The sequence below is a fragment of the Mycobacterium sp. genome (genome assembly GCF_035623875.1).
In the GTDB taxonomy this organism is placed as follows: domain Bacteria; phylum Actinomycetota; class Actinomycetes; order Mycobacteriales; family Mycobacteriaceae; genus Mycobacterium.
In genome coordinates this window covers 1-54888 of the sequence record NZ_DASPSP010000072.1, presented here as the reverse complement: position 1 = coordinate 54888, position 54888 = coordinate 1, and the positions used below count along the sequence as shown (strand labels likewise).

Here is a 54888-nt window from a genome sequence, read left to right as displayed (position 1 = left end):
GACGCACAATATTGGCGGCGGCATTCCCGCCAGCCGGTGCAGTTCGCCGAAAGCGTGCGCACCGTGGCGGCGCTGGGATGCTCGGTGTTGATGGAGATCGGTCCGCAACCGGTTCTGACCGGGGCTGCGGTGCAGGTCTGGCCCGAACATTTGGCTGCGCCGCGTGCGATCGTTTCCCTGCGCAAGGGCATCGGCGACCGGCGCCAGATCGCCGAAGCGCTGGCCGCGGCCTATGTCAGCGGCCATCGGCCCAAGTTCGCTGCGCTGCATCATCAACCTCGCCGCAGACTCGAACTGCCCACCTATCCGTTCCAGCGCCGACGCATCTGGCCCAAGACGTTCGGCGTCGCCCTCGACGGTCCTGCAGTAGTATCCGGAATCCTGGGTAGTGCAAAAGATCTCGCCTCCGGCGACGCCGTCTACACCAGCAGGCTGTCCGTCAAATCGCAGCCGTGGCTTTCCGATCACGTCATCTATGGCACCGTTGTCGTTCCGGGGGCTACGTATGCGGCGATGGCCCTGGCCGCCGTTGGGCCGCCGACGCGGGTGCAAGACGCCTTTTTCTATGAGCCGATCATTCTGGCCGAGAAGGATTCTCGCGAGGTGCAGCTGACTTTGCATCCGCTCGAGGACGGCGGCGGCTGGAGTTTCCGGGTAGACAGCCGCCCGTACGGCGTCCGTGATGCTGAATGGTCGTTGAACGCCGATGGCACCATCCTCACCGGTGTCGATGACGAGCCGGCACCCGATCCGGCGGACTCCATCGACGCGGCAATCGAGCGGATGAACCGCACGCCTCCGCAGGTGCTGTTCGAGACCTTCGCCGACAGCGAGCTGGCATTGGGGCCTACTTGGTCCACGTCCCTCAAATCGCTGTGGGTCGGCGAGGGTGAGGCGATCGGCGATATCGCCGTCGGCGACGAACTCGCCGAACATCTCGGAAGTGACCCGATCCATCCGGTGCTGCTCGATCTGTGCACCGGAGCCGCCTTCGCGGCTCACCCGGCGCTTCTCGCGGCCGACCAATGGGGAACCGATCTGTTCTTGCCGCTGCGGTACGGGAAAGTGACACTGCGGGAGCGGATGCCGCGACGATTTTATTGCCGCGGGAGGTGGCATACCAGCGACCACGGCAGCGAAACCCAGGTCTTCGATATCGATTTCGTCGATCGGGATGGCCACCACCTGGGCGGGATTCGCGAGTTCACCCTCAAACGCGCGCCCCGAGAGGCGTTGTTGCGCGGACTCGGCGGCGATGCCACCCGGCTGCTGTATACCCTTGGCTGGCACGAGGTGCCACCGCCAGCGTCGAGCAACGGCGCCGGAAACGCGAACGGCACCTGGCTGATTGCCGGATTCGACGAACTGGCGGCCGACCTGCCGGGCTGCATCCGTTTTGATCGGACTACGGATCCGGAACCCCTTGGGCAGCTGTTGGCACAGGCTCAAGAGCGCGGTGTGCCGATCTCCCGCATCGTCTGGCGCAGCACCGGACCGAGTGCAGAAGAGTCGAGCGCTGACGTTGTCGCGCGGCTGGAGACCGAGATCGCTGACCTGCTAAACGCCGTGCACACCCTGCAGGCTGATGAGGCGGTGAAACTTCCTGGCGGACTGTGGATCATCACCGAACGGGCTGTGGCAACCGAAACCAGCGAGTCGGTCGACCCCGTGCAGGCGGCGCTCTGGGGGCTCGGTCGCACCATCATCAACGAGGAACCGGCCCTGGGCTGCAAACTGGTCGATTGCGATGGATCAGAGGAGGCTGTGCACGCACTGGTCGGCCTGCTCGGCACACCGATCGAGGAACCCGAACTCGCACTGCGGCAAGGAAAGTTCCTGGCGTCCCGGTTACTGCCATGGGCGCGCGGCGGTCATCTCCAGGTACCGCGGGCAACCGACTACGTCCTGGCGCCTACTGAACGCGGCGCGATCGATAACCTGCGTCTGGCCGAGAGCGAAGTGCCGCCACCCGACCCGGGCTGTGTGCAGGTCCGGGTGGAGGCCGCTGGTCTCAACTTCCGGGATGTGCTCAATGTGCTTGGCCTCTACCCGGGTGATCCGGGGCTGATCGGCGGTGACTTCTCCGGCACCGTCACACAGGTGGGTAGCGGCGTCACCGGACTCGAGGTCGGCCAACGCGTCTTCGGCTTCATGCAGGGCGCGTTCGCCAGCCGGGTCAATGTGCCGGTCCAGGTGCTGGCGCCGGTGCCCGATGGGCTGGGCGCGGTAGCGGCGGCCAGCATTCCCGCAGCGGCGCTCACGGCCCGACTCGCGTTCGACTGGGCGCAGTTGCGGCCCGGTGACCGCGTGCTCATTCACGCCGCTAGCGGTGGTGTCGGGCTGGCCGCGATCCAGATGGCACAGCAGCACGGCGCGATCGTCTTCGCGACCGCCAGCACCTACAAACGCGCGACGCTGCGCAAGCTGGGCGTGGAATATGTCTACGACTCGCGCAGTACGGATTTCGCCGACCAAATCCTCGCCGACACCGACGGTGCCGGCGTCGACGTGGTGCTCAACAGCTTGACCAATGAGGGGTTTGTCGAAGCGACCGTGCGGGCCACCGCCCAGAATGGCCGTTTCGCCGAGATCGCCAAGCGAGACATCTGGACGCGCGCGCAGATGGCGGCGGCCCGTCCCGATATCGCCTACGAGATCGTTGCGCTGGACGACACCACCCTGCGAGACCCCGAGCAGATAAAACGTTTGCTGACCGAGGTGTCGGACGGGTTGGCCAGTGGCGAGTGGACGCCGCTACCCGTCGAGATCTTTCCGCTGACGGAGGCGAGGGCCGCGTTCCGCCGCATGCAGCAAGCGCGGCATATCGGGAAGATCGTGCTGCAAATGCCGAACCCACTACAGCCGCGAGGCGATCGGAGCTATCTGATCACCGGTGGACTCGGTGCAATCGGTCTGCACACTGCGGCCTATCTAGCCCAACTCGGGGCCGGTGACATCGTGTTGACCAGCCGGCGCACGCCCGATGCGGACGCACAACGCGCAATCGACGACATCACCGAGCGTTACCGGTGCCGCATCCACACCTTCGCGGCCGATGTCGGCGATGAGTCTCAGGTCGATGAGTTGCTGGGGCGGATCCGTACGGAGTTGCCGCCGCTCGCGGGGGTGGCACACCTGGCGGGCGTGCTCGACGACGCGCTGCTACCGCAACAGAGTTTGGAGCGTTTCCGGACGGTGTTGGCGCCCAAGGCGTTCGGTGCCTACCACTTAGACCGGTTGACGAAGAAGGACGATCTCGACTTCTTCATCGTGTCCTCCTCGGTGTCCAGCTTGCTCGGTTCACCCGGCCAGGCCAACTACGCGACTGCCAATGCGCTGCTCGATGGGCTGGTCGCGGAACGAAAGGCGCAAGGCTTGCCGGCGACCGGCGTCAACTTTGGTCCCTGGGCCAAGGGTGGCATGGCCTCTTCGGAGGCCGTGCGCGCCAATGTCGGTGCGCAACTCCTGGTTCCGCTGGAACCCACTGCTGCCCTCCACGCGCTCGCCGAGGTTGTCGCCAACGGAACTGGTCAGGCAACCGTCATCAAAGCCAACTGGCAGCGTGCCGCGAAGCTGCTGGGCGGTTCTCGCCCACCGATTCTCGACCTTGTGTTGCCGAGTGAGGTCGCGGAGACAACCGGTGACAGTGAATTGCTCCGGCAACTGCAGGAGATACCCGAGGCGCAGCGCGCCAGTTTCCTGACCGAATTCCTGCAGCGCGAAGTGCAGCAATTCCTGCGGCTCGCGCAACCGCCCGCCGCAACCAGTCGGTTCCTGGACCTGGGTACGGATTCACTGATGGCGGTCGAACTCCGCAACCGGTTGTACAGCCAGTTCGGTGGCGCGCTCACGATCAGCGCTACCGCGGTCTTCGACTATCCGACGATCGGGGGGCTCGGCGAATACCTCGCGGCTCAGCTGCCCGATTCGGAATCGGGATCGACTGAGGTGGCATCGGATGCGGCGCCGGCGTCGGACGACGGGGAGTCGGTTGCAGCGCTGTCGGGCGAGGCGGAATCCGTTGCAGCGCCGGAGCCATCGTAGTCGGGCGAGGTGGAATCGGTCGCAGCGCCAGCTAGCAGCGGTCGGCTGTCGGCGGTGAGGTAACCCAGTATCCCGGTTCGGGTGCCCGCCGACAGGAATTCCGCGACTTCCTCGGAGAGTTCAGCCATGCGACTACTTGACCTACAACGTCACGACCTCGTAGTCGCCGACCTGATCGATCAGGACGTGCAGGTGGTCCTGAGACGATCCGAGGGTGCGCTCGATCGCGGTCAGCCGCGCCGCGTAGTGGCCGACCGGGTATTCCGCCGTCATCCCGATGCCGCCGTGCAGTTGGATCGACTCCTGCGCGATGTGCCGGCCCGAGCGGCCAATCTGCAGCTTGGCCCGCGAAGCGATCACCGGGTCGAGATTGCCATCGGCGATCGATAGAGCCGCATAGAGGTTCATACTGCGGGCCAGCTCCAACGAGACGTACATGTCGGCGGCGCGCTGAGTCAGCGTTTGGAAAGTGTTCAGGGTGACGCCGAACTGCTTGCGCGTCTTGAGGTAGTCGGTCGTCAGCAGCAGCGCCTCCTCCATGGCGCCGACCGCCTCCGCACACAATGCGGACTGGATGCGGACGAGGCCGTTGCGGATGGCCGCTGATGCGTCCACCGCACCGCCGAGCGGCTCGCCCGGTGCCTGGTCCAGGTCGATCTGGGCACCACGCTGGCCGTCGAACGTGCGGTACGGGTGGCGGCTCACGGCCTCACCGTCGACCAGGAACAATCCGATTCGGCCGTCGGGCAACTTCGCGCTGAGGACTAGGGTGTCAGCGGAGTCGCCAGCGAGCACCGGGTTCTTCCGTCCGCTCAGCACCCACGAGTCACCTTGTTGCACAGCGGTTGTCGTGACGTCCTCGGAGAAAGCCGCGCGTGTGCCCGGTTCTAGGTGCGCAAACGCCAGCAACCGCCGCCCTTCGGCGACCTCGTCGAGCAGTTGCTTCTGGGCGTCGCTGCCCACCTCGGCGATGATCGCCCCCGGTCCCAGCGCCGCATGCACGACGGGTTCGGGCGCGAGCCGGCGCCCGACTTCGGTGAGCACGACCATCACTTCGATCTGTCCCGCCTCGTCGGGGTCGAATCCGAGCCCGAGAATCCCGGTTTCGGCCAGCTGAGTCCACACCTCCCGGCTCCAGCCCAGATCGGAGCCGATGACCTTATTGCGGCTCTCGGGGTCATAGCTGCGGGACAGCAAGTCGCGGGTGGTGTCGCGCAGCAGCACCTGTTCGTCACTCAACTGAAAGTCCATGGGTCTACCTCAGGTTTCTGTCTTACAAGCCGAGAATGGTCGACGCGATGATGGTGCGCTGTACTTCGTTGCTGCCGCCGTAAATCGACGTCTTGCGGAGGTTCAGGTAGTGCGGGGCGCTACCCTGCGCCCATTCCGGTGACGCGATATCGTCACCGGCATCGAAGGGCAGCGCATCCGGGCCGGCGACTTCCACGAGCAATTCGGTTGCGGTCTGCTGCAACTGGCTGCCGCGCAGCTTGAGCACCGACGATGCCGGATTGGGCTTACCGTCCGCAGAGCCGGATGCGACCCGCATTTGCGTGAGTTCCAGCGCCAGCAACTCGTTTTCGGCTTCGGCGAGCCGGGCGGCGAAGAGCGGATCGTCAAGCAGGCCGGTGTCGGCGGCACACTGCTTGACCTCGGCAAGACGGACCTTGGTGCGACCCACCCCGGCGATGCCGGTCCGCTCGTTGCCCAACAGGAACTTCGCGTATGTCCAGCCCTGATTCTCTTCTCCGACAAGCTGATCGGCGGGTACCCGGACGTCCTCGAAGAACACCTCGTTGACCTCGTAGCTGCCGTCGATCAACTTGATCGGCCGCATCGTGATCCCGGGGGTGTCCAAATCGATGAGCAGGAAAGAGATTCCGGCCTGCTTCTTGGGCGCCTGCGGGTCGGTACGCACCAGACAGAAAATCCAGTCGGCGTATTGACCCAACGTCGTCCAGGTCTTCTGCCCGTTGACGACATAGCTGTCGCCGTCACGCAGGGCGGTGGTGCGCAGCGACGCCAGATCCGAGCCGGCTTCGGGCTCGGAGAACCCTTGGCACCACCAGATATCGATGCTGGCCGTCGGCGGCAGGAAGCGTTGCTTGATCTCCTGGGAGCCGAACTCGGCGATCACCGGTCCGACCATCTTGGCGTTGAAGTTCAGTGGTTCCGGCACGCAGGCCAGCTGCATCTCGTCGAGCCAGATCTGGTGCTGAGCGGGCGTCCAGTCCTTGCCGCCCCATTCGACGGGCCAATTGGGCACCGCCAGCCCGTGATCATTGAGGATCTTGTGGCTGGTGATGAAGTCGTCGCGGCCGAGTGGTAAGCCCAGGCGGGTTCTCTCGCGAAATTCCGCCGGAATCTTCGTCGTGTAAAAGGTGCGCAGCTCATCACGGAAGGCGGCTTCGTCCGGTGTGAGTGCCAATTGCATGGCGGCCTCCTCTGTTGGATCCGACGGTCCCTGCCCTGCACGTTATCCGCATCCCCAACCAACCAGTCAGGCGGCTCGGCGCTCAGGCGGTTGTGCACAGCCGGCAGCCCGTCCACAGCCGGTGCCAGCAGGCCCCGCGACGGCGCTGCTGAGACAGTCGACGCGCCTACGTTCGGCGCATGCGCACAGAACTGCCCGCCGAGCGACTGCATCGACGACTTGGCGCCCAGCCGGATACCGATGCCGACGACGCCGACGCCGATACCGACCCGAACTCTCTGCTGCCGCGGTGGCTTCCGGACGGCTCCGCAGCGGGTGCCGCCGGCTGGATCGCCAAGGTGCGTGCCGATCCGGGCCGCGCCGGCGCCATCGCATTGGCCGCGATAGCGGCCATTGCGGTGCTGGTCGCCATCTTCACTTTGATGCGGGACCAGCCGGCACCGATTCGGTCGGCGAAACTGCCACCCGTCGAGGCGGTGGCGTCGTCGAGCCGCGGCCCGAGTCCAAGTCCGACGGCCAAGCCGAGCCAACCGGTGGTGGTGAGTGTGGTGGGCCTGGTCCGCGCGCCAGGCCTGGTCACGTTGGCCCCCGGCGCGCGGATCGCCGATGCGCTGAAGGCGGCAGGCGGAACGACGGATGGTGCCGACACCATTGGGCTGAATATGGCCCGCCAGGTCGATGACGGCGAGCAGATCGTCGTCGGCATCGCACCGGTCAAGGGGCAGCCGCCCGTGTTGGGCAGTTCGGTGAGTTCTGGCTCGGCCGCCCCGACCGCACCGGGCAAGACTTCTGGTCCGGCCAAACCGGGGACGGCTCAGGTGGTCAACCTGAACACCGCGACGGCGCAGCAGTTGGACGCCCTGCCCGGGGTCGGGCCGGTGACCGCGGCGGCCATCGTGGCCTGGCGGGATGCCAACGGCAAGTTCACCAGCGTCGACCAGCTCGCCGAGGTTGACGGCATCGGCCCCGCGCGACTGGAAAAGTTGCGCCCGCTGGTCCGTGTCTAAAACAGGTGCAGCAGCCATCCGGTGGCGACGCCGCGACGACGCGGCTGGATGCGCGTCTGGTGCCGGCCGCATTGACCAGTTGGGCGGTCACTGCGGTGGGAGTCTTGTGGCCGGTCGGCAGTGTGGTCGGGTCGGTATGTGCGGCGGGGAGCGTCTTCGGCCTTCTACTCTGGCGCGCCGGACACCGAAGCCCGCGGCTGCGGGCCATCGGCGTCGGCCTGGTCGTCGTCGGTGTCGTGGGGGCGGGCTTCGGGTTTGCGATCGCGTTGCGCGCCAACGCAGTCGCTCGCCACCCCGTCACCGCGGCGTTCGGAACCGCGGCGCAGGTGGTGGTCACGCCCAGCGAAAGCGCACTGTCGTTGGGTCGCGGCCGGTTGATGTTCCGTGCCAAGCTGCAGCAACTCGGACACGACCAGATCTCGGGTCGGGTGGTTGTTTTCGCGCCGGCCCGCGACTTCAGCGCGGTGATGGTCGGTCAGCCGATGCGCTTCCGCGCCAGAATCACTCGCCCCACCCGACACGACCTGACGGTCGCGGTAGTGAACGCGGTCGGTGAGCCGGCGATGGGCCGGGCCGGGCCGGTGCACCGGGCCGCGCACGCGGTCCGCGCGGGTTTCGCCGCCAGAGCGCGACAAGTGCTGCCCGCAGACCAAGCGGCGATGCTGCCCGCGCTGGTGCTCGGCGACATGTCGACGGTCAGCACGGTGACCAGCCAGGAATTCCGCGCGGCCGGTTTGACGCACCTGACAGCTGTATCGGGGGCCAATGTCACGATCGTCTGCGGGGCGGTGCTGTTCACGTCGCGGCTAATCGGGCCGCGGGCCGCGGTGGCGCTGGCCGGTGTCGCCCTGGTGGTATTCGTCATCGTCGTGCAGCCCACGGCCAGCGTGCTGCGCGCGGCGGTGATGGGCGCGATCGCGCTCGTCGGTGTGTTGTCTTCGCGGCGGCGGCAAGCCATTCCGGCTCTCGCGGCCACCGTACTGCTATTGATGGTCACCGCCCCTCAGTTGGCCGTCGACGTGGGCCTGGCTCTGTCGGTGGTGGCGACGGCGGCGCTGGTGGTCATCGCGCCGATCTGGTCGCGGCGCCTGGTGGCGGCCGGCTGGCCCAAGCCGTTGTCAGACGCCGTCTGCGTTGCGTGTGCCGCGCAGTTGGTCACGGCTCCGCTGATCGCCGGCATCTCAGGCCGGGTGAGCCTGGTGGCCGCCGCAGCCAATCTCGCAGTGGCGGCGCTGATCGCGCCGATCACCGTGCTGGGCAGTGCTGCAGGCGCGCTGTGCTCGTACTGGCCGGCCGGGGCGCAACTGTTGATCCGATTCACCGGTCCCGAACTGTGGTGGGTATTGCGGATCGCGCATTGGGCTGCCGGTGTGCCCGCCGCCAACGTGCCGGTACCGTCCGGGCTGCCGGGTGTCCTGCTGGTCGGTGCCGCTGGTGTGCTGGCCGCCGTGTTATGGCGGCGGCGATGGTTTCGGGCGGGGATGGCGGTCGTGGCCGCCGGGTTGCTCGCCTGGTCGCTGTCGGGTCTGCTGGTAGGGGCCGGCGGGTCTGTCGGCAACACATGACACGATCAAACGGTGAGCCAGCAGGTTTCGGCATTGCATCTGGTACTGGGCGACGAAGAGCTGCTGGTCGAACGCGCCGTCGCGCAGGTACTGCGGTCGGCACGCCAGCGCGCCGGCACCGACGACGTCCCGGTGAACCGGCTGCGGGCCGGCGAAGTCGGCGTGTACGAGTTGGCCGAACTGCTGAGCCCGTCGCTGTTCGCGGACGAGCGGGTGGTCGTCCTGGAAGCCGCCGGTGAGGCAGGCAAGGAAGCCGCGGAGTTGATTGCCAATGCCGCTACGGACATCCCGTCGGGCACCGAGCTGGTGGTCGTGCATTCAGGTGGCGGACGTGCCAAGGGGCTGGCCGGTCAGCTGCGCGCGCTCGGCGCGCACGTGCATCCGTGTGCGCGGATCACCAAGGCCAGCGAACGCGTTGACTTCGTCCGCACGGAGTTCCGCTCGCTGAAGGTCAAAGTCGACGACGACACGGTCAGCGCGCTACTGGATGCGGTCGGCTCCGACGTCCGCGAACTTGCCTCGGCCTGTTCACAATTGGTCTCCGACACCGGCGGCCACGTCGATGTCGCCGCGGTGCGGCGCTATCACGGTGGCAGGGCCGAGGTGAAGGGTTTCGACGTCGCCGACAAGGCCGTGGTCGGTGACGTCGCAGGGGCTGTCGAGGCGCTGCGGTGGGCGATGATGCGCGGCGAGCCGCATGTGGTGTTGGCCGACGCGCTGGCTGAGGCGGTACACGCCATCGGTCGGGTGGGGCCGCTTTCTGGTGACCATTACCGGCTGGCCGCCGAACTTGGGATGCCGCCCTGGCGGGTGCAGAAGGCGCAGAAGCAGGCCCGGCGCTGGTCCCGCGACATGGTGGCTACCGCGATGAGATTGGTGGCGACGCTGAACGCCGACGTCAAGGGCGCGGCCGTGGATGCCGACTACGCGCTGGAAGCGGCGGTGCGAAAAGTCGCCGAGCTAGCGGCCGGTGACGATGCGGGCCGGGGAGCCCGAGGTAGGGGTACCCCCAGCCGCGGGGGGGGACCCCAGCCGCGCAGCGGCGAGGGGACGGCGAGGGGGCAAGCCGAGCGATTGGGTAGGGCCGATCCGGGTCGCTGAACTCAGAGTTTGTTGAGGGCGTGCGCGAGCGCTGACTTCTTGTTGGCCGCCTGGTTCTTGTGGATCACGCCCTTGCTGGCCGCCTTGTCCAACTTGCGGTTGGTGGAGGCCAGCAGTTTGGTGGCCTTCTCCTTCTCGCCGGCGGCGGTGGCCTCGCGGAATGCGCGGACAGCCGTGCGAAGCGACGACTTCACCGACTTGTTGCGCAGTCGGGCGCGCTCGTTCGTGCGGTTGCGCTTTTGCTGCGACTTGATGTTGGCCACGCGTTAATTCCTTCGCAAATCTTTAGCGGCTTGTGATGTCACGATCTTCCGCCGCGTCCCAACGCTTAAGCGGCGACTGCCCACGGTATCAGTCCACGATGCAAACTCCCAAAGCAGAGACGCTTGGCCTGCGGAAACGGCATTTTTGATGCAGCATGGCACAGTGGCCCTTCGAACCGTACCCGTCGAGACAAGGCGCCAGCCGCGTGGCGACTCGCAGCCGTCAAAGCGCTATGAGCGCATCTTTGACGGCTACAACAGCGCGAGCAGCTACGCGGACGCCTTCGATGAGATGTTCGACGGTCAGGGCAATGTCCGCGGCCCGTATAAGGGCATCTACGCCGAGCTCGCGCCGTCGGATGCTTCGGACCTCGAGGCCCGGGCCGAGGCGCTCGGCCGTGCCTTCAGCGATCAGGGCATCACGTTTTCGCTGTCCGGCCAGGAGCGGCCGTTTCCGCTGGATCTCGTCCCACGGGTGATCTCGGCCGCCGAGTGGACGCGGTTGGAGCGCGGCATCACCCAGCGCGTCAAGGCCCTCGAGTGCTACCTCGACGACGTCTACGGCGATCAGGAGATCCTGAACGACGGAGTGATCCCGCGCCGGCTGGTCACCTCCTGTGAGCACTTCTATCGCCAGGCCGCTGGCATCGTGCCGCCCAACGGCGTGCGCATTCACGTCGCCGGTATCGACCTGATCCGCGACGAAAAGGGAAACTTCCGCGTCCTGGAGGACAACCTGCGCTCCCCGTCGGGGGTGTCTTATGTGATGGAGAACCGGCGCACGATGGCGCGGGTCTTTCCCAACCTCTTCGCCACTCACCGGGTGCGCGCCGTCGACGACTACGCGGCGCACCTGCTCCGCGCCCTGCGCAAGTCGGCGGCCACCAACGAAGCCGACCCGACCGTCGTCGTGCTGACCCCGGGGGTGGCCAACTCCGCTTACTTCGAGCATTCGCTGCTGGCCCGGCAGATGGGGGTCGAACTGGTCGAAGGTCGTGACCTGTTTTGCCGCGACAACCAGGTATACATGCGCACCACCGAAGGAGAACGTCAGGTCGACGTCATCTACCGGCGCATCGACGACGCTTTCCTGGATCCGATGCAATTCCGCCCCGATTCGGTGCTCGGCGTTGCCGGCCTGCTCAACGCCGCCCGGGCCGGCAACGTGGTGATCTCCAGTGCCGTCGGCAACGGGGTGGGCGACGACAAACTCGTCTACACCTACGTGCCGACGATCATCGACTACTACCTCGGCGAGAAACCGTTGCTGGCCAATGTGGACACCTTCCGGTGCTGGTTGGATGATGAGCGCGAAGAAGTACTCGACCGGATCGGCGAACTGGTCATCAAGCCCGTCGAGGGATCCGGCGGCTACGGCATCGTCTTCGGCCCAGAAGCCTCCAACAAAGAGTTGACCGCGATCAGCAAGAAGATCCGCGACGACCCGCGGGGCTGGATCGCGCAACCGATGATGCAGCTCTCCACGGTCCCGACTCAGATCGACGACAAGTTGACACCCCGATACGTCGATTTGCGACCATTCGCGGTCAACGACGGCGACGACGTGTGGGTGTTGCCCGGTGGCCTGACCCGGGTGGCTCTGGTCGAGGGGTCCCGGGTGGTGAACTCCAGTCAGGGCGGCGGCTCCAAGGACACCTGGGTGCTCGCGTCGCGCGCGTCGGTGGCCAACCGCGAGCTGGGCGCCGCCGAGATTGTGCGTTCGCTGCCCAATCCCGTCGCCACCTCCAACGGCGACTCGGACGCCGAAAAGTCCTCCTCCCAGCAGCAACAGCAGTCGCAGCTTCGCCCCACGCAGGAGCAACAGCCCACCCAACAGCAACAGCAACAGGCGGTGATGCGCTGATGCTGGCCCGCAATGCCGAGGCGTTGTACTGGATCGGTCGTTACGTCGAGCGTGCCGACGACACCGCGCGCATCCTCGACGTCACTGTGCACCAACTGCTGGAGGATTCCAGCGTCGACCCCGACCACACCTCCCGAGTGTTGTTGCAGGTGTTGGACATTGAGCCGCCGGACACTGAGTTGGACGTCTGGTCGCTGACCGACCTGGTGGCCTTTCGCCGCAACACCGCGGGCGGCTGCTCCATCGTCGACGCCATCTCAGCGGCGCGGGAAAATGCGAGGTCTGCCCGGGAGGTGACGTCCACCGAGACCTGGGAGTGCCTCAACACCACGTTCAACGCTCTGGGTGAACGTGAGCGTGCCGCCAAACGTCTTGGCCCGCATGAGTTTTTGTCGTTTATCGAGGGTCGCGCCGCGATGTTCGCCGGTCTCGCCGATACGACGCTATCGCGTGACGACGGGTATCGCTTCATGGTGCTGGGCCGCGCGATCGAGCGGGTGGACATGACGGTGCGGATGTTGTTGTCACGGGTAGGGGACAGCGCATCGTCGCCGGCGTGGGTGACCGTGCTGCGCTCGGCGGGCGCGCACGACACCTATCTGCGGACCTATCGCGGTGTGCTGGACGCCAACCGGGTCGTCGAGTTCATACTGCTCGACCGGCTGTTCCCGCGGTCGGTCTTCTACTCGCTGAAGATGGCCGAGCACAACCTCGACGAACTGCTGCACAGTCCGCACAGTCGAATCGGTACCACCGCCGAAGCACAGCGGCTGCTCGGGCAAGCCCGTAGCGAACTGGAATTCGTGGAACCAGGGGCGCTGCTCGAATCGCTGGAGATGCGGCTGGCCAGCTTGCAGAAGACTTGCTACGACGTCGGAGAAGCCTTGGCGGTGCAGTACTTTCACGCTGTACCGTGGGTCGCCTGGTCCGACGCCGCCCAGCGTGACCCGCTGCCGACCAGGCAGGGGAAGACCTGATGTGGCGGCTGCGGGTCCTGCACGCCACCGGATACGCCTATCCGTCGCCGGCGACCGCCTCCTACAACGAAGCCCGGCTCACGCCGCGCTCGGACTCCCGGCAAAACGTCGTTCTCAACCGTGTCGAAACCGTCCCGGCCACCCGGTCATACCGCTACATCGACTATTGGGGCACTGCGGTGACGGCCTTCGACCTGCACGCGCCGCACACCGAGTTGACCGTCACGTCCTCGTCGGTGGTGGAGACCGATCGAGCGGAACCGCCGAAGGAAAAGGCCACCTGGGCCGACTTGCACAGCGAATCGGTGGTCGATCGGTTCGACGAGGTGCTTCGTCCCACCGAATACACGCTGACGAGCAAACGCATTGCCGCCGTAGGCAAGCGGATCGCCAAGTACCACGAGCCCGCAGAAGCCGTCGTCGCGGCGGCGGAGTGGGTACGCAGCGAATTGGACTACGTTCGGGGTACCACCGGTGTCCATTCGTCGGGCTTGGATGCATTGCGTGAGGGCAAAGGCGTCTGCCAGGATTTCGTCCACCTGTCACTGATTGTGTTGCGCAGCATGGGCATTCCCGGGCATTATGTGTCCGGCTATCACCACCCCGATTCTGATGCGGTGGTGGGGGACACTGTCGACGGGCAGAGTCATGCTTGGCTACAGGCCTGGACGGGAAGTTGGTGGGATCTGGACCCCACCAACGACAGTGAGATCAGCGAGCAGTACATCAGCGTCGGGGTCGGCCGGGACTACGCTGACGTGTCCCCGCTGAAGGGCATCTACTCCGGACGGGGCGCCACCGACCTCGACGTCGTCGTCGAAATCACGCGACTCGCATAGTCCTTCCGCGGCACCGCTCTATGGTGCACGCTATGGATGCTTCTCCGAGAAATGCATCGCTTGGCCGACGCCAAGATGATGGACCACCGTTGGCGCTCGTCGCCGCAATCTGCATAGGGCTGATCTTTGGAGGTCTGGCGATCGGAGTCGCGCTCGGCGGCGTGATGCCGCTGCCCTACGGACCGGTCGCCGCGGTCCAGCAGTACACCCGCGCCGAGCCGATGGCGATTCAGGTGATTGCCGTGGCGGCGTTCGCGTCGTCGGTGCCGCTCGCCGTCTACGCAGCGACGGCCAGCGCCCGGTTGCGTCAACACGGGGTCGCCGCGCTGGGGACGATTGCCTTGGCGGGCGGAATCTTGGCGGCCGGCGCGTTGGGCCTGACGGGTTTGGTGGCCTGGACACTGTCGCGCCCGGAGGTCAGCGGCGACACCGCGTTGGTTCGGGCGCTGTATTACCTGGTGTTTCTGATCGGTGGCGCCGGGCACATCGTGGCGCTGGGCCTTCTTATCGGCGGCATAGCGATTCCCAGCCTTGTCCTCGAGCTGTTGCCGCGGCCGCTGGCCATGGCCGGCCTGGTGATCGCCGGGCTTTGCGAATTGACGACGCTGGTGCTGATCTGGCCGGCGCTGGGACCGATCCTGCCGGTCGCACGGGTCTCGGCGTTGGCGTGGCTGGTGGTCGCGGGCGCACGGCTGCCGCTGGCGGGGCGGTCAGGTCGTCGTGGTGCGCGATCCGGTAGCTGATATCGTGGCCGAAGGCTTTCAGCGTCGCCTCGACGACCGCTGCGGTCCCGGGTGTGAAGGTGGTAACCCAGCGGGTGATCAGCAGGTCGCCGAGATCGGCGATGTGGTCGCTGTGCAGGTGGGTGAGCAGCAGAGCCGACAAGCCGTTGGCGCCCAGACCGATCGCCGGCCCGCACCAGGGTGGCCGGCCCAGCGCGATTCGGGTCGGGGATAGGACTGCCGGTACCGAGCAGCGTGACTTCGATCATGGCTTCAGGCATGTCACAGATCCCGGCCGGCTACCGGTCAATTAGCGATCACGGCCGCCGACATCGCGACCACCTCGCCGGGCCGGCACGGTCTTGACCTGGATCTTCGTCTGATTTTCGCGGGCTGCTTTCACGACGACCAATCTCGCCGTAGCCTGGTGTGAACCGGATCACAATCGTCGGGAGGCCCTTTGATGCGGATTGCAGATGTGTTGCGGAGCAAGGGTGGGGCGGTAGTGACGATCGAACCTGACGCGACTGTGACCGAACTGCTGGCCGGGCTCGCCGGTCACAATATCGGCGCCATGGTGGTGGTGGGGCCGGATAGTGTCGTCGGCATCGTCTCCGAGCGTGACGTGGTTCGCCAACTGCACGCGCACGGGGCTTCGGTGCTCTCGCAGCCGGTGTCGAAAATCATGACTGCGGTGGTGTCGACCTGTAGTAGGGCCGACACGGTGGACAGCCTCTCCATGCTGATGACCGAAAATCGGGTGCGGCACGTGCCGGTGCTCGAGGACGGAAAGCTGATCGGCATCGTCAGCATCGGCGACGTCGTGAAGACGCGGATGGAGGAGCTGGAGGCCGAGCACGAACAGCTCCAGTCCTACATCACCCAGGGCTGATCGCTGCGGCGAGTGGCAACTTAGGACACGCGTCGACGTCGATTGCGTGCTTTAACCGGCCACTCGGCGCGCAGCAAAGAAGCCGGGCTACTCAGCTCCAGGAATAGTCGCTGCGCAGGCGCGCAGCCACGACGTCGAAAATGGCGCGTTGCAGGATCGCGCCCTCGCGGCGAATGCCCTCTTCAGGCACGTCAAGCACCCGGTCCAGCCGCACCCAACTGGGTCTGCCGTCGTCATCCCAGCTACCGCTGCCGATTCCCACCCAGTCCCGGTCGGCGGCGTGTCTTTCCTGACTGGACATCATCAACCCGAGCAGTGTGTGGTGGTCGCGGCCCACGACCAGCACCGGGCGGTCCCTGCCGCGGGTGTGGTCGTCCTCGTAGGTCACCCACGTCCACACGATTTCGCCGGGGTCAGCCCGACCGTCGAGGTCGGGGGAGTAGATCACCTTGCGGGCCCGATGCGCGGTGGGCGCGCTGTTGCTGGTCACCGGACGGCCCACGGTGATCTCGGCCGGCGGTTCGGACGGGTTGCCGACGATCACATCCAAAGCGATCTTTATGCTCCGCTGCACAGTCGGCAGCTGCTGCAGCTGCCGGACTAACTCCGGCACCTCGCTGGAAGCCAAGGACACCAGATTCTCTAGGTTTCTCTGAAACCGCTGCAACGTCCTCCACTGCGACGCCATGTTCGCAGCATAAGACGGCCCGGGCACGGATTGTGTCCGGACGAGGCTGCCTCGATACCCTGGAGGCAACTCAGAGCGTCTAAGCATTCGCCGCTTGGCCGCCCGTCGACCAGGAGATTCCCATCAGCAGTTTCGCCGACCAAACCTTCACGGCGCCGGCGCAGATTCGGAATTTCTGCATCATCGCCCATATCGACCACGGCAAGTCCACGCTGGCGGATCGGATGCTGCAGCTCACCGGCGTCGTCGACGAGCGGTCGATGCGTGCTCAGTACCTGGACCGGATGGACATCGAGCGGGAACGCGGGATCACGATCAAGGCGCAAAATGTGCGCCTGCCGTGGCGGGTGGGCGATACCGATTACGTCCTACATTTGATCGACACTCCGGGCCATGTCGACTTCACCTATGAGGTGTCGCGGGCGCTGGCCGCCTGCGAGGGGGCGGTGCTGTTGGTCGACGCCGCGCAAGGCATCGAGGCACAGACGCTGGCCAACCTGTATCTGGCGCTGGACCGCGATATGGTGGTCATCCCGGTGCTCAACAAGATCGACCTGCCCGCCGCCGACCCTGAACGGTACGCCGCCGAGATCGCGCACATCATGGGCTGCGAGCCCGACCAGGTGCTGCGGGTGTCGGGCAAGACCGGGGAAGGCGTGCCCGAACTGCTCGACGAGGTCGTCAAGCAAGTGCCACCGCCCCAGGGGGAGCCGGACGCGCCCACCCGCGCAATGATTTTCGACTCCGTTTACGACATCTACCGCGGCGTGGTCACCTACGTCCGCGTCGTCGACGGCAAGATCACCCCGCGCGAGCGCATCGTGATGATGTCCACCGGCGCGACGCATGAGCTTCTCGAGGTCGGCATCGTATCGCCTGAACCGAAGGCCAGCGAGGGCCTGGGTGTGGGCGAGGTCGGCTATTTGATCACCGGTGTCAAGGACGTCCGCCAGTCCAAGGTCGGCGACACCGTCACCACCGCGCGCCACGGCGCCACCCAAGCCCTGACCGGCTACCGCGAACCCAAGCCGATGGTGTACTCGGGTCTGTATCCCGTCGACGGCTCCGATTTTCCGAACCTGCGCGACGCGCTGGAGCGGCTGCAACTCAACGACGCCGCGCTCACCTATGGACCGGAGACCTCGGTGGCGCTGGGCTTCGGGTTCCGGTGCGGGTTCTTGGGTCTGCTGCATATGGAGATCACCCGCGAGCGCCTGGAACGCGAATTCGACCTCGACCTGATTTCGACCGCACCAAACGTGGTCTATCGAGTGGTCGTGGAAGGTGGGGCCGAGGGGGGCATTCAAGTGACCAACCCGTCAGACTGGCCATCGGGCAAGATCGCCACCGTCTACGAGCCCGTCGTCAAAACGACGATCATTGCGCCCAGCGAATTCATCGGCACCATCATGGAGCTCTGCCAGTCCCGGCGTGGCGAACTCGGCGGGATGGACTACCTGTCGCCCGAACGAGTTGAATTGCGCTACACCATGCCGCTGGGTGAGATCATCTTCGACTTCTTCGATTCGCTGAAATCGCGCACCCGCGGCTACGCCAGCCTCGACTACGAGGAAGCCGGCGAGCAAGAGGCCGCACTGGTGAAGGTCGACATCCTGCTGCAGGGGGAGGCCGTCGACGCGTTCAGCGCCATCGTGCACAAGGATGGCGCCGCGGCCTACGGCAACAAGATGACCACCAAACTCAAAGAGCTCATCCCGCGTCAGCAGTTCGAGGTGCCGGTTCAGGCGGCGATCGGGTCCAAAATCATTGCGCGAGAGAACATTCGCGCGATTCGCAAGGACGTGTTGTCGAAGTGCTACGGCGGTGACATCACCCGCAAGCGCAAACTGCTGGAGAAGCAAAAGGAAGGCAAGAAGCGGATGAAGACCATCGGCCGCGTCGATGTGCCGCAGGAAGCGTTTGTCGCCGCGCTGTCCGCCGATGCTGCGGGGGACAAAGGTAAGAAGTGAGAAATCGCTGGTGCTGCATGGTGTGGCTGGCCGTCCCGCCGATGTTCGGCAGTGGCGAGAATTCGGGGGACAGTTATGGTTCGGCTTCGCCTGCTGACTGCGTGGGTGTCGTCGCCTTGCCCACGGCGGCAGACGCCAACGCGTTGTCTGCCGGGTTCTCTGCGCAGTGGAAACCAGGGTCTGGCGACATCAACAACAGCGCGATCGACATCGCGCACGCGATGATGGGCAAGGTCAGCGCACTGAGCTGACGCCGCGGGCGAAACGGGTACAAAGTAACCATGCGGACTGTTGGATCGGCGACGGCGTCGGTAGTGGTCGCTGCGTTGGCAGTCAGCTGTGGTGCGGTTCTGGATGGCATAGCGAAGCCGGCGCCGAACCTGAAGCCGCGGCCTCTCACCGGAGAAACAGTCAGGCAGGTGCCGCTTGACGACGTCGCGCTGTCGCGGATGCTCGGCCAGCAATTTGTAGCCCGTGTGCCGCCCGAGTTCGGCGGCCCCGACAAGCTCTTCCAACCTGACAGTAAGGTTTCGCCCGCCGATTGCCTAGGCGTGACGGCGATGCTGCAGAAAAGCGTCTACGAGTCGGCCGAGGTCAAAGATTTCGTATCGGAGTCGTGGTGGAACAACGGTGACCCTGCGCAAGTGATCAGCGTTATGGAGGGCGTCGTCACGTTGCCCACGGCCGCGCGAGCCGCGGCGCTCTTCGCGAAATTCTCGGAACAGTGGCAGCATTGCGACGGCGCGACGACAACGGAACAAACCGGCCCGATTAGCACGACGAACGTTGTCAGTGACATCCGCGTTACCGATACCGTTGTCGCGGCGACTAATACCGCGACCGCGGTGTTGCCCAACATGCCGGCCCTGCAGCCCACCCCACAGGCGCGTGCCATCGGTGTCCGGCTGAACTGCCTCGTCGAGGTCGAGGTGGTGTTCTTCGGCGATCGACGCCCGTCCGACCCAGGTTCGGCCAACCTGGACACCAGCGGAGTCGACATCGCTCACGCGATGATGGATAAAGTCAGCGCTTTGAGCTGACCGACCCTACACGGGCGCGTTGGCGGGCTGGAACACTCCGGTGCTGTCCGCTTCTTCCTCGGCCCGGATCACGTGCACCACAGCGTTGATCAGCGCCAGGTGGGTGAAGGCCTGTGGGAAGTTCCCCAGATGCCGGCCCGTGCGCGGCTCGATCTCCTCGGCGTAGAGGTGTAGTGGGCTGGCGAACGAAAGTAGGCGCTCGCAAAGATGTTTGGCGCGGCTAACCTCGCCGATCTCGACCAACGCCGACACCAGCCAAAACGAACAGATGGTGAATGTGCCTTCCTCGCCGACGAGTCCGTCGTCGGTCTCCTCGACGCGATACCGCAGCACCAGACCTTGTTCGGTGAGTTCATCGGCAATAGCCAACACCGTGGCCCGCACCCGCGGGTCGTCCGGCGGCAGGAACCGAGTCAACACCACCTGCAGCAGCGAGGCGTCCAGCGCGTCGCTGCCGTAGCGCTGGGTGAACACGCCCCGAGAGTTCACTCCCTTTTCCAGGATGTCGGCTTTGATCTCCTCTGCGACCGTGCGCCATTGCTGTGCGTAGTCTTTTTCACCCTGCCGCTCAGCCAGTTTCGCTCCGCGATCGGCCGCCACCCAGCACATGATCTTCGATGACGTGAAGTGTTGAGGTTCTCCGCGCACCTCCCAGATGCCGCGGTCGGGCTCACGCCAATGCTTGATGGCCTCTTCCACCTGGTTCTTCAGCACCGGCCACAGCGTGTCCGGCACCTGCTCGCGTGACTTGGCGTGCAAGTAGAACGAATCGAGGATGGCGCCCCAGATGTCGTGCTGGTTCTGGTTATAGGCGCCGTTGCCGATGCGCACCGGGCTGGCATGGTCGTAGCCGGACAGATGGGGTAATTCCTCTTCCACCAGTCGGCGTTCCCCGCCGACGCCGTACATCACCTGTAGCGGTTGGCTTTCATCGTTATTCGCGCCGGACACGTCGGCAATGAACGAGAAGAAATCGTCGGCCTCGCGGTCGAGTCCCAGGGTGTAGAGCCCCCATAATGCGAAGGTCGAGTCGCGCACCCACGCATACCGGTAGTCCCAGTTGCGTTCGCCCTGTGGGGTTTCGGGAAGTGACGTGGTGCAGGCAGCCAGCAGCGCACCGGTCGGCGAGTACGTCAACCCTTTCAGAGTCAGCGCACTGCGTTGCAGATACGCCCGCCACGGGTGGTCGGGAAAGTTGCCGATGTTGATCCACTGCCGCCAGCACTCGGCCGTGTTCCACATCTTGTCGGCGGCCTCGTCAAAGTTCTGCGGCGCCGGGTGCTTGGACCAGCTCAAGGCGACGAAGGCGTTGTCACCTTCTTTCATTCGGGTGCGTGCCCGTGCTTCTCGGCCCTCCAAACCGATCCGCAGGTTGGTGGTCAGCCGCAAGGTCGGATGGGTTTCGGGGTCTTTGTTGGCCAGAGCAAGGGCTTCGCCGTAGCCATCGGCCGAGTACTCCCAGGTGGCGCTGACGCGGTGGTAGTCGAAAGCCGGCTCGCAGCTCATCAGCAGTTCGACGGTTCCACTGACGCAACGGATGGTGCGCAGCAGGATGTGTTCGGCGTCCCAGTCCATCGGGGTGCGACGATGCGTTCGCGACCGTCGGTCGATGTCGTGCCATGGCCCCATCACCAGCGCGTCGCGCACGATCAGCCAGCCGGTGTGGGTTTGCCACGTGGTCTCCATGATCAGGCTGCCGGGCAGGTAGCGCCGTGCCGAGGGCACCGACACACCGTACGGCCCAAGCCGGAAATGGCCGGCGCTGCGGTCCAGGATCGCGCCGAACACACTCGCCGAATCGGGCCGAGGCACGCACAGCCATTCCACCGAGCCGGCCGGCGAGATCAGGCAGTTTGTCTCACAGTCGGACAAGAACGCGTAATCGGCGATGGGTGGGAACGGGTTGCGCAGTGGCGTGCCAGAGGGAACTGCCACCGGCGGCGCGATGGTAGAAGTTGCCGATTCGGCCTTCTCCGTGGCCTCATCGGCAGGCTGCGCGTGAAGAACCATGCCGACATCATGATCCGCCGACCTGCCCGGCGTCTACGCATGCGCCGATCCTGGCGTGTTGGCTTCATGGGCCGTGCGGAATAGGGTGAGGCCGGTGAACGGGATCCTCAGTTGGTGGGACGGCGTCGAGTTGTGGCTGTCGGGGCTGGGGTTCGTTTTGCAGACCATTGTGGTGATGCCGGTCGTGCTGGGGTTGGCCTACCTGGCTGCGGTTGTGCTGGACGCTTCGCTGGGCTACGGCATCAGGGGGATCCGGCTGATGAGGCGCGTTCGTCACAGCGACGAAGAACCCGGATGACCAGCAAAACGGGCATGCCGCGATCACAAGTGACGTTGGTGCTGGTCATTTTGGTGGTACTGGTAATCGTCGCTTGGCTGCTGACCCACTGACGTACGCCGGTCGAGCTGGGAATTCGGCGGATTCTGTTAGGCTTCCGCCATGCGCGCAGTGTCTGGCGACGGCGAGTGCCACATCTTGGCGCTTATTGCCGTCGGCGATTGCGCTGTAGCCGACGTCCACTGTTGTAGCTGACTTCCGCCCCGCGCAGGCTGAGTGTCGGTGGAATTCTCCCAACTGCTGACTCTCGCCTTTCCGTAGCAGCGGGACTCGTTATTTGTTAATCCCGCCACCGAAAGGTCGACCATTGCGCGACGACGTCAAGCTTTGGCGCCATATTGTCGGGTTGACCGTCGCCGCGAGCGTTATCGCGGCGTGTCACGGCGGCGCCAGCGACGTCGTAGGCGGTGGCGGGCCGGTCAACGCGAACACGAGTATCACGCTGGTCGCCTATTCGGCTCCAGAACCGGGCTGGAGCAAGGTGATTCCGGCGTTCAATGCGTCACCGGACGGCAAGGGCGTGCAGGTGGTCACCTCGTATGGCGCCTCGGGTGACCAGTCACGCGGTGTCGTCGACGGCAAGCCCGCCGACATCGTCAACTTCTCCGTCGAGCCCGACATCACCCGACTCGTCAAGGCCGGCAAAGTCTCGTCGGACTGGAACAAAGACGCCACCAAAGGCATCCCGTTCGGCTCGGTGGTGACCCTGGTGGTGCGGCCCGGGAATCCCAAGAACATTAAGGACTGGGACGACCTGCTACGGCCCGGCGTGGAGGTGATCACGCCCAGCCCGCTCAGTTCCGGCTCGGCGAAATGGAATTTGCTTGCCCCGTACGCCGTCAAGAGCGGCGGCGGCCACGATCCCCAGGCGGGCATTGACTTCATCAATAAGCTGGTGGGCCAGCACGTCAAACTGCGTCCCGCATCGGGGCGCGAGGCCACCGATGTGTTCGTCCAAGGCAGCGGTGACGTGCTGATCAGCTACGAGAACGAAGCGATCGCCACCGAGCGCCAAGGCAAGCCGGTCGCCCATCTCGACCCGCCGCAGACATTCAAGATCGAGAATCCGGTAGCCGTGGTGACCACCAGCGCTCACCTGGATGCCGCCACTGCGTTCAAGAACTTCCAGTACACCGAGCAGGCCCAGAAGCTTTGGGCAGCAGCTGGATTCCGGCCAGTTGACCCGGCCGTCGCCGCAGACGTCCGCAGTCAGCTTCCAACGCCGGCCAAGCTGTGGACGATCGCTGATTTGGGTGGCTGGGACACCGTGGATGCCCAACTGTTCGACAAGAACTCGGGCAGCATCACCAAGATCTACACGCAGGCCACCGGATGACGACCGCGATAACACAGGAGGTGACCGGACGCACCCGTGACGGTCGCGTGCGTAGCCTCAAGGGTTCCGGCGGCGGCACCTCACTGCGGGTCGGTGTTGCGGTGGTCTGGCTTTCGGTGATCGTGTTGCTGCCCCTGGCCGCGATCGGGTGGCAATCGGTCGGCGGTGGCTGGCGGGCGTTCTGGCTCGCGGTGACCTCGAAAGCCGCGCTGGAGTCCTTCCGGGTGACGCTGACCATCTCCGTCGGCGTAACCGTCCTCAACTTGGTGTTCGGCCTGCTGATCGCCTGGGTGCTGGTACGCGACGATTTCCCGGGCAAACGGCTCGTCGATGCCATTATCGATCTGCCCTTCGCATTGCCCACGATTGTGGCCAGCCTGGTGATGTTGGCCCTCTACGGGGCTAACAGCCCCGTCGGCCTGCACTTGCAGCACACCGGATGGGGTGTGGGCGTGGCGCTGGCGTTCGTCACGCTGCCGTTTGTGGTGCGAGCGGTCCAGCCGGTGCTGCTGGAGATTGACCGCGAGACCGAGGAAGCGGCCGCGTCGCTGGGCGCCAACAACCTGACGATCTTCACCGCCGTCGTGCTGCCGTCGCTGACGCCGGCCTTGTTATCTGGTGCTGGGCTGGCCTTCTCACGGGCCATCGGCGAATTCGGCTCGGTGGTGCTGATCGGTGGGGCGGTGCCCGGCAAGACGGAGGTGTCCTCGCAGTGGATCCGGACCCTGATCGAAAACGACGACCGTACCGGCGCTGCGGCGATATCGATTGTGCTGCTGAGCATCTCGTTTGTCGTGCTGCTCATCTTGCGTACCCTCGGCTCGCGCGCGGCTAAACGTGAGGAGTCATCGGCATGACGACCGCGCCGGCGACGATTTTGGAGGCAGCGATGAGGTGGGGGCACGCCCCCTTGCCGCTGTGCGGCTGGGGGTACCCCCACCCGCTTGCGGGGGCGAGCGGCGCATGACGACATCGCCGCAGGTTCGCTGTCTCATTCGCTTTCTGGCGCTGGGTTACCTGTTCGTGCTGCTCGTCCTCCCGGTGGCACTGATTCTGTGGCGCACTTTCGCTCCCGGTTTCGGCCAGTTCTACGCTTGGGTAAGCACGCCGGCAGCGATATCGGCACTGGATTTGTCGCTGCTGGTGGTCGCGATCGTGGTGCCGCTCAACGTGATCTTCGGCATCCCGACAGCGTTGATGCTGGCGCGCAACCGGTTCCGTGGCAAGGGTGTGCTGCAGGCGATCATCGATCTGCCGTTCGCGGTCTCGCCAGTCGTTGTCGGCGTGGCGTTGATCGTGTTGTGGGGATCGGCGGGACTGTTGGGCTTCGTCGAGAAAGACTTCGGATTCAAGATCATCTTCGGGTTGCCCGGCATCGTGCTCGCCAGCGTCTTCGCCACGCTGCCTTTCGTGGTTCGAGAGGTCGAGCCGGTGCTTCACGAACTGGGCACCGATCAGGAGCAGGCGGCGGCAACGCTGGGTTCCGGTTGGTGGCAGACATTTTGGCGGATCACGCTGCCGTCGATCCGGTGGGGCCTCACCTACGGAATCGTGTTGACCATCGCCCGCACGCTCGGCGAATACGGCGCGGTGATCATGGTGTCGTCGAACCTGCCAGGAAAATCCCAGACGCTGACTCTGCTGGTATCCGACCGCTACAACCGGGGATCTGAGTACGGCGCCTACGCCCTTTCGACTCTGTTGATGACCGTGTCTGTGGTGGTCCTGATCGTCCAGGTGATTCTCGATGCTCGCCGTAACCGCGCCACCAAGGAGGCTTGACTTATGACTAAGGCGATCGTCGTGCAGGGCGCCAACAAACGCTACGGCGACTTCGTCGCGTTGGACAATGTCGACTTCGACGTGCCCGCCGGCTCACTGACGGCACTGCTGGGACCCAGCGGCTCGGGCAAGTCGACCCTGTTGCGCGCCATCGCCGGGCTTGATCAGCCGGATTCCGGGACCATCTTGATCAATGGCCGCGACGTCACCCGGCTTCCGCCGCAGCGGCGCGGTATCGGCTTCGTATTCCAGCATTACGCAGCTTTCAAGCACTTGACCGTCCGTGACAACGTGGCCTTCGGGTTGAAGATCCGTCGCCGACCCAAGGCCGAAGTCGCCGAGAAGGTCGACAATCTGCTAAAGATTGTGGGGCTCAGCGGTTTTCAAGGCCGCTACCCAAACCAACTTTCCGGTGGCCAGCGTCAGCGCATGGCGCTGGCGCGTGCGCTGGCGGTTGACCCCCAAGTGCTGCTGCTCGACGAACCGTTCGGTGCGCTGGACGCCAAGGTCCGCGAGGATTTGCGGGCATGGCTGCGCCGCCTGCACGACGAGGTGCATGTCACGACGGTGCTGGTCACTCACGACCAGGCGGAGGCGCTCGATGTGGCCGACCGTATTGCCGTGCTCAGAGATGGTCGGATCGAGCAGGTGGGATCCCCCGCCGCGGTCTACGACAGTCCAGCGAACGCCTTTGTGATGTCGTTTCTGGGCGCGGTGTCCTCGCTGAACGGCAGCCTGGTTCGCCCGCACGACATCCGGGTCGGCCGTGAACCCGATATGAGGATCGCCGCCGACGACGGCACCGCCGAATCGACTGGAGTCATCCGCGCCATCATCGACCGCGTGGTGATGCTCGGCTTTGAGGTGCGGGTGGAGTTGACCAATGCGGCTACCGGCAAGCCATTTACCGCGCAGATCACCCGGGGTGACGCTGAGGCGCTCGGCCTGAAGGAGGGGGACACCGTGTATGTGCGCGCCACCCGGGTACCGCCGATCGCCGAAGAAGCCCCCGCGCGCAGCGTTGGAACCGACGAGGACCAGGGCGCTCTGACGTCGGCCTGATGAACATCGGGCTTCAGCCGTCGGCGCGATCGCTCAGGCGGCGATGCGCTCGGCTACCGCCTCGTCGAAGCGATCCAGCACCGTCTCGGCCACCAGCCGGTGTGCGCCTAGCGGCGCCGCAATCGGAATCCCTTCCGCTGCTGCGCATTTGGCTACCCGGTCGATCAGAAGCCCGGGTGCCAGGAACCACGGTGCGATCACCACGCGACGGGCGCCACAACGCCGCAGTCCATCGGCGGCCTCTGCCACCAAGGGGCCGGAGCCCGTCGCGAAAGCGGTTGTCGCGCCGGCCCATTGGGTTCCTGCTACCAGCATGTCCGCGACCTGAGCGGTGCGGGCGTTGGCCGCGGCGTGCGTCGAGCCGATCGCCACGACCAGCACGCCCAATTCGGAGTCGAATGTGCTGACGCCCAATTCGGCCAGCCGTTCGTGCAGCACGGACACCAGCCGGTCGTCCTCGCCGAGCACGTCAGCCTGTCGCACGGCGACACCGCAACTCGCGATCTGTCGGGGGATGTCGATGCGGGCATGGTACGCGTCGGTCAGCAGCAACGGAGCGACCACCGCACCCGGCCTGAGCACGTCAACCAACCGTGGTGCATTCAACTCGCAGAACGCGACACGCACTCGAAGGCCGGGCCGCATGTAGCGAATCTGATTGGCCACGGCCCGAGCATTGGCCGCCGACCGTGGATCTGCGCTACCGTGCGCAGCCAGCACCAGGGTGGTCACGACGCGTGCAACCCGCATTCGGTCTTCGACAGCCCCTGCCAGCGCCCGCTGCGTGGATCAGCACCCTCGGCTACCTTCGCGGTGCAAGGGGCGCAGCCGATCGACGGATAACCTTCGTAGACAAGCGGATTGACCAGTACATCGTTTTCGTCGATGTAGGCCTCCATGTCATCGTCGGTCCACGCGGCCAGCGGGTTGATCTTCACCAGGTGAAACGCCTCGTCGAAGCTGATCAGCGGGGCGTTGGCGCGAGTCGGTGCCTCGACGCGGCGCAGGCCGGTCACCCACGCGGAGTAACCGCGCAGCGCTTTGGACAACGGGGCGACCTTGCGTAGCCGGCAGCACTCGTTGGGCTGGCGGGCGAACAGGTCCTTGCCCAGCAACTGGTCCTGCTCTGCGACCGTGTGCTCGGGTGTGACGTTGAGCACCCGGATGTCGTAAACCGCCTCGATCGCGTCACGAGTGCCAATCGTTTCCACGAAGTGATAACCGGTGTCCAGGAACATCACCGGCACCCCGGGTCGCACCTTGGCCGCCAGATCGACGAGCACCGCGTCCTGCATATTGGAGGCCACCACGTAGTTGCAGGTCGCCGAAGACCGGGGTCCCCCCACGCCGCCGAAGTTCTCGTCGGTCCAGCGCAACAGATCGGTGGCGCTGGCACCTTCCAACTCCGCGGCGCCCCGATCGGCCAGTTCCCGTAATTCCGCTTCCGTCAACTGTTTCGCCTCCCCGCTCATCGCAGATCTCCCTCGTCGGCGCGTAGCGCCCATGTCGCGAAGCGCTCGTCCGCGTCACGTTGCTTGATGAAATTGCGCACCACGCGATCGATGTAATCGCTGAGTTCGTCGCTGGTGACCTTGTGCTGGCGCAGTTTTCGTCCAAAGCCACTATCGAGGCCCAAGCTGCCGCCCAGGTGTACCTGGAAGCCCTCGACCGAGCCACCGTGGCCGTCGTCAACCATCTGGCCCTTGAACCCGATGTCGGCAATCTGGATGCGGGCACACGAATTGGGGCAGCCGTTGATGTTGACGGTGATCGGCACGTCCAGCTGGGCATTGAGGTCGTTTAGACGCCGCTCCAGCTCGGGCACCAATCCCTGGGCACGCACCCGAGTCTCGGCGAATGACAGCTTGCAGTACTCGATACCGGTGCAGGCCATCAGGTTTCGGCGCCAGTGCGACGGCCGCGACGCCAGCCCCAGCGCGTCCAGGCCGGCGGTCAGCTCATCGAGCTTGTCGTCGGGAACGTCCAGGATGACCAGCTTCTGGTATGGGGTGAACCGGATCCGCTGCGACCCGGCTTGCTCGGCCAGGTCGGCCACCGCCGACAGGATGGTGCCCGATACCCGCCCGGCAATCGGCGCGACCCCGACGGCGTTGAGCCCGTTCTTCAGCCGCTGCACGCCGACGTGGTCGATCGGGTGCTTGACGGGTTCGGGGGCGGGGCCGTCGATGAGTTTGCGCTTGAGGTATTCGGTTTCGAGCACCTGGCGGAACTTCTCGATGCCCCAGTCCTTGATCAGGAACTTCATCCGGGCCTTGGACCGTAGTCGTCGGTAGCCGTAGTCCCGGAAGACCGATGTGACAGCTTCCCAGACGTCGGGCACCTCCTCCAGCGGCACCCAGGCACCGACCCGTTGGGCCAGCATCGGGTTGGTGGACAGGCCACCGCCCACCCACAGGTCCAGCCCGGGTCCGTGCTCGGGATGGTTGACACCGATGAACGCGACGTCGTTGATTTCGTGGGCGACGTCTTGCAGGCCCGAGATTGCGGTCTTGTACTTACGCGGCAGGTTGGAAAAATCCGGGTTGCCGATGTAGCGGCGGACGATCTCCTCGATGGCCCAGGTCGGGTCGATAATCTCGTCGAGCGACTCACCGGCGAGCGGGGAGCCCAGGACCACCCGCGGGCAGTCGCCGCACGCCTCGGTGGTCTGCAGACCAACTGCGGCCAGTCGCTCCCAGATCTCGGGAACTTTCTCGATCTCGATCCAGTGGTACTGGACGTTTTCGCGGTCGGAGATGTCGGCGGTGTCTCGGGCGAACTCGATGGAAATCTGGCCCAGCGTGCGCAACGCGGCGGTGGACAATGCCCCGCCGTCGCAGCGCACCCGCATCATGAAGTATCTGGCCTCGAGCAGATCGATATTCTCGTCGCCGGTCCAGCTGCCGTCGTAACCCTGTTCACGCTGGGTGTAGAGCCCCGCCCAGCGGAAGCGCCCACGCAGGTCGGCTTTGTCGATGCTGTCGAAGCCAGTTTTGGCGTATCGATTGATAATTCGGTCGAGGACATTGAGCGCGTCGTCGTCCTTCTTGAATCGCTCGTTGTCGTTGAGCGGCTCACGCTGGCCGAGCGCCCACTGGCCTTCGCTGCGGCCTTTGGCGGGGCGGGGGGACGTCATTCGGCAACTCCTTTTCGGAGCAGCCGGCTCGGACCGCGCAAATCACCGGTTGCTGTCCCGGCGGCGCAGATCCGGGGGCCAGCTGGAATTACAGGTGGGGCGGGTCTACGACATCAAGGCAGACAGCGACAGCTGCAGACACGCTTGAGATCGATGTGCCGACGCGCCACCAACGCGATGCGGAATGGGCTGACGGTCACTCGGCCATTGTGCCACGGATGTCGCGGACGGTCGCTACCAGGGTGGAATTTTTTTCACGATGAGCAAAATTACCCTGGAAGCCTGAGACGCGGCGCCACGGTACCCGAGAGTTGGCTGGAAGCATCCTCGCCAGCGCTGGAGGTTGGCACGCGACTCGGGAATATTGGCAGCCATGACGGCAAGTTCTGCGGCGGTTGTCCTGCCCGATGTGCACCTGAGCCCAGGGGGACCGTTCGGAATCTACGTGCACGTGCCGTTCTGCGTGACTCGCTGCGGCTACTGCAACTTCAACACCTATACGCCGGCCGAATTGGGCGGGGTCAACCCCGACGCATGGCTGCTGGTGCTGCGGTCGGAACTCGAACTGGCCGGCGCGCGGCTGGGCGCACCGACAGTGCACACCGTATTCGTCGGGGGTGGGACGCCGTCGCTGTTGGGTAGTGAGCGCCTGGCCGCGGTGCTGAAGTCGGTACGCGACAACTTCGAACTGGCATCCGACGCCGAGGTCACCACGGAGGCGAACCCGGAATCGACGTGGCCGGAGATGTTCGCGGGACTGCGCTCGGCCGGGTACACCCGGATTTCGCTGGGCATGCAGTCGGTGGCGCCGCGGGTGCTGGCCACCCTCGACCGCGTGCACTCGCCGGGCCGCGCGGTGACCGCCGCCCGCGAGGCCATGGCGGCGGGCTTCGACCACGTCAACCTCGACTTGATCTACGGCACCCCGGGAGAGTCTGACGACGATCTGCGGCGCTCGGTGGACGCGGCGATCGATGCCGAAGTCGATCACGTATCCGCCTACGCGCTGGTGGTCGAGGAGGGCACCGCGTTGGCGCGACGGGTCCGCCGCGGCGAGATCGCCGCTCCCGACGACGACGTGCTGGCCCATCGCTACGAGCTGGTCGACGAGCAGCTGTCAACGGCTGGGTTCGAGTGGTATGAGGTGTCCAACTGGAGTCGTCCTGGCGGGCAGTGTCGACACAACACCGGCTACTGGGATGGTGGCCAGTGGTGGGGCGCCGGTCCGGGGGCGCATAGCTTTGTCGGCGCCACCCGCTGGTGGAATGTCAAGCACCCCAACACTTACGCGCAGAGCCTCGACACTGCGACGTTGCCGGTCGCCGGTTTCGAGGAGCTCGACCCTCAGCACCGCCACACCGAGGACGTAATGCTGAGGATCCGGCTGCGGCAAGGCCTGCCACTGGACCTGCTGGACGACGCCGAACGCGAGCGTGCAGCTGTCGCCGTCGACGATGGCTTGCTGACGCCGGCTGGCGAGCGCCTTGTGCTCACCGACCGGGGACGGTTGCTGGCCGACGGCGTCGTCCGCATGCTGCTGGGTTAAGCAGCGTGTTGCATCAACGCGATGCCAACCCTGACTTCGAGTTCACTAATCGTCACCGTTGGGGCGCGCGGCGGTGCCGCGGATCGGTAGTGTCCGCCGGTTGGGGTGGTGAATTCGGCTGTGTGCCTGCTGGTTTCGTCAAGATCCGTGCTGACCCGCCAGCCGGCGGTCTCTTTGACGTAGTTACAGCGTTCGCAGGACCCCAGCCCGTTGGTGACTGCGGTTCGCCCGCCGCGGGCATGTGGTGTGGCATGGTCGCGGTGCCGGATTGGCGCGTCGCAGTACGGTGTGCGACATCGTTGATCACGAAGCCCGATGAATGTGGCCAGCCCGCGCGGAAATCGCCGGGCCCGTGACTCCATTGCCACCAGCGCGCCGGACTCGGGATGGGTGTAGAGCCGGCGCAACGTCGCGCGTGACCGCGAGTCAGTGCCGGCGGCCATCACTAACCCGCGGGCGACTTCCGCGGGAATTGGACCATACCCAGAGATATCTGCCGGGCTGTTGTCGCCGCTCAGCAGAGTGCGGTCCGAGAGAACGAGGTTGACTGCGATTGGTGTCGGCGTGGCTGCGCTGCGGCCGGTGACGCGTTCGACGAGAGTGTCGGCCATGACCTGGCCGCGGGACCGGCCGTCAAATGTGGTGTCCGCGGCACGTCGCAGTGCCGCATACACCGATACGCCTTGGGCGACCGGCAGCAGCGCGGTCAACCAAGTCATGGTGTCAGGAGCGGGCCGGATGGTTACCGTGCGCTCGGTTTCGGCTTTGGCAGCCCTTTCGACGACGGCGTGCGGGTCCAGTCGGTAGGCAATCGACCTGGCTGCGGTGGCCACCCGGGCATCGCCCATCCCGTCCAGTCCGGCGGAATCGCCGCACAGCTCGGCGTCCAGTGCTTGTCGGTCTTCGATGTCCAGACAGGCGCTTTCCCGCACGATGAGGGTCGCGCGCCACTCCGACAACTGCCCTTGCTCCAAAGCGGCCAATGTATGCGGCATCTCGTTTACCAGGGCCTTGGCGAAGCCGAGATGCCGACCGCCACGGGCTGGTGAGTCCCTTCGGGCCAGGGCAACCTCGCTGGCCACTCCGCGACCCCGATTCGCGGCTGGCATGCCCGCCGCCGCTTCTGCGGCCCGACGCGACGCATCCAGCGCCGCTGCCGCTCGAGCCTGGCCCGCCGCCGCGGCGGATTTGAGCCGCTCCAGCTCGGCAATGCGCTCGATCAGCATCGATTCGTCGGCGGATGAATCGACCATAACTAAGGACTCGAACATACGTTCGAGTATAGCAGTGTCCACTGACTCAAACTTTTTGGCATGGTCGCCAAGTTGTGGATGAGGGGCGGCCGGGGCCGAAAGGTTGTGAAGGTTATGGTGCGGTCGCGACGGACGCTTCCCGAATCGCGCCGCTGGTGAATAGCGCCTGAGCCGGGGTCGCCGCGCGTACTGTGGGGTTCCTCCTGATCGCACCGGCGATTTCCGGAAGCGGGACGCCGAACTCCTTGGAGCGCACAATGGCACCCTCATACCGCTACAGACTTCTTCAGATCGCACTCGTGGTCTTCGGCGTCGTCATGCTCCTTGTTTATCCCCTCGCGCTGGTCTGGCCGGCGGGGTGGGCATGGCATCACGGCGCGCCCTATGAGTCTGACTACTTCATGATGATTGTGGGTGTCTACGCGACATTAGGCGCCTTCCTAATCAACGCGGCGCGCAACCCCGCAGCAAACCTCAGCCTGATCTGGTTCGCCGTGTGCTCGAGCGTCGTCCATGGAGCAATCATGGCGGCGCAATCCGTCGGCGGCGGACACCATATGGGACACCTATTGGGCGATGTCCCGGCGCTATTTCTGGTGGCCATCGTCCTTTCGGTACTCGTGTCGTCATCCGGCCTCAAACAACCCCCCGCGGGGACACAGCCCTTGAAACCGCCGCCAGCTACGGGCGCGCCCGTCATCCCGCAGTGAATGCGTAGGTAGAACCCGATCACTGAGCGAAGGACGGCTCAAGCTGCAACGAGCCAAAGCGGCTGGAGCTGCTGGTGCTTTCGGCATAGGTACTTCAAATTGCTCACGTCGTTGTGTCGAAGCACACGACGCTGCGAGCTCCCCGTCCGGCGGCCATGTCGGTGAAGGTCGCCTCGACGTCGTCGAGATCGATACGCCGCGTCACCAACGCCTCGAGGTCGAGCAGACCGCGGCGGGCAAGGTCGGCCAACACCGGGATATCGCGCGTCGGGTCGCTGGCGCCGTACACGCTGCCCTGAATGGTCTTGCCGTCGGCCATCAGTGACAGCGCCGGAAACGTCACCGACTCCTCGATCCCCGCGGCGCCCACCAGGGTGACCTTGCCGCCGCGGCGGGTGGCGTCGTAAGCCGCGCGGATCGTCGCGGGCTTGCCCACCACTTCGATTCCGTGATCGACGCCGGTGCCGCCAGTGAGCTCGCGCACCGCGCTGGCCAGGTCGACCTCGCTCGCATCGATCGTCTCGGTCGCGCCGTTGGCTGTCGCCGCCGGAAGCTGGGCGGCCACCCGGTCGGCGGCGATGATCGGCGCGGCCCCAGCCAGCCGAGCCCCTTGGATCGCAGCCAATCCCACGCCGCCGCAGCCGATGACAAGCACGCTCTCGCCAGGGCGGACGGCCGCCGTGTGCATCACCGCGCCCACCCCGGTGGTGACCCCGCAGCCCAGCAGCGCGGCCTGGTCGAGCGGCAGCGACTCATCTACGGGCACGACCGCCGCGGCCGGCAGCAGTGTCTCTTCGGCCAGCGACCCGACGCCCATTCCCGGCCACACCGGGCCGGCGGCGCTCTCGGCGTAGGGACTGCCGTAAACATGGTCGTAGGCATGCACGCACAGCTGGGACTCGCCACGCAGGCAATGCGGGCAGGATCGGCATGCCACCAGCCAGGTCAGGACGACGTGCTGACCCGGGCCGACGTTGGTGACGTCGTCGCCCACCTCGGTGACGACCCCGGCGCCCTCGTGGCCAAGCGTGCAGGGCAGCAGCGGCGGGATGGACCCGTCGCGCAACGACAGGTCGCTGTGGCACACGCCGCTGGCGGCGAGCCGGACCCGGACTTCGTGGCGACCGAGCGGCCGCAGCGCGAGTTTCTCCACCGTGGTGGGCCGACCGACCTCGCGCAGCACCACCGCCCTCATGCCAAGCCCAGTGTGATCAGCGTCATACCGATTTACCATGGCGGGGCGACCGCACCAGGTCAAGGAGATAGCACGATGACCGCAACATCCGCTGAAACATCTGCGACGTCCGCGACCCTGACGATCGGCGGCCAGCCGCAGCCCGGTCGCGGCGCCAACTATCCGGTACACAACCCGGCCCGGCCGGCCGAGATCGTCGGGTATGCGCCGGCCGCCGATCTCGACCAACTCGACGCCGCGGTACAGGCGGCGCGGCGAGCCGCGCCCGGATGGCGCGCACTCGGCGTCGCCGAGCGGGTCGCCGCCGTCGCCGCAGCCGCCACCTCGGCGGCCGCCCAGCTCGCCGACAGCGGCGGCGCGCAGCTCTACACCCGTGAGCACGGCAAAGTGCTTGCCGAGGCGCGCTTGGAAATCGACACCACGCCGGCGCTGGCCGCGATCCTGGGGGCGATCGCCGAGGAAGCGCTGGCGCCCGAACGGATCGACCCGCAGTCGGCGTATCCACGGTTGCAGCGTGAGCCGTACGGAGTGGCGGCGCTGGTGTTGCCATTCAACTGGCCGCTGGCGCTGACCATGACCAAACTGTCGTCCGCGCTGACCGCCGGGAACACCGCCGTGGTCAAGGTGCCGCCGACCTGCCCGCTGGCGGCCCTGCAGTTCGGCGCGGCGTTCGCCACCGCGCTGCCAGCCGGTGTGGTGAACATGCTCGCGGGCCCGGGCAGCGAATTAGCGCAGGCGCTGATCACCCACCCCGGCGTCGACGTCATCTCGCTGACCGGCGGGGTGACCACCGGACGCGCCGTGATGGCGGCGGCGGCGCCGCGGCTGACCCCGGTGCTGCTGGAACTCGGCGGCAACGACCCGGCGATCATCGCTCCCGACATCTCCATCACCGACCAGCTCGTCGAGCAGCTGTTCGCTGCGACCTACACCACCTGCGGTCAGGTGTGCATGGCGGTCAAGCGCTTGTACGCGCCGGCCGATAGTGCCGACGAGCTGGCCGATGCTGTGCTGGCACGCTGCCGGCGCGAAGTGATCGGTGACGGGCTCGCCGAGGAAGTCACACTCGGCCCGATGCACACCGCCGCCGGACGCGACAGGGTAGCGGCGCTGACGGCCGACGCCGCAGCCCGCGGCGCCACGGTCCGCACCGCCGGAGTCATCCGCGAGGCCGACGTCGACGCCGGCGGGCACTTTGTGCTGCCGACCGTCGTCACCGATCTGGACGCCGACGCGCCGCTGGCCACCGAAGAGCAGTTCGGCCCGGTGCTGCCGATCTTCGGCTACCGGGATCTCGACGAGGCGGTCACCGCGGCGAACGCAGGCGATTTCGGTCTCACCGCATCGATCTGGACCGGCGACGACGCGCTGGCCGACCGGGTTGCCGCCGAGCTCGTTGCCGGTACGGTCAGCGTCAACTGTCACGGCATGGCCGCGCAGGACCCGCGGTTGCCGTTCGGCGGCGTCGGCCAATCGGGCGTCGGCCGTGAATTCGGGGTGGACGGCATCCGGGCGTTCACCCAGCCGCGGGCGTTCGTGCGGCACCCTGCCCCGCAATAGATTTCGTCGCCGGGCATTGCCCAATCAATCAATCATTGCCTAAATAGCGATGTTGGTGTCAGGCTGACGGCATGACAGACACCGAAGGCTACGTCGACCAGGCGGTGGCCGGTCTCGCGGAACCTCAGCCGATGTACAAAGCACTGCGCGAGTCGACCCCGGTGTTCCGGTCGCCGACGGCGGTGGTTCTCAGCCGTCTGGCCGACATCGAGATGACGCTCAAACACACTGAGTTGTTTTCGTCGAACATGGATGCGGTCGATCTCGGCAACATCCGCCCGATGATCCCACTGCAAATCGACCCGCCCGAGCATGCGAAGTACCGCCGCATCCTCGACCCGCTGTTCACTCCCCGCGAGATGGCGCGGCGTGAACCACGCGTCAGCGAACTGGTGAACGAGATGATCGACCGCTTCGCCGATCGCGGCGAATGCGACTTCCATGCCGAGTTCGCGGTACCCCTGCCTTGCACGGTGTTTCTGCAGTTGCTCGGCCTGCCGCTGGAGGACCTCGACCAGTTCCTGGTATGGAAGGACGGCGTGATCCGCCCCGAGGGCGACTCCGGCTTCGACCGCCGCCACGAGACCTGCGCAGCCGTGGCGCAAGAGATTTACGACTACTTCGAGCGTGCTATCGACGACCACCTCGCCAGCCCACGCGACGACGTGCTGTCGGCGATGATTGCGGCGAACATTTCTGGACAACCGTTGTCGCGTGAGGAACTGCTCGACATCTGCTTCCTGTTCCTCATCGCGGGGCTGGACACGGTGACCGATTCGCTCGACTGCTTCTTCGTGTACCTGGCCCGCCACCCCGACCACCGTCATCAGCTCGTCGAGCAACCGGACATCTTGCCGAGTGCGATCGAAGAGCTGTTGCGTTGGGAGACGCCGGTGCCCGGCGTCGCCCGGGTGGCCATGCAAGACGTCGAGGTGAGTGGCTGCCCGATCGGCAAGGGGGAGCGGGTCAGTCCGCTACTGGGCGCGGCGAACACCGACCCCGCCGAGTTTCCCGACCCGGAGCTCGTTGACTTCCGCCGCAACCCGAACCGGCACCGCGCATTCGGCGGGGGTCCGCATCGCTGCCTCGGTTCGCACTTGGCCCGGATGGAGCTGCGGGTGGCGTTGCGCGAATTCCACCGGCGCATTCCCGATTACGAGATCAAGCCCGGCACCGAGCTGACCTACACCGCCGCCCTGCGGTCGGTGGAGTCGCTGCCGCTGACCTTCCCGGTTCCCACGTGACGCGCCGCGACGATGCAGAGCGCAGCGATGAGGAGGAGCGGCGCTGATGACTCGTGTCTGCGTCGACGCCGATCGCTGCGAGGGGCACGGGCGCTGCTACACATTGGCGCCGGACGTCTTCGATGCCGACGAGGTCGGGCACGCGATCGTGCTCGTCGACAACGTCTCCGGTGACCTCGAGGCGCAGGCCGCGGAGGCCGAGAAGAACTGCCCCGAAAGCGCGATCACGTTGTCGCAGTGACGGCCCCGCCCGAGGCGGCCCGATCTTTGCATTCATTGCATAAATAGCGTTGACAGCCGCCGAAAACCGACGATAGTCGTCAGGTATGGCGCTGCTGCCGGACCCCGCTCCCCGCGAGCGACAGCATGTCCTGATCTCCGTCGACGACCACGTCATCGAGCCACCCGACATGTTCGACGGCCGGCTCCCTGCCGCGCTGGCCGGCCGGGCGCCGCAGATCGTGGAGACCGACGACGGCCGGCAGGTATGGCGCTATGAGGACCGCGACTACCCGAACATCGGGCTCAACGCGGTGGTCGGCCGGCCACGCGAGGACTGGAGCATGGAGGCGGCCCGCTTCGACGAGATGCGCCGCGGCTGCTGGGACATCAAGGCCCGGGTCGCTGACATGGATCTGGCCGGGATCTGGGCGTCGTTGAATTTTCCGTCGCTGATCGCGGGATTCTCCGGGACCGTGTTCTGGAAGAGCGACGACCCGGAGCTGGGGCTGGCTGTGCTGCGGGCGTGGAACGACTGGCATCTGGAGGTGTGGGCCGGCAGCTTCCCGGAGCGGATCATTCCGCTGCAGCTGCCCTGGCTGGCCGACCCGCGGCTGGCGGCCGAGGAGTTGCGCCGCAACGCCGCTCGCGGTTTCAAGGCGGTTAGCTTCCCCGAGCTGCCCGCCCAGTGTGGGATTCCCAGCCTGCACAGCGGAGTATGGGACCCATTCTTTGCCGCCTGCGAGGAGACCGACACTGTCGTCTGCCTGCACACCGGATCCGCCCAGTGGGCGCCGATTCCCGCTCCGGACACTCCATTCGAGACCATCACCACGTTGTTCCCAGTCAACGGCCTGGTCGCCTGCGCCGACATGCTGTGGTCGGGCATCCCGGTTCGCTTCCCGCGGTTGAACATAACGCTCGCTGAGGGCGGGCTCGGCTGGGCGGCGATGCTGGCGGATCGGGCGGATTACGTTCTGGCGCACTCAGCTTCGGGCCGCGAGGGCGGATCCTGGAAGGGCGATCTGCTGCCCAGCCAGGTGCTACGGCGGAACTTCTGGTTCTGCTCGATCGACGACCCGTCGGCGTTCGGCGCGCTGGACGCGATTGGGGCCCAGCGCATCCTCGTGGAAAGCGACTACCCGCACGCGGACTCGACCTGGCCGGACACCCAGCAGGTCGTCGCGCGCAATGTCGCGGCCCTCTCCGCTCAGGATGCCGCGCGGATCACGCACCGCAACGCCGCCGAGCTCTTCCGTCACCCGCTGCCCGACAGCGAGTGGCTGACCAACGTGTAGGAGGCCCCTGTGCTCGATCTGCTGATCCGTGATGCCGAAATCGTCGACGGCACAGGCGCGCCGGCTCGCCGCGGCGACGTCGGTATCAGCGACGGGCGGATCGCCGCGGTCGGTGACATCAATGACTTGGCCGCGAAAACCGTTGATGCCCAAGGGCAGACGTTGGCACCCGGGTTCGTCGACCTGCACACCCACTACGACGCGCAGCTTTTCTGGGACCCGACCGCCAGCCCGTCGATACAGCACGGCGTTACCACCGTCTTCGGCGGTAACTGCGGATTTACGCTGGCGCCGGTGGCAGCCGACCAACAGGACTACCTCACCCGAATGCTCGCGCGGGTCGAAGGCATGCCGCTCGACGCGTTGCAGGCCGGGCTGGACTGGCAGTGGTCGTCATTCGGCGACTGGCTGAAACGTTTCGATGGCCACATCGCCGTCAATGCCGGCTTCCTGGTTGGGCATTCGGCGCTTCGGCTGGCGGCGATGGGCGAGGACGCGGTCGGCGGCTTGGCGACCCCCGCACAGGTCGATCGGATGGTCGCGCTGCTGCATGAGGCCCTGGCCGATGGCGGGATTGGGTTCTCCACCTCGCAGTCACAGACCCACAACGACGGCTCGGGCAAGCCGGTGCCGTCACGAAGCGCATCCCGCGACGAGCTGCTGGCGCTCGCGACCGGTGTCCGCGAGCATCCGGGCACCACCCTCGAAGCGATCATTCCCGGCTGCCTGCAAGGCTTTACCGACGACGAGGTCGCCCTGCTCACTGAGATGTCGATAGCCGCCGACCGCCCGCTCAACTGGAATCTGCTCGGCGTCTCGGCGGCCAACCCGGCCGGGCACCAGCGGCAGCTGCACGCCTCCGAAGTCGCCGCCGAACGCGGCGGCCGGGTAGTCGCACTCACCCTGCCGCACGCCATGAAGATTCGGCTGTCGTTCCTCACCGGCTTCGTGCTCGACGGGCTGCCCGGCTGGCGCGAAATCATGCACCTGCCGGTGCCCGAGCGGTTGGCCGCGCTGGCCGATCCGGCTGTACGTCGCCGGCTCAACGACGGCGCCCAATCGAAGGAGGCCGGGATGCTGCGCGGCCTGGCGAACTGGGAGCGGTTGATCATCGTCGAGACCTTCGCGCGGGAGAACGCCGACGCGACCGGCCACAGTGTGGGCCAGGTAGCCGCCGCACGTGGTGGGGAGCCGTTCGACACCTTGCTCGACATCGTGATCGCCGACGAGCTGCGCACCGGACTCACGCCGGCGCCGTTCGGCGACGACGGCGCCGACTGGCGGCTGCGCGCCGAGGTGTGGCGCTCGCCGCATGCCGTCATCGGCGGCTCGGACGCCGGCGCGCACCTCGACATGATGTGCGGCGCGATCTACACCACGTCGCTGCTCGGCCACGGTGTCCGCGAGCACCAGGTGGTGACGCTCGAGGAGGCGGTGCGGCTGCTCACCGATGTGCCGGCCCGGCTCTACGGCCTGGCCCAACGCGGCCGGATCACGCCGGGCTGGCACGCCGACCTGGTGCTGTTCGATCCGGCCACCATCGACCACGGGCCGGAGCGCACCCGCTACGACCTGCCCGCCGGTGCACCGCGGTTGGTCGCCGACGCCCACGGCATCACTTCGGTGCTGGTCGGCGGCGTCGAGGTGTGTCGCGACGGCGTGGCCACCGGCGCCCTGCCCGGTACCGTGCTGCGGTCCGGCCGAGACACGCACACGGTGCCGGCCGATGCTTCCTGAACCGACGTCGGCCGCTGGCGAATTCGACTCGGCCGAACTGCAGGGGGGCTTGCTAATGCAGGTCGAGAACGTACATGAGCGGCTGCGTGAGGCACGATCGCGGAACCGGGTGATGGTCGGTAGCCCGTTTGCCGAAACCTCCAGCCAAACACCGGGTTCCGCCGGGGTGACCGTGCTCGGATACGACGAGTGTCAGACAGTGCTCACGCACCCCGACACGTATTCCTCGTCGATCTACGACAAGATCATGGGCCCGGTCATGGGCCGCACCCTCCTCGAACTTGAGGGCGCCGACCACCGGGCCGGCCGGGCCCTGGTGTCCCCGTCGTTTCGCGCCGCGTTGCTGGACCGCTGGCGCATTGACTTAGTGGAGGTGGTGGTCCACGAACTCATCGATAGTTTTGCGCCGCGCGGGCGGGCCGAGCTGGCCCGAGATTTCACCTTCGCGTTCCCGGTACAGGTCATTGCGCGGATCATGGGTTTACCGCGGCAGGACTACCAACGCTTCCAGCGGCTCTCTATCGAATTGCTCAACGTGGTCTACAACTGGGACTGCGGAATCGCCGCATCGGCCTCGTTGAGGGCGTACTTCAACGAGGTCCTGGCAGAGCGGCGGCGTAACCCGCAGGACGACCTGATCACGATGCTGTCGCAGTCCGAGATCGACGGGACCCGGCTTACCGACGACGAGATCTTTGCGTTCCTGCTGCTGATCCTGCCCGCCGGAGTGGAGACGACTTACCGCGCATCGGGCAACCTGTTGGTCGCCCTGCTCACCGATCCGGAGCAGCTCGATGCGCTGCGGGCCGACCCCGGCTTGGTTCGCGGCGCCTTCGAGGAGGCGTTGCGGTGGGAGCCGCCGATCACCACGGTGATGCGGGTGGCGGCCCGCGACTGCGAGCTCGGCGGGGTCGTGATTTCGGCCGGAACGAACGTCGGCGTCAGCGTCGCTGCCGCCAACCGGGACCCGAAGCGCTATCCGGACCCGGATCGCTTCGATCCTGCCCGGAAGAACATCGCGCACCTGACGTTTGGCGGCGGCCCGCACCTCTGCCTGGGCATGCATCTGGCGCGGATGGAGGCGACGGTCGCGATCAACGCGCTACTGGACCGGCTGCCGGATCTGCGGTTGGACCCGAGTGCCCCGACGCCGCATGTCAGCGGCATGGCGTTTCGGTCGCCAGCGGCGTTGCCCGTCGAATTCACCCCTTCCTAAATGCGGGCGGCTGAGGCTTTCTCGCGTCAGGTGATCGGGAACCACTGCGTGGCGGCGCGCGAGATCTCGATATAGATCGGGATCCCGATCGTGACGTTGTAGGAAAACGTCAGGCCCAGCGATGCGGCCAGTGGCAGGGTCGGGCTCGCCTCGGGGATCGCCAGGCGCTGGACCGCCGGCACAGCGATGTATGACGCCGCGCCGCAGAGTACGGCGAACAGGATATAAGTCCCCGGCTTGAACTGGGCATGCGTGATGTGAGCATAGGCGTGAGCGGTGATGATCCCGAGAGTGGCGAACAGGTTCGGCGCCAGTAGACCGAAGACGATGAAACCGGGGCCCGCGCTCTTCAGGTCCCTTAATCGCCGGGAGGCAGTCATACCCATCTCGAGCAAGAACAGGCACAGCACGCCCTGGAAGGCGGCTACAAAGACAGTGTCGTTGTCGTGCACGACCTTCGGTCCCTGCAACCGGCTGACTAGGCCGATGACGATGCCGCCGAAGAGCAGATAGAGCCCCGGGTTGAGCAAGACCTCCCTCAGCAGCTTGACCGTGCCGACGCCCCGCTTTGCGTCATCCCAGTCGGCGTCGTTATCGGGATGCTCCTGCAGTTCCAGCGCGATCTCCGTTTCCCGCTCGATCGCCAGCTCGCGTTCGGTATCGAGATGCTGCCCGGGAGCCGGCCGGCCGGCCGCACCGGGCCCCACCCTCGCGGGCGGTTTGTGGCTGGGCTCGCCCGGCATGTTCCCCAACGCGTCCATCCCCCTGTGCCGCAGCCGCGCCGCCAGATACAGCGCCACCAGGCAGCCTGGCATCTCCATGACGGCCAGCATGACCGGCATGAAGCCGTTGAACGCCATCCCCACGGTGGCAAGGACGCCCACACAGGTTGCGAAGGTTCCTGCCGAGTCCGACCCGTAATAGCCGGCGACCGTCGCCCTGTCGATCCGCCGCATCTTCGTCATCCGGGTCAGCAGCATGTAGGCGAGAAAACCTATCAGGAAGTTGAGCAGGAATCCCAGGACGATGAATCCAACGATGCGGCCGATGCTCGCCACATGGATTGTGGCGAGCTCTTCACCGCCGTGCCAGCCGATGGCCAGCAGCAGGTACATCGTCACGCCCTGATAGATCACATAGGGAAACTCGAACTTCACCTTGAGGATCGGGATAAGGAAGCGAGGTAGAAAAACAACAACAGCGGCTTGAAGAGGTTGTGCCGGAAGTTCTCCCAGAACTCCAGGAGCATTGCAATCTCCCTAGATGCGCGCGGCTAGTTGAGGATTCGTGACCGTCGTCATGGGGGCCATGAATTTTTTAGAGCCTAACCTTGCGGTGCCGCCTCCTGCTGTGAGAAAGGACCCCTGCGCGCTGGGAGAATGCTGGAAAATCGGTGAACGGACAGCGACACCATGGTAATGCTGGGAAAAGGCACAGCGACACCATGGTTCGGTAATTCGATTTGTCCGCGTGCTCCGCTGCCGCGGGCCGCCCTTTACTTCTTGTTGTTGCCGACCAGCGACGCCCGCACCACGGGCTCCTTGACGCGATGCGTCACCGTTGCCCACGCCGACGGCGAATAGTGCGTCGTGACTTCCTCGAACCCGTCGATCCGGGAAACGCTGAGCACGCCGGTTTCTTGATTGACGCTGAGCTTGTCGCTGTCCGCTCCGTGGACCTCTTCTCCGTCAAGGAGCCGGATAACAAACACGATGCTGTCCTCTCGTCAGAGTGCGGCTTGGCCTGGTCGTACGGTCGGCCCGCTGCCGGACCAGATCCATTGTGGGCCTGGGGCGTGAACGGTTCGAGAACGTGTAATGACAACCAATCACCGGCCAGCTGGTCTAGGTCGCTGATCCGTCCGTGCTTACGCAGCGGTGTGAGCCGGCCATTAAAGTCGGGTCTACCGAAAGTGCTGGTGATAGGGCATGCGGAACGCCAGTTAGGCCGTTCGTCGCGGGGAACCCCCGCAGGTTCATAGGTTAGGCTACATTTACTAACCGTGACCGAAGTCGGTGTCGAAACCAGTCCCGTAGGCACCCCGTCACTGTCATTCCCATTGCCGGCCGAGATCCCGCCGGCGGACCTGGCGGCCGAGCTGGCCGCGGCGTTGCCTGAGCGCGACGGCGACGAATACCTGCTTTACGAGCACGACAATCAGTGGGTACTGGCCGTTGGTGTGCTGGCAATGGTCGAGCTGGACTGCGACGAGCTTCGCATCACCCGCGACGGTGTCACTCAGCGACAAAGCTGGTCCGGCCGGCCGGGAGCCGTGCTCGGCGAGGCCGTCGACCGGTTGTTGCTGGAATCCGATCAGGCCTTCGGCTGGATCGCCTTCGAGTTCGGGGCGTATCGCTTCGATCTGCAGGATCGCCTGGCGCCGCAGACCCCGTTGGCGCGGGTGTTCTGGCCCCGCACCCGCGTCGTGGTCACCAACGACACAGTCGGATTGTTCGACGCCGAGGAACGCCACCGCGACATCGTCGAGCGGTTGCTGAGCGAGGGTCTGCCGGCCGCGCCAGCTGCATCCGGAATCGACGTCACCGTCGACGCCACCGATTACCGCGCGCGGGTAGGCACAGCCATCGACGACATCGCCGCCGGCCGCTACCACAAAGTGATCCTGTCCCGCTGTGTCGATGTGCCTTTCGCGCTGGACTTTCCGTCCACTTATCGGTTGGGGCGGCGGCACAACACGCCCGCGCGCTCGTTTCTGTTGCGGCTCGGTGGATTTCGGGCCCTGGGTTATAGCCCGGAAGTGGTGGCAGCGGTGCACCACGACGGCGTAGTGGTGACCGAACCGTTGGCCGGCACCCGGGCGCTGGGCCGCGGCGCGGCATGCGACCGCCGGGCCCGCGACGATCTGGAATCCGATAGCAAAGAGATTGTCGAGCATGCCATGTCGGTGCGCAGTTCGCTGCTGGAGATCACTGAGGTCGCCGAAGCCGGTAGCGCCGCGGTCATCGATTTCATGACGGTTCGCGAGCGCGGCAGCGTGCAGCACCTGGGCTCGACGGTCACCGGCCGGCTGGATGCAGCCAAGGATCGGATGGACGCGTTGGAGACGCTGTTTCCCGCGGTCACCGCCTCAGGTATCCCGAAGGCGGCCAGTGTCGACGCCATTCTGCGATTCGATGAAAGCCCACGTGAGTTGTATTCCGGTGCGGTGGTGATGTTTTCGGCTGACGGCGGCCTTGACGCGGCGCTCACGTTGCGGAGCGTCTACGAACGTGACGGGCGAACCTGGCTGCGGGCCGGCGCCGGCATCATCGCGGCGTCGGATCCCCATCGCGAATTCGAGGAGACCTGCGAGAAGCTGGCCGCGCTGGCCCCGCATCTGGTTGCCCGCTGGTAGGCGAACGAACGCACTAGCCGACGTCGGCGTCTGGCGAGCGCTCCAAATAGTCGGCCAGGATGCGGCTGACCAACGACTCGATGGTCGATTCGATCGACGACGCCAGGGTGGCGGTGACGGATGCGACGGCCTGGGTGCGAAACCGGACCAGCATAGTGATCAGCTCGGCGATTTCGGTGTCGGCGGGCAGGGCTTCCCGCGGTTTGATCCGGTCGGCGACGTGTTCGGCTCCGGCACGCACCAGCATCTCGCTGATCTGGTCGACCAGCGGGACGATGCGCTCGTGCAGGTCGATGAGTTTTTCCATACTGACGCCGTAGCCGCGGATCTCGTTGAACGCGTCGATCAGCTTCGGACGTGTGATGGTGGCCTGAGTGCCGTCGACGCGGATCACCTGCAGCCCGACCAGTCGATCGAACGCCGTGGCGTCATTGATGAGTCGTTCCGCCTCGGCCAGCGGCATAGTCTGCGACTTCTCGGTCGTCCAGGTGCCAACGATCGCCGATTCCAGGCCGAGCACGTCGCCGAGATTCTTGCCCTCCTCCCAGGCGCTGAGCATCTCCCGGACGTGCGCAATGTTGTAGCCGCGGTTGAGCATCGAGGTGATCAGCCGCAGCCGGGTCAGATGAGTGTCGTTGTACAGCGCAATCCGCCCGACCCGCAACGGCGGTGGTAACAGCCCGCGGTCGCGGTAGACACGGACGTTGCGGGTGGTGGTGCCGGCCAGCCTGGCCAGGTCGTCGATGCGGTATTCCCCGGAGACCGGCGCACCGTGGGGGTGGCGCACTGCCGCGTCGAAAAGCTGCGACACCGCGCTTTCGATGACCTCCCGGGACTGCCGCCGCACGCGCTTGGGCGCGCGCCGCAGGTTGGCCAGGACGCCGGCGATGGTGCCGGTCTCTGCTCGTGGCGGTCGGTCGGGAGCCATCAGTCAGGCCGATGAGCTGACGCGAGTGTCGGCGCCTTGAGCGACCACGTGGTAGTCGGCGAACCGGAAGTCCCGCATCTGGCGAAGGTACTGGGTGGCGAATCCTGGGTACATCGACGCGTTGAATCCGTCCTTGGTCAGATACCAACTGCTACATCCGGACATCCACGTCGTCTTGGTGAGTCGCTGCTGAATGCGCTCGTTGTGGCGGCGTTGTACGTCTTTACGGACGTCGAGGTAACGCAAGTTGTTTTCGAGGATGGTGGTGATGCCGCGCACGACGTAGTCGAGCTGGCCCTCGATGTAGACCAGCAGCGAGTTATGGCCGGGTCCGGAGTTGGGACCGGTCATGAAGAACAGGTTCGGATACCCATGCGCGCTGGCGCTCTTGTAAGCCTGTGCGCCGCCGGCCCATTCAGTGCTCAGCAAACGTCCACCGAGCCCGGCGACCGGGAATGGTGGACCGGTCAGATGCACGTCGTACCCGGTGGCGAACACGATGCAATCCAGATGATGTTCGATACCGTCGCTGGTGCGGATTCCGACCGGGCTCAATGTCGCGATGGGCCAGTCGATCAGCTTGCAGTTATCGCGTTGCAGGGCAGGGTAGTAGTCACTGGAGACCAGCATGCGCTTGCAGCCCGGAGTGAAAGCGGGAGTCAGCTGGCGGCGCAGCCACGGGTCCTTGATCTGCCGGTGCAGGTGTAGGCGGCCGAGTCGGGCGACCAACGATGTCAATGGGGTGTTCCACACCAGTGCGGTGGCGCTGGCCTCATGCCCCCAGAACAGTGCTTGGCGCGCAAGCTGTTGAACCGCTGGAGCTTTGGTGAATACCGCTTGCACAGCGGGCGGAGTGGCGACGTCGAAGCGCGGCAGCACCCAACCTGGGGTACGTTGAAACACCTTGACGAATTCGGCTTGCTTGACCAGTTCCGGGATGATCTGGATGGCGCTGGCGCCGGTGCCGATGACCGCGACCCGCTTGCCGGCGAAGTTGTAGTCATGGTCCCACCGCGCACTGTGGATCGTGTGTCCGCGGTAGGAATCGATCCCGCGGATATCGGGGAAGCTGGAGTCGGGTAGCGGCCCGGATGCCAGCACCACGGTGCGGGCCCGAAAACGCTTGCCGGCGGCAGTGGTTGCGATCCACGCCCCGGCGCTGTCGTCGAACGACAACCCGGTTACCTCTTGGCCGAACCGAATCTTGCGGCGGATGCCGAAGCGGGTGGTCATGTCCTCGAGGTGTTTGCGGATTTCATCGGCCGGCGAGTAGGTCCGCGACCAGCTCGGGTTTTTGACGAACGAAAACGAGTACAGCAGCGACGGGATGTCGCAGCTGGCACCGGGATAGCTGGTGTCACGCCAGGTTCCGCCCACCCGATCGCTGCGTTCCAGGATGACAATGTCGTCGACGTCGGCTTGCGCCAACTTGATTGCGGCGCCGAGCCCGCTGAAGCCGGCGCCGACGATCATCGTCGCATAGGTATGTGAGTTCGCCATGATCACGCAGCGGGCTCGTGGGTCAGTTCTTTGAACCAGCTGGGCACTGGCCGCAGTAGTGGCCTGGGGTAGCGATCGGACAGCCACACCATGGAATTGGCCAGCAGGTGATAGGGGTGGCGCGGGTTGACCACCATCGCGGCGTGTCGCTTCAGGATTTGGTAGGTGGGCACTCGCCAGGTGTGATCGCCCCGCTCGCCGAGCTGCTTGAACCGTTTGACCGCGTTGTACAGCCGCTCGGGCTCCATGCCCATGTCGTCAAGCTCGTTGCGCACCCGGTTGAGCAATGGCAGATACATCAGCGCGCCGATGATCAGTCCCGGTGAGGCCACGTTGCCAACGAAGTCGATGGCGAGCTTTCGAGCCTTGGCGTGGCCGATCATATTGAGGACTTCGAAATCCACTGCAAGATGGCGTGATTCGTCATTGTTGATCTTTTCGAAGACCTGGTGGCAGACCGGATCGTCGACCTCGTCGAGCAGGAATTTCAGCAGCGCGCCATCGAGTGCCACCTCGAGCATCGGGATGACGGTGCCCAGGATCGCCAGGGACATGCCGTCGGCGTAGGTGTCCAGCCATTGCATGGCCAGCCGGATGTTGACGTTCGGTTCGGGCATTTCGCAGTCGTCGAGCATGCCCCAGCGCTTCATCAGTGCCAGCTCCGCATTGGCGTGCCGTTGCTCTTCGGCGTGGAAATAGCGGTAGATCTCGGCCAGCGTCGCGTTGGGCGCCTTTTTGGCCAACGCCGAAAATCCGCGAGCACCGATATTCTCGATCCAGCACAGATCGGCCATGAAGGCTTTCAGCTTAGGCCGGAATTCGTCGTCGATGGTCTCGGCGCCGGGTGCTGCCCAATCGATATCGGCAAGCGCCCATTGGCGATCCTTGATCTTGGCCAGCATCGCGTCCATATCGATTGCCACCGGATCCTCCTTGATTGATGCTGTCAGAACGGGGCCACCCGGGACACCAGGCCCATTCCACGGGTGAAAGTGCCCGGGACCAAGCGTTTGATGTTCCAGCCGATCTTGGCGTCGAGCTGCGGCATGCAATACAGGTCGCCGCGATCGTGGGCGTCTAGGCAGATGCGCGCAACCTTGGCCGCCGAAAACCCAGTCCAGCGCATGACCCGGTTTGCGAATTGGGTTGTTTGGTCGGGCATCCGGCCGGACTCGACGATATTGGTCTTGACGAAGGTGGGGCAAAGGACGGTGACTTTCACTGAGCTGCCAGATAATTCGGCGGCCAGAGTCTCCGACAGCGACAGCACCCCGGCCTTGCTGACGCTGTAGGCGGCCATCCTGGGCGCAGCGCCGAAGGCGGCAGCGGAGGCAACGTTGATGATGCCCCTCAGGCGGTTCGATGGTTCGGCCGACCGCAGGATCGGGGCGAAAACATGGCAGCCGTGAATGGGTCCCCACAGGTTGATGCCCAGCACCCATTGCCAGTCGTCAAGGGGGAGTTCACCGATCGGGGCACCGCCGGAGCCGACGCCGGCGTTGTTGATCACCAGCGTGGGTGCAGCGCCCAACCAAGATTCTGACTGGGCAGCCAGTTCGCGGACGTCCTCGAATTGGGATACGTCGCATCGGATTGCGACGGCTTCACCGCCGTGGTCGGTGATCAAGCTCACGGTCTTCGCGGCAGCGACCTCGTTGATGTCGCTGCAGACCACCCGACCGCCGCGGCGGGCGAGTTCGGTGGCGAACGCCGCGCCGATCCCGCTGCCCGCGCCGGTTACCACCGCAAGCGCGTGGTGGCTCACTTTTTTCGACCTGCCAAACGGTCCGAGCATCGCTAGCCTGCCCTCGTCGCCGTGCCATCACAGCCGTCGGCCCTTACGCACGCGGAGATGAAACGCGAGACGTGGGCCATGGCCTTGCCGGCTTCCGGTGACAACCGAGGCAACGCCTGGAACTCACCACTGCCGCTCCACGTGATCGCAGCGATCCGCGAGCCGGCACAGCGTCCCACCATGTGACTTAGTCAATACAAAATGGCGACATTAGTCAATGGCAATGTTGACGACGCACGCGCCGCCGTCGACCAACTAGCGCGACCAGTTCGTCAAACGTCAGCTTCTTGCGCCCATCGTGGCCGGCGTTGTTCTGGCCTGTGCGGCGAACGTGCGGCCGCGAGTGCCGCCGCGAGCCCACCGGTGGTCGAGGTTTGCGGTGGAGGCTGACCCTTGCGCAGCGTCGCGATCAGTTCGCGGTAAGGGCCGACCAGGTAGACAGTGTCGCCGGCTTTCAGTCGGGCGTCGCGGCGCGGGCGTAGGCTGACCGGCCCTTCCGGTCGAGTGATCGCGATGACGCGCGTTTCGGTAGACAGATCCACCATTCGCAGTCCATCTAGCTGGCTGCCCGCCGCCACCAGCATTCCGCCGACCATGAAAGAGCGCTGGCCGACCCAAAATGTCCCCAGCACCTGCAGACCCATCGCGGCGCCGATGAACCAGGGAGCTGCCAGGTCGACGATCGACCGCACGTTTTCGAAACCGAATCGCCGATTCACCGCAGTGCTCAGCGCGCGGCCTTGAACGCGCATTACCAGCGGCACTTTGGTATCGGATCCCAAGATCTCAAGCAGTACGATCCCGGTCTCGATGTTCTTCATGTCCTGGTGGGTCACTATCGCCACTCCGCGGGCGCGATCGACGCGCGCTGATTCCAGCGTCTGGCGCATCGTTGGGTCTCCGAAAATCACCGGCACGTCGAGTTCGGCCACGGTCGACAGGAAGCGGTTGTTCTCGTCCTGCTCGATGACGACGACGTCGTATCCGGCAGCGGTCAGATCCCTCACGACGCGGATGCCGACCGAACCCAGTCCGACAACGACGACGTGGTCGCGCATATGGCGTGCCCGGCGCAGTCCGGCCGTTTGGATGAAGCGGTGCGACAGCAGCAGGTCCGCAATGAACGCGACGAGGACGGCGGTGACGGTCACGCCGGCAAACATCAACGCGACAGCGAACAGTCGCAGCCAAGGGGATTGTTGGCCGAAGCTGTAATCGCCATAGCCCACGCCCGTAATTGACTCAGAGACGAAGTACAGGGCGTCGATCCACGACATCCGCGGGTTCTGGTAGGCGAAGCGGACCACGGCTGTCGAGCCGAGCATAAGGAGCAGCGCGGATGCCAACGAGGGAAAAAGCATCGGGTTCATGTCGTCGCGCATGGCGCGCGCGGCATCGACCACGCGTCGCACCCGGGAGTGGCGAGAGCGCGTCGCGGTCCGGGGAGGCACGGTGATCCCGCGGGCTTCCAATTCGTCTTTGAGGCCGATCATCGAGGTCCAGTCGCCGGCGTAGACCTGCAGATCCCGTCCCGGACATGGCACCACCTCGCCGGGGGCAGGTGAGTTCTTGCCGTGGACCACCGCCACCGGTGCCAGGTCGGCGTAGATCTCGCGCAGAGTCCCGTCGCACGGCGCCTCGGCGCCCCATACAACGAATTCGATACCGGCCGTTTCGAACTGGTGCGCGTTACGCGACAGAACTGCCTCGACGACGGATGGTGCCGCGAGGTCGGCGACGTCCAAGATGGCGCCGGGGCCGTTAACGGCGGCCACCGCTCCGCGCAGGACGTCGTTAGACAGACGTGCCACCACGCGGACATTTGGGCTGTATTCTCTTGCTAATAACGCGATTTCAAGATTCACCGCGTCGTCGGGCCCGGCGCAGACGACGGCGCGCGCTCGATGTACCCCGGCGCCGAGGAGATCGGCAGCAGTGTTGATCTGGATTATCCGCGCGCCGGCGCCCCTGAGCTCCTCGGCGATCGTCTTCGCCAGCGGATCGTCGCCGGCGACGATGATTTCGCGATGCATGATCTCGCGTGTTTGGCGGGGACCGGGTAGTCTCGCATGCTGCGTAGAGTCCGGCCTTCGCTCAAGCCGAAGAATCGAGTCATTCGGCCGTGGCTTTGTGTCTTGCGGCATGATTACTCCCAACTTGCGGACACCTGCGTTCACTCACGCGTAGCTGTTCATATGACTATCGGCCATCCTGGCGGATAGTGCCACCTGAGAAGCGTGGACGACGTAAGTCAACACCGCTGTCCCGCAGACAAAGTCGCCTACTGAGCAACGGGACATGGCCTCGTTCTGATTCAACACCGTGTGATTCCGACGCAACAAGTTCGACTCGAACTCGTCACACAGACGAAATAGCAGTGGCGTATCGGTAAGCCCACAACATTGCCACCCACGCGAAAAGTCATGATACTAACGGGCTCTGGCGTGCAATGTGGTGGCATGGCGTGCGTCAATTGAGGCCGCCCAATAAGGTCGCGAACAACTTCATGTCGGGCTTGGTTCGCCGTCAGCCCGCGGATAACCAAGCAAAGGAATACGCTATGTCCGAAAACACGCCCGACGATATCTTCAAACTCGTCAAGGACGAGAACATTGAGTATGTCGACGTTCGCTTCTGTGACCTGCCAGGCACCATGCAGCACTTCACAATTCCGATCTACGTCTTCGACGAGGACGTTTTCGAGGATGGCTTGGCATTTGACGGCTCCTCGATTCGCGGCTTCCAATCGATCCACGAGTCCGACATGCTGCTGCTTCCCGATCCGGAAACCGCGACCATCGACCCGTTCCGTGCCGCCAAAACGCTGAACGTCAACTTCTTCGTGCACGACCCGTACACCCTCGAGTTGTACTCGCGCGACCCGCGCAACGTGGCCCGCAAGGCCGAGAACTACCTGATCAGCTCCGGCATTGCGGACGCCGCCTACTTCGGCCCAGAAGCCGAGTTCTACATTTTCGACAAGGTGAGCTTCGATTCACGCATCAACACCTCGTTCTACAAGGTGGACGCAACATCCGGGTGGTGGAATACCGGAGAAGAGACCGAGTCCGACGGCAGCCCCAACCGCGGGTACAAGGTCCGCCCCAAGGGCGGCTACTTTCCGGTAGCCCCCACCGACCACTACGTCGACCTGCGCGACAGCATTCTCACCCACCTGACCAACGCCGGCTTTTCGCTGGAGAAGGGCCACCACGAAGTGGGCAGCGGCGGCCAGACCGAGATCACCTACAAGTTCAACACATTGCTGCACGCGGCCGACGACCATCAGATGTACAAATACATCGTCAAGCAAACCGCATGGCAGGCCGGCAAGACCGTGACGTTCATGCCCAAGCCGCTGTTCGGCGACAACGGCTCCGGTATGCACTGTCACCAGTCGTTGTGGAAGGACGGCGTCCCGCTGATGTACGACGAGGAGGGGTATGCCGGCCTGTCGGACACCGCCCGCCACTACATCGGCGGTTTGCTGTACCACGCGCCGTCGTTGCTGGCATTCACCAACCCGACGGTGAACTCGTACAAGCGGTTGGTGCCCGGCTTCGAGGCCCCGATCAACCTGGTCTACAGCCAGCGCAACCGGTCGGCTTGCGTGCGTATCCCGATCACCGGCAGCAATCCCAGGGCCAAACGGTTGGAGTTCCGTTGTCCCGACGCGTCGGGCAACCCGTACCTGGCGTTCTCCGCCATGCTGATGGCGGGCCTGGACGGCATCAAGAACAAGATCGAGCCGCCTCCCCCGGTCGACGAGGACCTGTACGAGCTGCCGCCAGAAGAGGCCGCGGAAATCGTGCAGGCTCCTACCCAGCTGTCCGCGGTGATCGACCGTCTGGAGGAAGACAGCGAATACCTCACCGAGGGAGGCGTGTTCACGCCTGACCTGATCGAGACGTGGATCACCTACAAACGCGACTATGAGCTTGCGCCGTTCAACCTCCGGGTGACCCCGTACGAGTTCGCGCTCTACTACGACGTGTGAGCCTGCAAACGCGCTGACCTGCGGCGACGCCGCCACGGCGCGCCAGTCCGCTACCGACGATGACCAGGGGCTTCACATCGACTTCTCCTAGCCGCCCCAAGACAAGGCGATCGTAGCGAGTAGAGGGCCGTAAGCAGGTGAGCAATCGACTCATCCGGGCGACGTTGGTTGCGTGCTCTTGACACCGCAGTTTGGCACCAACATTTGAGAAGGCAAGAACATTGGTTTTGAGACCTTCTGACCCGCTGAAGGTCCGCCTGCAGGCACAAGTATTCAGCTAGAGAAAAGCCTCGCCAACCGATTGACGTAGGTGGTGACCTCCGGCGTGAAGTATTTGTACGTGTGAATGCCACACGGTTTCGCGTCGTAGATGTGCTGTACACCAGCGAATCTCAGCGCGACATGCAGGTCGAGGGTCGTTTGGCCGACGCCTAATTCGAGAACGCCCTCGCCAGGGTTTGTGACGAGCGTTTGGGCGTCGTCGGCGTCACAGGGGGAGCCGTTTCCCGCGGTGAGATATATGTCCATGCCCCGTAGTTGGGATGCATTAGCAACCGGGTTGGCTACACGCCATCGACCGGCATCCAGTACGGGGTCGCCGAACATTCCGAACGGGTCATACTGGCCAGCTGCTAGACCGTCGGCGCACTCGCGCTGCTCCACGGTCGCTCCGATGATGACGACAGCCTCATCGGAAGCCTGGTTGTTATCGCCGCCTGACAACGTTCCGATGGCACCGAATAGGTCCGGATGCTTCACGCCGTAATGTGCGGCGCCAAAGCCGCCCATCGAGACGCCGGCCACCGCTCGGTGTCCTTTATCAGCGAGTGTGCGAAACCGCGCATCAATCGCTGGGATGACCCGGTTGATGATCTCCGTTTCGTAGTTGTGGCTGCCGTCTTTCCAGTCGACATAGAAGCCGGTCAGACCGCCGGACGGCGTAACGACGATGAACTGTTGGTTGTCGGGGAACGCGTTTGTCACCGTAATGAGATTGGTGCGGATCAGAAACGAGTCCACGTCTGACTCCGCCCCGTACAGGAGGTAGAGCACAGGATATTTTCGCATCGAGGTGCCATACTGCGGCGGAAGCAGGACCGACACAGGATTTCCGTCGACAGTGATGTGCTGGATACGTGGGCCACTCGCGGTTGCCGTGTCGGGGTTAACGGTCGAGCAAACGATCTTGGGAATTTGGATTGTGGCCTTTGCGGCAGGCACTTCGACGACCGTGCTTGTGCAGAGCAAGAAAGCATAGGCTGTTGCCGCCAGCTGCTTTTTCATTGGCGCACGGTAGCCGTCTCGTCGTAACAGCGAAGAAACGGCGGGAACACTGTTTGCTCACAATCGAATCTGGCACTTTTGCACCGTTCGATCGAATGGTTGTCTCCGACGCGTGGCGAACCATGGCAACGATGTCCGGTCCGTCGTTCGGCGGTGCTGCCGCCGATGCCGCAGATCGGATCCAGGTCGGCGGTGTCCAGGCGATCGGCAGCGTCTTGATGCTGTGGATCAACGGCGACAGCAACGTGCGGGCTCCTCCGTCGCGACAATGTCGGGTACCTGGCGGTGCAATTCCTCGAACATGACGCTGATCTCACGACGAGCCAGATTGGCGCCCAAGCAGAAATGGGCACCGCCGCCGCCGAAGCCGACATGCGGATTCAGGTTGCGCGCCAGGTCAAAGGTCCACGGGTTGGCGAATTTTGACTCATCGCGGTTGACCGAGCAGTACCACAGCGTGACCTTGTCGCCCGGCTCTTTGGCTAGCTGCTTTTAGCTGGTGTAGTGCGGCGTTCCAGCGTCGTGTTGCACTGCTCGCACGTGAATGTCGGAGGCCGGCGTCGATGAGCTCGACGAGCTATACGGACAAGGGGGCTAGATGGAGATCAAATTTCCGAGCACGGGAAGCCACCGACTCGACTGGTTGATAGTGCTCGCAGTGGTGATCGGTCTGCTGGTCATCTTTATCTGAGGGGAAGACACTTGGGCGGCATCGCCATGATTAATAGCGTGAACTGTGGACATCGGAAGTGGTGCTTCTGCTCGCCATCCACGCAGAGGTAGAACGCACGCGAATCGTTGGCATCCCGGACGTAGTTAATCCCCGCGATGTCAGGGCAGGTGATGTCGGTGTCCTGGGGAATGTGCGGCGGCTGCGCGTGCGCCACACCCGGACTTACAACGGTCAACCACCCGAGGCCGACGACGGCGGCAACCTGTTTAATCCTGGCGGACACGAACATTCCTAATCTTCCATGCCAGC

46 protein-coding genes and 5 pseudogenes are annotated in these 54888 nt (G+C 65.1%); 28 read left to right on the top strand and 23 right to left on the bottom strand.

The window, feature by feature from the left end; translation table 11 throughout:
• Positions 1-4044, top strand: a 4044-nt coding sequence (locus VEI45_RS06420) for an SDR family NAD(P)-dependent oxidoreductase (RefSeq protein ID WP_324851232.1), incomplete at its 5' end; no start/stop codon positions are given.
• 29 nt (positions 4045-4073) lie between these two features.
• On the opposite strand, the pseudogene VEI45_RS06415 reads toward VEI45_RS06420, so the two are convergent.
• The 3 genes and pseudogenes from VEI45_RS06415 to VEI45_RS06405 form a co-directional block, all read right to left on the bottom strand.
• Positions 4074-4172: pseudogene (locus VEI45_RS06415) on the bottom strand (PPOX class F420-dependent oxidoreductase); the annotation flags it as partial.
• Positions 4173-4185: 13 nt separating this feature from the next.
• Positions 4186-5295 (bottom strand): acyl-CoA dehydrogenase family protein, encoded by a 1110-nt coding sequence (locus tag VEI45_RS06410; protein ID WP_324851230.1) that lies wholly within the window; start codon positions 5293-5295, stop codon positions 4186-4188.
• Positions 5296-5317: 22 nt separating this feature from the next.
• Positions 5318-6478: an acyl-CoA dehydrogenase family protein gene (locus VEI45_RS06405; protein ID WP_324851228.1), complete on the bottom strand. Its 1161-nt coding sequence runs from the start codon at positions 6476-6478 to the stop codon at positions 5318-5320.
• Between the two features lie 179 nt (positions 6479-6657).
• On the opposite strand from VEI45_RS06405, the gene VEI45_RS06400 reads away from it, so the two are divergent.
• From VEI45_RS06400 to holA, 3 genes and pseudogenes are all read left to right on the top strand, one after another.
• Positions 6658-7485, top strand: a complete 828-nt coding sequence (locus VEI45_RS06400) for a ComEA family DNA-binding protein (RefSeq protein WP_324851226.1) — start codon at positions 6658-6660, stop codon at positions 7483-7485.
• Positions 7486-7490: 5 nt separating this feature from the next.
• Positions 7491-9050: a ComEC/Rec2 family competence protein gene (locus VEI45_RS06395; protein WP_324851224.1), complete on the top strand. Its 1560-nt coding sequence runs from the start codon at positions 7491-7493 to the stop codon at positions 9048-9050.
• A 12-nt stretch (positions 9051-9062) separates the two neighbouring features.
• Positions 9063-10037: pseudogene (gene holA / locus VEI45_RS06390) on the top strand (DNA polymerase III subunit delta); the annotation flags it as partial.
• A 116-nt stretch (positions 10038-10153) separates the two neighbouring features.
• On the opposite strand, the gene rpsT reads toward holA, so the two are convergent.
• On the bottom strand, positions 10154-10414 hold the full coding sequence (gene rpsT / locus VEI45_RS06385; RefSeq protein WP_324851222.1) for a 30S ribosomal protein S20: 261 nt from the start codon (positions 10412-10414) through the stop codon (positions 10154-10156).
• Positions 10415-10577: 163 nt separating this feature from the next.
• On the opposite strand from rpsT, the gene VEI45_RS06380 reads away from it, so the two are divergent.
• Genes VEI45_RS06380 through VEI45_RS06365 form a run of 4 tightly spaced genes read left to right on the top strand, consistent with a single transcriptional unit; the run spans position 10578 to position 14837 of the window.
• Positions 10578-12278, top strand: a complete 1701-nt coding sequence (locus VEI45_RS06380) for a circularly permuted type 2 ATP-grasp protein (protein ID WP_324851220.1) — start codon at positions 10578-10580, stop codon at positions 12276-12278.
• Positions 12278-13255 carry an alpha-E domain-containing protein gene (locus VEI45_RS06375; protein ID WP_324851218.1) on the top strand — a complete coding sequence of 326 codons (978 nt, stop codon included), beginning with the start codon at positions 12278-12280 and terminating at the stop codon, positions 13253-13255. The genes VEI45_RS06380 and VEI45_RS06375 overlap by 1 nt, the downstream gene beginning before the upstream one ends.
• Complete coding sequence (locus VEI45_RS06370; RefSeq protein ID WP_324851216.1) at positions 13255-14094, top strand: transglutaminase family protein; 840 nt, start codon at positions 13255-13257, stop codon at positions 14092-14094. Before VEI45_RS06375 ends, VEI45_RS06370 begins: the two co-directional genes overlap by 1 nt.
• A 32-nt stretch (positions 14095-14126) precedes the next feature.
• Positions 14127-14837: a hypothetical protein gene (locus tag VEI45_RS06365; RefSeq protein ID WP_324851214.1), complete on the top strand. Its 711-nt coding sequence runs from the start codon at positions 14127-14129 to the stop codon at positions 14835-14837.
• On the opposite strand, the pseudogene VEI45_RS06360 reads toward VEI45_RS06365, so the two are convergent.
• Positions 14782-15085 (bottom strand): annotated as a pseudogene (locus VEI45_RS06360) (MBL fold metallo-hydrolase); the annotation flags it as partial. The gene VEI45_RS06365 and the pseudogene VEI45_RS06360 overlap by 56 nt on opposite strands.
• A gap of 194 nt (positions 15086-15279) precedes the next feature.
• Here VEI45_RS06360 and VEI45_RS06355 point away from each other — a divergent pair.
• Entirely contained in the window at positions 15280-15708 is a 429-nt protein-coding gene (locus VEI45_RS06355; RefSeq protein WP_324851212.1) for a CBS domain-containing protein, read from the top strand.
• 91 nt (positions 15709-15799) lie between these two features.
• Here VEI45_RS06355 and VEI45_RS06350 read toward each other — a convergent pair whose 3' ends face one another.
• Positions 15800-16396 (bottom strand): type II toxin-antitoxin system PemK/MazF family toxin, encoded by a 597-nt coding sequence (locus VEI45_RS06350; RefSeq protein ID WP_324851210.1) that lies wholly within the window; start codon positions 16394-16396, stop codon positions 15800-15802.
• A 116-nt stretch (positions 16397-16512) separates the two neighbouring features.
• On the opposite strand from VEI45_RS06350, the gene lepA reads away from it, so the two are divergent.
• Genes lepA through VEI45_RS06335 form a run of 3 tightly spaced genes read left to right on the top strand, consistent with a single transcriptional unit; the run spans position 16513 to position 19406 of the window.
• Complete coding sequence (lepA, locus tag VEI45_RS06345; RefSeq protein ID WP_324851234.1) at positions 16513-18366, top strand: translation elongation factor 4; 1854 nt, start codon at positions 16513-16515, stop codon at positions 18364-18366.
• Entirely contained in the window at positions 18363-18617 is a 255-nt protein-coding gene (locus VEI45_RS06340) for a hypothetical protein (protein ID WP_324851208.1), read from the top strand. Before lepA ends, VEI45_RS06340 begins: the two co-directional genes overlap by 4 nt.
• Positions 18618-18647: 30 nt before the next feature.
• Positions 18648-19406 (top strand): sensor domain-containing protein, encoded by a 759-nt coding sequence (locus VEI45_RS06335; protein ID WP_324851206.1) that lies wholly within the window; start codon positions 18648-18650, stop codon positions 19404-19406.
• 6 nt (positions 19407-19412) lie between these two features.
• Here VEI45_RS06335 and VEI45_RS06330 read toward each other — a convergent pair whose 3' ends face one another.
• On the bottom strand, positions 19413-21416 hold the full coding sequence (locus tag VEI45_RS06330) for a glycoside hydrolase family 15 protein (RefSeq protein WP_324851204.1): 2004 nt from the start codon (positions 21414-21416) through the stop codon (positions 19413-19415).
• Positions 21417-21501: 85 nt separating this feature from the next.
• Here VEI45_RS06330 and VEI45_RS06325 point away from each other — a divergent pair, with 85 nt between their 5' ends.
• The 6 genes from VEI45_RS06325 to VEI45_RS06305 all read left to right on the top strand — a co-directional run bounded on the left by VEI45_RS06325 (position 21502) and on the right by VEI45_RS06305 (position 25933).
• Complete coding sequence (locus VEI45_RS06325) at positions 21502-21714, top strand: hypothetical protein (RefSeq protein WP_324851202.1); 213 nt, start codon at positions 21502-21504, stop codon at positions 21712-21714.
• A gap of 141 nt (positions 21715-21855) precedes the next feature.
• Complete coding sequence (locus VEI45_RS26430; protein ID WP_414687410.1) at positions 21856-21948, top strand: Ms4533A family Cys-rich leader peptide; 93 nt, start codon at positions 21856-21858, stop codon at positions 21946-21948.
• A 142-nt stretch (positions 21949-22090) separates the two neighbouring features.
• Complete coding sequence (locus VEI45_RS06320) at positions 22091-23089, top strand: extracellular solute-binding protein (RefSeq protein WP_414687412.1); 999 nt, start codon at positions 22091-22093, stop codon at positions 23087-23089.
• 8 nt (positions 23090-23097) lie between these two features.
• Positions 23098-23946: a sulfate ABC transporter permease subunit CysT gene (cysT, locus tag VEI45_RS06315; protein ID WP_414687411.1), complete on the top strand. Its 849-nt coding sequence runs from the start codon at positions 23098-23100 to the stop codon at positions 23944-23946.
• A 106-nt stretch (positions 23947-24052) separates the two neighbouring features.
• Positions 24053-24871, top strand: coding sequence for a sulfate ABC transporter permease subunit CysW (gene cysW / locus VEI45_RS06310; protein WP_324851196.1), 819 nt, complete (start codon positions 24053-24055; stop codon positions 24869-24871).
• A 3-nt stretch (positions 24872-24874) separates the two neighbouring features.
• Positions 24875-25933, top strand: coding sequence for a sulfate/molybdate ABC transporter ATP-binding protein (locus tag VEI45_RS06305; protein ID WP_324851194.1), 1059 nt, complete (start codon positions 24875-24877; stop codon positions 25931-25933).
• Positions 25934-25966: 33 nt separating this feature from the next.
• On the opposite strand, the gene VEI45_RS06300 is transcribed toward VEI45_RS06305, so the two are convergent.
• The 4 genes from VEI45_RS06300 to VEI45_RS26425 form a co-directional block, all read right to left on the bottom strand.
• A complete protein-coding gene (locus VEI45_RS06300) occupies positions 25967-26683 on the bottom strand; it encodes a sirohydrochlorin chelatase (protein WP_324851192.1) in 717 nt (238 codons plus the stop codon).
• Complete coding sequence (locus VEI45_RS06295; protein WP_324851190.1) at positions 26662-27405, bottom strand: phosphoadenylyl-sulfate reductase; 744 nt, start codon at positions 27403-27405, stop codon at positions 26662-26664. Before VEI45_RS06295 ends, VEI45_RS06300 begins: the two co-directional genes overlap by 22 nt.
• Entirely contained in the window at positions 27402-29069 is a 1668-nt protein-coding gene (locus VEI45_RS06290) for a nitrite/sulfite reductase (protein ID WP_324851188.1), read from the bottom strand. Before VEI45_RS06290 ends, VEI45_RS06295 begins: the two co-directional genes overlap by 4 nt.
• A 113-nt stretch (positions 29070-29182) precedes the next feature.
• Complete coding sequence (locus VEI45_RS26425; RefSeq protein ID WP_370485981.1) at positions 29183-29239, bottom strand: hypothetical protein; 57 nt, start codon at positions 29237-29239, stop codon at positions 29183-29185.
• Between the two features lie 203 nt (positions 29240-29442).
• Between VEI45_RS26425 and hemW the strand changes: the two genes are divergently transcribed.
• On the top strand, positions 29443-30615 hold the full coding sequence (gene hemW / locus VEI45_RS06285; protein ID WP_324851186.1) for a radical SAM family heme chaperone HemW: 1173 nt from the start codon (positions 29443-29445) through the stop codon (positions 30613-30615).
• Here hemW and VEI45_RS06280 read toward each other — a convergent pair.
• Complete coding sequence (locus VEI45_RS06280; protein WP_324851184.1) at positions 30612-31886, bottom strand: HNH endonuclease; 1275 nt, start codon at positions 31884-31886, stop codon at positions 30612-30614. The two genes, hemW and VEI45_RS06280, sit on opposite strands and share 4 nt — an antisense overlap.
• A 239-nt stretch (positions 31887-32125) precedes the next feature.
• Here VEI45_RS06280 and VEI45_RS06275 point away from each other — a divergent pair, with 239 nt between their 5' ends.
• The gene (locus VEI45_RS06275) at positions 32126-32578 is read left to right on the top strand and encodes a DUF6632 domain-containing protein (RefSeq protein ID WP_324851182.1); all 453 of its coding nucleotides are present in this window, start codon (positions 32126-32128) and stop codon (positions 32576-32578) included.
• 103 nt (positions 32579-32681) lie between these two features.
• Here the strand turns inward: VEI45_RS06275 and VEI45_RS06270 are convergent, their stop codons facing one another.
• The gene (locus VEI45_RS06270; protein WP_324851180.1) at positions 32682-33773 is read right to left on the bottom strand and encodes a Zn-dependent alcohol dehydrogenase; all 1092 of its coding nucleotides are present in this window, start codon (positions 33771-33773) and stop codon (positions 32682-32684) included.
• Positions 33774-33848: 75 nt separating this feature from the next.
• Between VEI45_RS06270 and VEI45_RS06265 the strand changes: the two genes are divergently transcribed.
• The 6 genes from VEI45_RS06265 (at position 33849) to VEI45_RS06240 (ending at position 41047) form a co-directional block, all read left to right on the top strand.
• A complete protein-coding gene (locus tag VEI45_RS06265) occupies positions 33849-35333 on the top strand; it encodes an aldehyde dehydrogenase family protein (RefSeq protein WP_324851178.1) in 1485 nt (494 codons plus the stop codon).
• 71 nt (positions 35334-35404) lie between these two features.
• On the top strand, positions 35405-36577 hold the full coding sequence (locus VEI45_RS06260; RefSeq protein WP_324851176.1) for a cytochrome P450: 1173 nt from the start codon (positions 35405-35407) through the stop codon (positions 36575-36577).
• 46 nt (positions 36578-36623) lie between these two features.
• Positions 36624-36818, top strand: coding sequence for a ferredoxin (locus VEI45_RS06255; protein WP_324851174.1), 195 nt, complete (start codon positions 36624-36626; stop codon positions 36816-36818).
• 85 nt (positions 36819-36903) lie between these two features.
• A complete protein-coding gene (locus tag VEI45_RS06250) occupies positions 36904-38094 on the top strand; it encodes an amidohydrolase family protein (RefSeq protein ID WP_324851172.1) in 1191 nt (396 codons plus the stop codon).
• A 9-nt stretch (positions 38095-38103) separates the two neighbouring features.
• Positions 38104-39831 (top strand): N-acyl-D-amino-acid deacylase family protein, encoded by a 1728-nt coding sequence (locus tag VEI45_RS06245; RefSeq protein ID WP_324851170.1) that lies wholly within the window; start codon positions 38104-38106, stop codon positions 39829-39831.
• Positions 39821-41047 (top strand): cytochrome P450, encoded by a 1227-nt coding sequence (locus VEI45_RS06240; protein ID WP_324851168.1) that lies wholly within the window; start codon positions 39821-39823, stop codon positions 41045-41047. The genes VEI45_RS06245 and VEI45_RS06240 overlap by 11 nt, the downstream gene beginning before the upstream one ends.
• A gap of 26 nt (positions 41048-41073) precedes the next feature.
• Here the strand turns inward: VEI45_RS06240 and VEI45_RS06235 are convergent.
• Together VEI45_RS06235 and VEI45_RS06230 are read right to left on the bottom strand one after the other, a co-directional pair.
• A pseudogene (locus VEI45_RS06235) lies at positions 41074-42296 on the bottom strand (sodium-dependent bicarbonate transport family permease).
• A gap of 246 nt (positions 42297-42542) precedes the next feature.
• Positions 42543-42758: a hypothetical protein gene (locus VEI45_RS06230; protein ID WP_324851166.1), complete on the bottom strand. Its 216-nt coding sequence runs from the start codon at positions 42756-42758 to the stop codon at positions 42543-42545.
• 291 nt (positions 42759-43049) lie between these two features.
• Here VEI45_RS06230 and VEI45_RS06225 point away from each other — a divergent pair, with 291 nt between their 5' ends.
• Positions 43050-44402 carry a salicylate synthase gene (locus VEI45_RS06225; protein ID WP_324851164.1) on the top strand — a complete coding sequence of 451 codons (1353 nt, stop codon included), beginning with the start codon at positions 43050-43052 and terminating at the stop codon, positions 44400-44402.
• Positions 44403-44415: 13 nt separating this feature from the next.
• Here the strand turns inward: VEI45_RS06225 and VEI45_RS06220 are convergent, their stop codons facing one another.
• The 5 genes from VEI45_RS06220 to VEI45_RS06200 all read right to left on the bottom strand — a co-directional run bounded on the left by VEI45_RS06220 (position 44416) and on the right by VEI45_RS06200 (position 50658).
• Positions 44416-45330: a MerR family transcriptional regulator gene (locus tag VEI45_RS06220; RefSeq protein ID WP_324851162.1), complete on the bottom strand. Its 915-nt coding sequence runs from the start codon at positions 45328-45330 to the stop codon at positions 44416-44418.
• A gap of 3 nt (positions 45331-45333) precedes the next feature.
• The gene (locus VEI45_RS06215; protein WP_324851160.1) at positions 45334-46836 is read right to left on the bottom strand and encodes an NAD(P)/FAD-dependent oxidoreductase; all 1503 of its coding nucleotides are present in this window, start codon (positions 46834-46836) and stop codon (positions 45334-45336) included.
• Positions 46833-47753 (bottom strand): ferritin-like domain-containing protein, encoded by a 921-nt coding sequence (locus VEI45_RS06210; protein WP_324851159.1) that lies wholly within the window; start codon positions 47751-47753, stop codon positions 46833-46835. Before VEI45_RS06210 ends, VEI45_RS06215 begins: the two co-directional genes overlap by 4 nt.
• A gap of 23 nt (positions 47754-47776) precedes the next feature.
• Positions 47777-48625, bottom strand: a complete 849-nt coding sequence (locus VEI45_RS06205; protein WP_324851158.1) for an SDR family NAD(P)-dependent oxidoreductase — start codon at positions 48623-48625, stop codon at positions 47777-47779.
• 272 nt (positions 48626-48897) lie between these two features.
• On the bottom strand, positions 48898-50658 hold the full coding sequence (locus VEI45_RS06200; protein ID WP_324851156.1) for an NAD-binding protein: 1761 nt from the start codon (positions 50656-50658) through the stop codon (positions 48898-48900).
• A gap of 527 nt (positions 50659-51185) precedes the next feature.
• Here VEI45_RS06200 and glnA point away from each other — a divergent pair.
• Positions 51186-52622 (top strand): type I glutamate--ammonia ligase, encoded by a 1437-nt coding sequence (gene glnA / locus VEI45_RS06195; RefSeq protein WP_324851154.1) that lies wholly within the window; start codon positions 51186-51188, stop codon positions 52620-52622.
• A gap of 273 nt (positions 52623-52895) precedes the next feature.
• Here the strand turns inward: glnA and VEI45_RS06190 are convergent, their stop codons facing one another.
• From VEI45_RS06190 to VEI45_RS06180, 3 genes and pseudogenes are all read right to left on the bottom strand, one after another.
• Positions 52896-53906 carry an alpha/beta hydrolase family protein gene (locus VEI45_RS06190; protein WP_324851152.1) on the bottom strand — a complete coding sequence of 337 codons (1011 nt, stop codon included), beginning with the start codon at positions 53904-53906 and terminating at the stop codon, positions 52896-52898.
• A 193-nt stretch (positions 53907-54099) separates the two neighbouring features.
• Positions 54100-54377, bottom strand: a pseudogene (locus VEI45_RS06185) (cytochrome P450); the annotation flags it as partial.
• Between the two features lie 212 nt (positions 54378-54589).
• Positions 54590-54888 (bottom strand): hypothetical protein (locus VEI45_RS06180; RefSeq protein ID WP_324851150.1); only part of this gene is annotated, 299 nt, incomplete at its 5' end.

Excerpts from the sequence above, each read along its gene's own strand:
- VEI45_RS06205 (WP_324851158.1), bottom strand. The coding sequence starts at position 48,625 with ATGCTCGGACCGTTTGGCAGGTCGAAAAAAGTGAGCCACCACGCGCTT.
- VEI45_RS06365 (WP_324851214.1), top strand. The coding sequence starts at position 14,127 with ATGGATGCTTCTCCGAGAAATGCATCGCTTGGCCGACGCCAAGATGAT.
- VEI45_RS06330 (WP_324851204.1), bottom strand. The coding sequence starts at position 21,416 with ATGGTTCTTCACGCGCAGCCTGCCGATGAGGCCACGGAGAAGGCCGAA.
- VEI45_RS06295 (WP_324851190.1), bottom strand. The coding sequence starts at position 27,405 with ATGAGCGGGGAGGCGAAACAGTTGACGGAAGCGGAATTACGGGAACTG.
- VEI45_RS06405 (WP_324851228.1), bottom strand. The coding sequence starts at position 6,478 with ATGCAATTGGCACTCACACCGGACGAAGCCGCCTTCCGTGATGAGCTG.
- VEI45_RS06400 (WP_324851226.1), top strand. The coding sequence starts at position 6,658 with ATGCGCACAGAACTGCCCGCCGAGCGACTGCATCGACGACTTGGCGCC.
- VEI45_RS06355 (WP_324851212.1), top strand. The coding sequence starts at position 15,280 with ATGCGGATTGCAGATGTGTTGCGGAGCAAGGGTGGGGCGGTAGTGACG.
- VEI45_RS06260 (WP_324851176.1), top strand. The coding sequence starts at position 35,405 with ATGACAGACACCGAAGGCTACGTCGACCAGGCGGTGGCCGGTCTCGCG.
- VEI45_RS06375 (WP_324851218.1), top strand. The coding sequence starts at position 12,278 with ATGCTGGCCCGCAATGCCGAGGCGTTGTACTGGATCGGTCGTTACGTC.
- VEI45_RS06265 (WP_324851178.1), top strand. The coding sequence starts at position 33,849 with ATGACCGCAACATCCGCTGAAACATCTGCGACGTCCGCGACCCTGACG.
- VEI45_RS06255 (WP_324851174.1), top strand. The coding sequence starts at position 36,624 with ATGACTCGTGTCTGCGTCGACGCCGATCGCTGCGAGGGGCACGGGCGC.
- VEI45_RS06240 (WP_324851168.1), top strand. The coding sequence starts at position 39,821 with ATGCTTCCTGAACCGACGTCGGCCGCTGGCGAATTCGACTCGGCCGAA.
- VEI45_RS26430 (WP_414687410.1), top strand. The coding sequence starts at position 21,856 with ATGCGCGCAGTGTCTGGCGACGGCGAGTGCCACATCTTGGCGCTTATT.
- VEI45_RS06410 (WP_324851230.1), bottom strand. The coding sequence starts at position 5,295 with ATGGACTTTCAGTTGAGTGACGAACAGGTGCTGCTGCGCGACACCACC.
- VEI45_RS06275 (WP_324851182.1), top strand. The coding sequence starts at position 32,126 with ATGGCACCCTCATACCGCTACAGACTTCTTCAGATCGCACTCGTGGTC.
- VEI45_RS06305 (WP_324851194.1), top strand. The coding sequence starts at position 24,875 with ATGACTAAGGCGATCGTCGTGCAGGGCGCCAACAAACGCTACGGCGAC.
- VEI45_RS06270 (WP_324851180.1), bottom strand. The coding sequence starts at position 33,773 with ATGAGGGCGGTGGTGCTGCGCGAGGTCGGTCGGCCCACCACGGTGGAG.
- VEI45_RS06300 (WP_324851192.1), bottom strand. The coding sequence starts at position 26,683 with ATGCGGGTTGCACGCGTCGTGACCACCCTGGTGCTGGCTGCGCACGGT.
- VEI45_RS06190 (WP_324851152.1), bottom strand. The coding sequence starts at position 53,906 with ATGAAAAAGCAGCTGGCGGCAACAGCCTATGCTTTCTTGCTCTGCACA.
- VEI45_RS06220 (WP_324851162.1), bottom strand. The coding sequence starts at position 45,330 with ATGGCTCCCGACCGACCGCCACGAGCAGAGACCGGCACCATCGCCGGC.
- VEI45_RS06335 (WP_324851206.1), top strand. The coding sequence starts at position 18,648 with ATGCGGACTGTTGGATCGGCGACGGCGTCGGTAGTGGTCGCTGCGTTG.
- VEI45_RS06250 (WP_324851172.1), top strand. The coding sequence starts at position 36,904 with ATGGCGCTGCTGCCGGACCCCGCTCCCCGCGAGCGACAGCATGTCCTG.
- VEI45_RS06350 (WP_324851210.1), bottom strand. The coding sequence starts at position 16,396 with ATGGCGTCGCAGTGGAGGACGTTGCAGCGGTTTCAGAGAAACCTAGAG.
- VEI45_RS06370 (WP_324851216.1), top strand. The coding sequence starts at position 13,255 with ATGTGGCGGCTGCGGGTCCTGCACGCCACCGGATACGCCTATCCGTCG.
- cysW (WP_324851196.1), top strand. The coding sequence starts at position 24,053 with ATGACGACATCGCCGCAGGTTCGCTGTCTCATTCGCTTTCTGGCGCTG.
- VEI45_RS06290 (WP_324851188.1), bottom strand. The coding sequence starts at position 29,069 with ATGACGTCCCCCCGCCCCGCCAAAGGCCGCAGCGAAGGCCAGTGGGCG.
- VEI45_RS06280 (WP_324851184.1), bottom strand. The coding sequence starts at position 31,886 with ATGTTCGAGTCCTTAGTTATGGTCGATTCATCCGCCGACGAATCGATG.
- VEI45_RS06200 (WP_324851156.1), bottom strand. The coding sequence starts at position 50,658 with ATGCATCGCGAAATCATCGTCGCCGGCGACGATCCGCTGGCGAAGACG.
- hemW (WP_324851186.1), top strand. The coding sequence starts at position 29,443 with ATGACGGCAAGTTCTGCGGCGGTTGTCCTGCCCGATGTGCACCTGAGC.
- glnA (WP_324851154.1), top strand. The coding sequence starts at position 51,186 with ATGTCCGAAAACACGCCCGACGATATCTTCAAACTCGTCAAGGACGAG.